The organism is Pseudomonas sp. B23(2017) (assembly GCF_002113725.1).
GTDB classification, from domain to species: domain Bacteria; phylum Pseudomonadota; class Gammaproteobacteria; order Pseudomonadales; family Pseudomonadaceae; genus Aquipseudomonas; species Aquipseudomonas putida_Z.
In genome coordinates, this window is record NZ_NEJM01000001.1 from 569,469 (window position 1) to 625,462 (window position 55,994).

At 63.7% G+C, this 55,994-nt stretch carries 54 protein-coding genes and 1 pseudogene (2 of these 55 cut by a window edge); 29 read left to right on the top strand and 26 right to left on the bottom strand.

All coding sequences use genetic code 11. The annotated features are described in order from the left end of the window. The 4 genes and pseudogenes from coaBC to argB all read left to right on the top strand — a co-directional run. Nucleotides 1-900 carry the 3' portion of a bifunctional phosphopantothenoylcysteine decarboxylase/phosphopantothenate--cysteine ligase CoaBC gene (gene coaBC / locus CAG46_RS02540; protein ID WP_003253409.1) on the top strand. It extends 312 nt beyond the left edge of the window, so 900 of the gene's 1,212 nt are visible here — the last part of the coding sequence; its start codon lies off the left edge, out of view; its stop codon occupies nt 898-900. Between the two features lie 5 nt (nt 901-905). Further along, on the top strand, nt 906-1,361 hold the full coding sequence (gene dut / locus CAG46_RS02545; protein WP_015272329.1) for a dUTP diphosphatase: 456 nt from the start codon (nt 906-908) through the stop codon (nt 1,359-1,361). Between the two features lie 144 nt (nt 1,362-1,505). Continuing rightward, nucleotides 1,506-2,873: pseudogene (locus CAG46_RS02550) on the top strand (phosphomannomutase/phosphoglucomutase); the annotation flags it as partial. A 30-nt stretch (nt 2,874-2,903) separates the two neighbouring features. After that, a complete protein-coding gene (gene argB, locus CAG46_RS02555; protein WP_003258198.1) occupies nt 2,904-3,809 on the top strand; it encodes an acetylglutamate kinase in 906 nt (301 codons plus the stop codon). 180 nt (nt 3,810-3,989) lie between these two features. Here the strand turns inward: argB and pyrE are convergent, their stop codons facing one another. After that, a complete protein-coding gene (gene pyrE, locus CAG46_RS02560) occupies nt 3,990-4,631 on the bottom strand; it encodes an orotate phosphoribosyltransferase (RefSeq protein ID WP_003253405.1) in 642 nt (213 codons plus the stop codon). A gap of 80 nt (nt 4,632-4,711) precedes the next feature. Between pyrE and CAG46_RS02565 the strand changes: the two genes are divergently transcribed. Next, nucleotides 4,712-5,491 carry an exodeoxyribonuclease III gene (locus CAG46_RS02565; RefSeq protein WP_003253401.1) on the top strand — a complete coding sequence of 260 codons (780 nt, stop codon included), beginning with the start codon at nt 4,712-4,714 and terminating at the stop codon, nt 5,489-5,491. 114 nt (nt 5,492-5,605) lie between these two features. Here CAG46_RS02565 and CAG46_RS02570 read toward each other — a convergent pair whose 3' ends face one another. Next, nucleotides 5,606-5,974 (bottom strand): DUF4870 domain-containing protein, encoded by a 369-nt coding sequence (locus tag CAG46_RS02570; RefSeq protein ID WP_003258195.1) that lies wholly within the window; start codon nt 5,972-5,974, stop codon nt 5,606-5,608. A gap of 23 nt (nt 5,975-5,997) precedes the next feature. Next, complete coding sequence (gene rph, locus CAG46_RS02575; protein ID WP_013974792.1) at nt 5,998-6,720, bottom strand: ribonuclease PH; 723 nt, start codon at nt 6,718-6,720, stop codon at nt 5,998-6,000. Nucleotides 6,721-6,948: 228 nt separating this feature from the next. Between rph and CAG46_RS02580 the strand changes: the two genes are divergently transcribed. Together CAG46_RS02580 and gmk are read left to right on the top strand one after the other, a co-directional pair. Next, nucleotides 6,949-7,812 (top strand): YicC/YloC family endoribonuclease, encoded by an 864-nt coding sequence (locus CAG46_RS02580; RefSeq protein WP_025341114.1) that lies wholly within the window; start codon nt 6,949-6,951, stop codon nt 7,810-7,812. Nucleotides 7,813-7,825: 13 nt separating this feature from the next. Then, entirely contained in the window at nt 7,826-8,446 is a 621-nt protein-coding gene (gene gmk / locus CAG46_RS02585) for a guanylate kinase (protein WP_075046762.1), read from the top strand. 123 nt (nt 8,447-8,569) lie between these two features. Here gmk and CAG46_RS02590 read toward each other — a convergent pair whose 3' ends face one another. The 3 genes from CAG46_RS02590 to CAG46_RS02600 form a co-directional block, all read right to left on the bottom strand. Beyond that, the gene (locus tag CAG46_RS02590; RefSeq protein ID WP_013974795.1) at nt 8,570-10,111 is read right to left on the bottom strand and encodes an APC family permease; all 1,542 of its coding nucleotides are present in this window, start codon (nt 10,109-10,111) and stop codon (nt 8,570-8,572) included. A gap of 113 nt (nt 10,112-10,224) precedes the next feature. Beyond that, entirely contained in the window at nt 10,225-10,998 is a 774-nt protein-coding gene (locus CAG46_RS02595; RefSeq protein WP_085615963.1) for a gamma-glutamyl-gamma-aminobutyrate hydrolase family protein, read from the bottom strand. Nucleotides 10,999-11,002: 4 nt separating this feature from the next. After that, nucleotides 11,003-12,385: a glutamine synthetase family protein gene (locus CAG46_RS02600; protein WP_015272334.1), complete on the bottom strand. Its 1,383-nt coding sequence runs from the start codon at nt 12,383-12,385 to the stop codon at nt 11,003-11,005. Between the two features lie 207 nt (nt 12,386-12,592). On the opposite strand from CAG46_RS02600, the gene CAG46_RS02605 reads away from it, so the two are divergent. The 5 genes from CAG46_RS02605 to CAG46_RS02625 all read left to right on the top strand — a co-directional run bounded on the left by CAG46_RS02605 (nt 12,593) and on the right by CAG46_RS02625 (nt 17,354). Continuing rightward, nucleotides 12,593-13,465 (top strand): LysR family transcriptional regulator, encoded by an 873-nt coding sequence (locus tag CAG46_RS02605; protein WP_013974798.1) that lies wholly within the window; start codon nt 12,593-12,595, stop codon nt 13,463-13,465. Between the two features lie 262 nt (nt 13,466-13,727). Next, nucleotides 13,728-13,991 carry a DNA-directed RNA polymerase subunit omega gene (gene rpoZ, locus CAG46_RS02610; protein ID WP_003253383.1) on the top strand — a complete coding sequence of 88 codons (264 nt, stop codon included), beginning with the start codon at nt 13,728-13,730 and terminating at the stop codon, nt 13,989-13,991. A gap of 59 nt (nt 13,992-14,050) precedes the next feature. After that, nucleotides 14,051-16,159 (top strand): bifunctional GTP diphosphokinase/guanosine-3',5'-bis pyrophosphate 3'-pyrophosphohydrolase, encoded by a 2,109-nt coding sequence (gene spoT, locus CAG46_RS02615; RefSeq protein ID WP_013974799.1) that lies wholly within the window; start codon nt 14,051-14,053, stop codon nt 16,157-16,159. 23 nt (nt 16,160-16,182) lie between these two features. Beyond that, a complete protein-coding gene (locus tag CAG46_RS02620) occupies nt 16,183-16,563 on the top strand; it encodes a RidA family protein (protein ID WP_003253379.1) in 381 nt (126 codons plus the stop codon). A gap of 59 nt (nt 16,564-16,622) precedes the next feature. Next, nucleotides 16,623-17,354, top strand: a complete 732-nt coding sequence (locus CAG46_RS02625) for a hypothetical protein (protein ID WP_085615965.1) — start codon at nt 16,623-16,625, stop codon at nt 17,352-17,354. Nucleotides 17,355-17,465: 111 nt separating this feature from the next. On the opposite strand, the gene CAG46_RS02630 is transcribed toward CAG46_RS02625, so the two are convergent. After that, on the bottom strand, nt 17,466-18,323 hold the full coding sequence (locus CAG46_RS02630; RefSeq protein WP_085588816.1) for an SDR family oxidoreductase: 858 nt from the start codon (nt 18,321-18,323) through the stop codon (nt 17,466-17,468). A gap of 190 nt (nt 18,324-18,513) precedes the next feature. Here CAG46_RS02630 and exbB point away from each other — a divergent pair, with 190 nt between their 5' ends. From exbB to CAG46_RS02660, 6 genes are all read left to right on the top strand, one after another. Further along, entirely contained in the window at nt 18,514-19,488 is a 975-nt protein-coding gene (gene exbB / locus CAG46_RS02635) for a tonB-system energizer ExbB (protein WP_075046764.1), read from the top strand. A 3-nt stretch (nt 19,489-19,491) separates the two neighbouring features. After that, a complete protein-coding gene (gene exbD / locus CAG46_RS02640; RefSeq protein ID WP_013974803.1) occupies nt 19,492-19,920 on the top strand; it encodes a TonB system transport protein ExbD in 429 nt (142 codons plus the stop codon). Further along, nucleotides 19,917-20,648: an energy transducer TonB gene (locus CAG46_RS02645; RefSeq protein WP_016489831.1), complete on the top strand. Its 732-nt coding sequence runs from the start codon at nt 19,917-19,919 to the stop codon at nt 20,646-20,648. Before exbD ends, CAG46_RS02645 begins: the two co-directional genes overlap by 4 nt. 94 nt (nt 20,649-20,742) lie before the next feature. Then, nucleotides 20,743-21,669: a hydrogen peroxide-inducible genes activator gene (locus CAG46_RS02650; RefSeq protein WP_013974805.1), complete on the top strand. Its 927-nt coding sequence runs from the start codon at nt 20,743-20,745 to the stop codon at nt 21,667-21,669. Between the two features lie 3 nt (nt 21,670-21,672). Then, complete coding sequence (gene recG / locus CAG46_RS02655; protein ID WP_025341120.1) at nt 21,673-23,751, top strand: ATP-dependent DNA helicase RecG; 2,079 nt, start codon at nt 21,673-21,675, stop codon at nt 23,749-23,751. Between the two features lie 78 nt (nt 23,752-23,829). Further along, nucleotides 23,830-25,233 carry an aminoacyl-tRNA deacylase and HDOD domain-containing protein gene (locus tag CAG46_RS02660; protein WP_075046765.1) on the top strand — a complete coding sequence of 468 codons (1,404 nt, stop codon included), beginning with the start codon at nt 23,830-23,832 and terminating at the stop codon, nt 25,231-25,233. Nucleotides 25,234-25,367: 134 nt separating this feature from the next. On the opposite strand, the gene CAG46_RS02665 is transcribed toward CAG46_RS02660, so the two are convergent. From CAG46_RS02665 to CAG46_RS02680, 4 genes are all read right to left on the bottom strand, one after another. Further along, nucleotides 25,368-25,742, bottom strand: coding sequence for an SCP2 sterol-binding domain-containing protein (locus tag CAG46_RS02665; protein WP_025341122.1), 375 nt, complete (start codon nt 25,740-25,742; stop codon nt 25,368-25,370). A gap of 148 nt (nt 25,743-25,890) precedes the next feature. Then, entirely contained in the window at nt 25,891-26,190 is a 300-nt protein-coding gene (locus CAG46_RS02670; protein ID WP_013974808.1) for an HU family DNA-binding protein, read from the bottom strand. A 186-nt stretch (nt 26,191-26,376) separates the two neighbouring features. Then, on the bottom strand, nt 26,377-27,525 hold the full coding sequence (locus CAG46_RS02675; RefSeq protein WP_085588827.1) for an NAD(P)/FAD-dependent oxidoreductase: 1,149 nt from the start codon (nt 27,523-27,525) through the stop codon (nt 26,377-26,379). A gap of 16 nt (nt 27,526-27,541) precedes the next feature. Further along, nucleotides 27,542-27,709 carry a rubredoxin gene (locus CAG46_RS02680; RefSeq protein ID WP_003253349.1) on the bottom strand — a complete coding sequence of 56 codons (168 nt, stop codon included), beginning with the start codon at nt 27,707-27,709 and terminating at the stop codon, nt 27,542-27,544. Between the two features lie 230 nt (nt 27,710-27,939). Between CAG46_RS02680 and CAG46_RS02685 the strand changes: the two genes are divergently transcribed. After that, on the top strand, nt 27,940-28,497 hold the full coding sequence (locus CAG46_RS02685; protein ID WP_085615968.1) for a chorismate lyase: 558 nt from the start codon (nt 27,940-27,942) through the stop codon (nt 28,495-28,497). Continuing rightward, complete coding sequence (ubiA, locus tag CAG46_RS02690) at nt 28,497-29,387, top strand: 4-hydroxybenzoate octaprenyltransferase (RefSeq protein ID WP_025341125.1); 891 nt, start codon at nt 28,497-28,499, stop codon at nt 29,385-29,387. The genes CAG46_RS02685 and ubiA overlap by 1 nt, the downstream gene beginning before the upstream one ends. Nucleotides 29,388-29,504: 117 nt before the next feature. Here ubiA and CAG46_RS02695 read toward each other — a convergent pair whose 3' ends face one another. Continuing rightward, nucleotides 29,505-29,876: a hypothetical protein gene (locus tag CAG46_RS02695; protein WP_085615970.1), complete on the bottom strand. Its 372-nt coding sequence runs from the start codon at nt 29,874-29,876 to the stop codon at nt 29,505-29,507. A gap of 172 nt (nt 29,877-30,048) precedes the next feature. Between CAG46_RS02695 and phoB the strand changes: the two genes are divergently transcribed. The 3 genes from phoB to CAG46_RS02710 all read left to right on the top strand — a co-directional run bounded on the left by phoB (nt 30,049) and on the right by CAG46_RS02710 (nt 33,664). After that, complete coding sequence (gene phoB / locus CAG46_RS02700) at nt 30,049-30,738, top strand: phosphate regulon transcriptional regulator PhoB (protein ID WP_003253341.1); 690 nt, start codon at nt 30,049-30,051, stop codon at nt 30,736-30,738. Between the two features lie 48 nt (nt 30,739-30,786). After that, the gene (phoR, locus tag CAG46_RS02705; protein ID WP_025341127.1) at nt 30,787-32,094 is read left to right on the top strand and encodes a phosphate regulon sensor histidine kinase PhoR; all 1,308 of its coding nucleotides are present in this window, start codon (nt 30,787-30,789) and stop codon (nt 32,092-32,094) included. A 229-nt stretch (nt 32,095-32,323) separates the two neighbouring features. Next, the gene (locus CAG46_RS02710; RefSeq protein WP_013974815.1) at nt 32,324-33,664 is read left to right on the top strand and encodes a hemolysin family protein; all 1,341 of its coding nucleotides are present in this window, start codon (nt 32,324-32,326) and stop codon (nt 33,662-33,664) included. A gap of 117 nt (nt 33,665-33,781) precedes the next feature. On the opposite strand, the gene CAG46_RS02715 is transcribed toward CAG46_RS02710, so the two are convergent. The 8 genes from CAG46_RS02715 to CAG46_RS02750 form a co-directional block, all read right to left on the bottom strand. Continuing rightward, nucleotides 33,782-34,678 carry a M23 family metallopeptidase gene (locus CAG46_RS02715; RefSeq protein ID WP_013974816.1) on the bottom strand — a complete coding sequence of 299 codons (897 nt, stop codon included), beginning with the start codon at nt 34,676-34,678 and terminating at the stop codon, nt 33,782-33,784. 197 nt (nt 34,679-34,875) lie between these two features. Then, nucleotides 34,876-35,778, bottom strand: coding sequence for a response regulator (locus CAG46_RS02720; protein ID WP_085615972.1), 903 nt, complete (start codon nt 35,776-35,778; stop codon nt 34,876-34,878). Between the two features lie 164 nt (nt 35,779-35,942). Then, the gene (phoU, locus tag CAG46_RS02725; protein ID WP_013974818.1) at nt 35,943-36,713 is read right to left on the bottom strand and encodes a phosphate signaling complex protein PhoU; all 771 of its coding nucleotides are present in this window, start codon (nt 36,711-36,713) and stop codon (nt 35,943-35,945) included. A 168-nt stretch (nt 36,714-36,881) separates the two neighbouring features. Beyond that, nucleotides 36,882-37,715, bottom strand: coding sequence for a phosphate ABC transporter ATP-binding protein PstB (pstB, locus tag CAG46_RS02730; protein ID WP_003258171.1), 834 nt, complete (start codon nt 37,713-37,715; stop codon nt 36,882-36,884). A 72-nt stretch (nt 37,716-37,787) separates the two neighbouring features. After that, nucleotides 37,788-39,404 carry a phosphate ABC transporter permease PstA gene (gene pstA / locus CAG46_RS02735; protein WP_178080672.1) on the bottom strand — a complete coding sequence of 539 codons (1,617 nt, stop codon included), beginning with the start codon at nt 39,402-39,404 and terminating at the stop codon, nt 37,788-37,790. Nucleotides 39,405-39,475: 71 nt separating this feature from the next. Beyond that, entirely contained in the window at nt 39,476-41,764 is a 2,289-nt protein-coding gene (locus tag CAG46_RS02740) for an ABC transporter permease subunit (protein ID WP_085588835.1), read from the bottom strand. 139 nt (nt 41,765-41,903) lie between these two features. After that, the gene (locus CAG46_RS02745) at nt 41,904-42,902 is read right to left on the bottom strand and encodes a phosphate ABC transporter substrate-binding protein PstS (protein WP_013974822.1); all 999 of its coding nucleotides are present in this window, start codon (nt 42,900-42,902) and stop codon (nt 41,904-41,906) included. Nucleotides 42,903-43,126: 224 nt separating this feature from the next. Next, nucleotides 43,127-44,416 carry an MFS transporter gene (locus CAG46_RS02750; RefSeq protein ID WP_085615976.1) on the bottom strand — a complete coding sequence of 430 codons (1,290 nt, stop codon included), beginning with the start codon at nt 44,414-44,416 and terminating at the stop codon, nt 43,127-43,129. Nucleotides 44,417-44,776: 360 nt separating this feature from the next. On the opposite strand from CAG46_RS02750, the gene CAG46_RS02755 reads away from it, so the two are divergent. Both CAG46_RS02755 and CAG46_RS02760 read left to right on the top strand, forming a co-directional pair. Continuing rightward, entirely contained in the window at nt 44,777-45,175 is a 399-nt protein-coding gene (locus CAG46_RS02755; protein ID WP_003253317.1) for an acyl-CoA thioesterase, read from the top strand. A gap of 71 nt (nt 45,176-45,246) precedes the next feature. Continuing rightward, complete coding sequence (locus CAG46_RS02760; RefSeq protein ID WP_085615978.1) at nt 45,247-46,143, top strand: D-hexose-6-phosphate mutarotase; 897 nt, start codon at nt 45,247-45,249, stop codon at nt 46,141-46,143. 124 nt (nt 46,144-46,267) lie between these two features. Here CAG46_RS02760 and CAG46_RS02765 read toward each other — a convergent pair whose 3' ends face one another. The 5 genes from CAG46_RS02765 to CAG46_RS02785 form a co-directional block, all read right to left on the bottom strand. Next, nucleotides 46,268-46,801, bottom strand: coding sequence for a DUF3299 domain-containing protein (locus CAG46_RS02765; RefSeq protein ID WP_178080669.1), 534 nt, complete (start codon nt 46,799-46,801; stop codon nt 46,268-46,270). Between the two features lie 48 nt (nt 46,802-46,849). Next, entirely contained in the window at nt 46,850-47,095 is a 246-nt protein-coding gene (locus CAG46_RS02770; RefSeq protein WP_012274863.1) for a GlsB/YeaQ/YmgE family stress response membrane protein, read from the bottom strand. Between the two features lie 96 nt (nt 47,096-47,191). After that, nucleotides 47,192-48,274 carry a 5-(carboxyamino)imidazole ribonucleotide synthase gene (locus CAG46_RS02775; protein ID WP_085615982.1) on the bottom strand — a complete coding sequence of 361 codons (1,083 nt, stop codon included), beginning with the start codon at nt 48,272-48,274 and terminating at the stop codon, nt 47,192-47,194. Nucleotides 48,275-48,284: 10 nt separating this feature from the next. Continuing rightward, complete coding sequence (gene purE, locus CAG46_RS02780) at nt 48,285-48,776, bottom strand: 5-(carboxyamino)imidazole ribonucleotide mutase (RefSeq protein ID WP_003253304.1); 492 nt, start codon at nt 48,774-48,776, stop codon at nt 48,285-48,287. 171 nt (nt 48,777-48,947) lie between these two features. Beyond that, entirely contained in the window at nt 48,948-49,880 is a 933-nt protein-coding gene (locus CAG46_RS02785) for a LysR substrate-binding domain-containing protein (RefSeq protein ID WP_161797629.1), read from the bottom strand. A 182-nt stretch (nt 49,881-50,062) separates the two neighbouring features. Between CAG46_RS02785 and aspA the strand changes: the two genes are divergently transcribed. The 4 genes from aspA to CAG46_RS02805 all read left to right on the top strand — a co-directional run bounded on the left by aspA (nt 50,063) and on the right by CAG46_RS02805 (nt 55,103). Next, on the top strand, nt 50,063-51,487 hold the full coding sequence (gene aspA / locus CAG46_RS02790) for an aspartate ammonia-lyase (protein ID WP_003260072.1): 1,425 nt from the start codon (nt 50,063-50,065) through the stop codon (nt 51,485-51,487). A 245-nt stretch (nt 51,488-51,732) separates the two neighbouring features. After that, complete coding sequence (locus CAG46_RS02795; RefSeq protein WP_085615984.1) at nt 51,733-52,725, top strand: AraC family transcriptional regulator; 993 nt, start codon at nt 51,733-51,735, stop codon at nt 52,723-52,725. Nucleotides 52,726-52,956: 231 nt separating this feature from the next. Next, on the top strand, nt 52,957-54,000 hold the full coding sequence (locus tag CAG46_RS02800) for a histone deacetylase family protein (RefSeq protein WP_085615986.1): 1,044 nt from the start codon (nt 52,957-52,959) through the stop codon (nt 53,998-54,000). After that, nucleotides 54,000-55,103, top strand: coding sequence for a polyamine ABC transporter substrate-binding protein (locus CAG46_RS02805; RefSeq protein ID WP_085615988.1), 1,104 nt, complete (start codon nt 54,000-54,002; stop codon nt 55,101-55,103). Before CAG46_RS02800 ends, CAG46_RS02805 begins: the two co-directional genes overlap by 1 nt. Nucleotides 55,104-55,280: 177 nt before the next feature. Here the strand turns inward: CAG46_RS02805 and CAG46_RS02810 are convergent, their stop codons facing one another. Next, nucleotides 55,281-55,994: the 3' portion of a PLP-dependent aminotransferase family protein gene (locus CAG46_RS02810; protein WP_085615990.1), read on the bottom strand. 831 nt of this gene lie beyond the right edge of the window; 714 of the gene's 1,545 nt are visible here — the last part of the coding sequence; its start codon lies off the right edge, out of view; its stop codon occupies nt 55,281-55,283.

The window sequence follows — 55,994 nt, forward strand, 5'->3', positions numbered from 1 at the left end:
GACGACCTGCTGACCACCCTGGTGCTGGCTACCGATGCCACCGTCGCCGTGGCCCCGGCCATGAACCAGGCCATGTGGCGCGACCCGGCTACCCAAGCCAACCTCGAACTGCTCAAGAGCCGTGGCATCCAGGTGTTCGGCCCGGCGTCCGGCAGCCAGGCCTGTGGCGATGTCGGCCTGGGCCGCATGCTCGAAGCCACCGACCTGGCCTGGTGTGCCGCGGAAAGCTTCAAGCGCCAGGCGCTGACCGGCAAGCACGTGCTGATCACCGCCGGCCCGACCCAGGAAAACATCGACCCGGTGCGCTACATCACCAATCATAGCTCCGGCAAGATGGGCTTCGCCCTGGCTGAAGCGGCCGCCGAAGCCGGGGCTCGGGTGACCCTCGTCACTGGCCCGGTGCACCTGCCGACCCCCGACCGGGTCAGCCGTATCGACGTGGTCAGCGCGCGGGACATGCTCGCGGCCTGTGAAGCGGCCATGCCGTGCGACCTGTTCATCGCCTCTGCGGCGGTTGCGGACTACCGCCCGGAAGTCGTTGCCACGCAAAAATTGAAGAAAGATCCTACGACGGGCGACGGCATGCTGCTGCAGATGGTGCGCAATCCCGATATCCTTGCCACCATCGCTGGCCGCGCCGACCGCCCGTTCAGCGTCGGTTTCGCCGCCGAGACCGAACACTTGCTCGATTACGCCACGCGCAAGCTCAAGGACAAGAACCTCGACCTGATCGTCGCCAATGATGTGGCCAACCCCAGCATCGGCTTCAACAGCGAGGAAAACGCCTTGACCGTGATCGACCGCCAGCAGCACCAGACCCTCTTCGCGCAGACCAGCAAGGGCAAGATTGCCCGGCAACTGGTCGCCTTCATCGCCGAACGGCTCAATCAGGTTCAATAAGTTACATGCACGCTCTTCAAGCCAAGATCCTCGACCCACGCCTGGGCACCGAATTCCCCCTGCCGCAGTACGCCACCCCCGGCTCCGCCGGCCTGGACCTGCGCGCCCTGCTCAAGGAAGACACCGTCCTCGAGCCAGGCCAGACCCTGCTGATCCCCACCGGCCTGTCGATCTACATCGGCGACCCGGGCCTGGCGGCGGTGATCCTGCCGCGCTCGGGCCTGGGCCATAAGCACGGCATCGTGCTGGGCAACCTGGTCGGGCTGATCGACTCGGACTACCAGGGCGAGTTGATGGTGTCGTGCTGGAACCGCGGCAACACCCCGTTCACCATCGCCGTTGGCGAGCGCATTGCCCAGCTGGTGCTGGTACCGGTGGTACAGGCCCATTTCGACATCGTCGAAGCTTTCGATGAAAGCCAGCGCGGTGCTGGCGGCTTCGGCCATTCCGGCAGCCACTGAGCCGAGAAATGACCGTTCAGGCCAAGGATGGCGAACTCTCTGGCGAAACCACCGTCCAAGCGTTCAGTTTGCGCCTGCCCAGAAAGCCTTTGACTAATGGAGCTTCCAGAGATGAACGACATGGCCCACCTGGTACCCGCCGCACTGCCAGACAGCATTTTCCGCGCGTATGACATTCGCGGCGTGGTCGGCAAGACCCTTCACGCCGAAACCGCCTACTGGATCGGCCGCGCCATCGGCGCGCAGAGCCTGGCCCAGGGCGAACCGCAGGTTTCGGTCGGCCGCGATGGCCGCCTGTCCGGCCCGATGCTGGTCGAACAGCTGATCAAGGGCCTGGCCGATGCCGGTTGCCAGGTCAGCGACGTCGGCCTGGTACCCACCCCGGCGCTGTACTACGCAGCCAACGTGCTGGCCGGCAAGTCCGGTGTGATGCTGACCGGCAGCCACAACCCGTCGGACTACAACGGCTTCAAGATCGTCATCGCTGGCGACACCCTGGCCAACGAACAGATCCAGGCCCTGCTGACGCGCCTGAAAACCAACGACCTGACCCGCGCCGAAGGCCGCGTGGAAAAGGTCGAGATCCTTGACCGCTACTTCCAGCAGATCGTCGAAGACGTGAAGCTGGCCAGGAAGCTCAAGGTGGTTGTGGACTGCGGCAACGGTGCCGCCGGCGTGGTCGCGCCGCAACTGATCGAAGCCCTGGGCTGCGAAGTGATCCCGCTGTTCTGCGAAGTCGACGGCAACTTCCCCAACCACCACCCGGACCCGGGCAAGCCGGAAAACCTCGAAGACCTGATCGCCAAGGTCAAGGAAACCGGCGCCGACATCGGCCTGGCCTTCGACGGTGACGGCGACCGCGTCGGCGTGGTGACCAACACCGGCAGCATCGTCTACCCAGACCGCCTGCTGATGCTGTTTGCCCAGGACGTGCTGTCGCGCAACCCGGGCGCCGAGATCATCTTCGACGTCAAATGCACCCGTCGCCTGACCCCGCTGATCGAGCAGCACGGCGGCCGCGCTCTGATGTGGAAGACCGGCCACTCGCTGATCAAGAAGAAGATGAAGCAGACCGGCTCGCTGCTGGCCGGCGAGATGAGCGGTCACATCTTCATCAAGGAACGCTGGTACGGTTTCGACGACGGCATCTACAGCGCCGCGCGCCTGCTGGAGATCCTCAGCAAGGCCGGGCAGAGCGCCGAAAACCTGTTCGCCGCGTTCCCGAACGATATTTCCACGCCGGAAATCAATATTGATGTGACCGACGAGGGTAAATTCAGCATCATTGATGCACTGCAACGCGACGCCGACTGGGGCGAAGCCAACCTGACCACCATCGACGGTGTGCGGGTGGATTACGCCCACGGCTGGGGCCTGGTTCGCGCCTCCAACACCACCCCGGTGCTGGTGCTGCGCTTCGAGGCCGACAGCGACGCCGAATTGCAACGTATCAAGGATGTTTTCCGTACCCAGTTGCTGCGGGTTGAGCCTGAGCTGCAACTGCCGTTCTGACCGACTATCTGTTCCTTACAGGAGCCCTGCATGACCCTCGATCGCGATGCCGCTTCCCATGTAGCCGAGGTTTTGTCCGAAGCACTGCCTTACATCCGCCGCTTTGTCGGCAAGACCCTGGTGATCAAGTACGGCGGCAACGCGATGGAGAGCGAGGAGCTCAAGACCGGCTTCGCCCGTGACATCGTGCTGATGAAGGCTGTGGGCATCAACCCGGTGGTGGTCCACGGTGGTGGCCCGCAGATCGGCGACCTGCTCAAGCGCCTGTCGATCGAAAGCCACTTCATCGACGGCATGCGCGTCACCGACTCGGCGACCATGGACGTGGTGGAGATGGTGCTGGGTGGCCAGGTCAACAAGGACATCGTCAACCTGATCAACCGCCACGGCGGCAGCGCAATCGGCCTGACCGGCAAGGACGCGGAGCTGATCCGCGCCCGCAAGCTGACCGTCAGCCGCCAGACGCCCGAGATGACCACCCCGGAAATCATCGACATCGGCCACGTTGGCGAAGTGGTAAGCGTGAACACCGACCTGCTGAACATGCTGGTGAAGGGCGACTTCATCCCGGTGATCGCGCCGATCGGCGTGGGTGCCAACGGTGAGTCGTACAACATCAACGCCGACCTGGTGGCAGGCAAGGTAGCCGAAGCGCTGAAGGCCGAGAAGCTGATGCTGCTGACCAACATCGCTGGCCTGATGGACAAGCAGGGTGAAGTACTGACCGGCCTGACCACCGAGCAGGTCAACGAACTGATCGCCGACGGCACCATCTACGGCGGCATGCTGCCGAAGATCAAGTGCGCGCTGGATGCGGTGCAGGGCGGTGTCAACAGCTCGCACATCATCGATGGCCGCGTGCCGAATGCGGTGCTGCTGGAGATCTTCACCGACAGCGGCGTGGGTACCCTGATTACCAACCGCAAGCAGCGCTGATTGGTTGGTTAGCCTGCACTGGCCCTATCGCCGGCAAGCCAGCTCCCACAGAATCTCCACAGCCCTCAAAGGCGGTGCTGTACCTGTGGGAGCGGGCATGCCCGCGAAGAGGCCAGAACAGGCGACACAAAAAAAGGCGACCTTCACAGGAAGGTCGCCTTTTTCATTTCCGGGCCCGGATCAGATACCGTACTGCGCCCGGTAAGCCTCGACAGCTGGCAGATGCTGCTTCAGCTGTGGGTCATCGGCCAGGAACTCCAGCACCTGGGTCAGCGAAACGATGCTGACCACAGGGATACCGAAGTCACGCTCCACTTCCTGGATCGCCGACAGCTCGCCATTGCCGCGCTCTTCGCGGTTCAGCGCGATCAGCACGCCAGCGGCCTTGGCCTGCTGGGCATTGATGATCTGCATGACTTCACGAATGGCGGTACCGGCGGTGATCACGTCGTCGATGATCAGCACATCACCGGCCAGCGGGGCACCGACCAGGCTGCCACCTTCACCGTGGTCCTTGGCTTCCTTGCGGTTGAAGCACCATGGCACGTCGAGCTGATGCTGATCGGCAAGGGCCACCGCAGTAGTCGCTGCCAGCGGGATACCTTTGTAGGCCGGGCCGAACAGCACATCGAACGGGATCTTGCTGTCGACGATGGCTGCGGCATAGCAACGGCCCAGTTCGGCCAGGGCGGAACCGGTGTTGAACAGGCCGGCATTGAAGAAATACGGGCTGGTACGCCCCGATTTCAGGGTGAATTCACCGAAACGCAGTACCCCGCGATCGATGGCAAAACGGATGAAGTCGCGCTGATACGGCTGCATGGATAGTCCCGGACACCACGGATTTAGCTAAATGGGTTGAGCTCGGGTATCATACACGCACGAGATTTTTGGGGCCATTTATGCGGATCATCAGTGTGAACGTAAATGGCATTCAGGCTGCGGCCGAGCGTGGTTTGCTCAGCTGGCTGCAAGCCCAGAATGCCGACGTCATCTGCCTTCAGGATACCCGCGCCTCGGCCTTTGAACTCGATGACCCAGCTTTCCAGCTCGATGGCTATTTCCTTTATGCCTGCGACGCGGAGGTGCCTGCCCAAGGTGGTGTGGCCCTGTATTCGCGCATGCAGCCCAAGGCAGTCATCACCGGCCTGGGCTTCGAGACAGCCGACCGCTACGGGCGTTACCTGCAAGCAGATTTCGACAAAGTCAGTATTGCCAGCCTGCTGCTGCCTTCGGGTATGAACGGCGACGAAGACTTGAACCAGAAGTTCAAGTTGATGGACGACTTCGCCAAGTACCTGGACAAACAGCGTCGCAAGCGTCGCGAATACATCTACTGCGGCTCGTTCTACGTGGCGCAGCAGAAGCTCGACATCAAGAACTGGCGTGACAGCCAGCAGTCGCCGGGCTTCCTGGCGCCGGAGCGTGCCTGGATGGACGCGATCACCGGCGAGATGGGTTACGTCGATGCCCTGCGCGAAGTCAGCCGTGAGGGCGACCAGTACAGCTGGTGGCCGGACAACGAGCAGGCCGAGATGCTCAACCTGGGCTACCGGTTCGACTACCAGATCCTCACCCCGGGCCTGCGCCGCTTCGTGCGCAATGCCCGCCTGCCGCGTCAGCCGCGCTTCTCCCAGCATGCGCCGCTGATTGTCGACTATGACTGGACGTTGACCATCTGAAGGCATGGGGCCGCTTTGCGGCCCTATCGCGACACAAGGCCGCTCCTACAGGGGAATGCATATCCCTTGTGGGAGCGGCCTTGTGTCGCGATAGGGCTGCAAAGCAGCCCAGCCTTATTTGATCGGCCGCCAGATCATCGGGTAGCGATACGGCTTGCCCTCATTCGCCCGCACAGCCGCAATGATGATCAGGATCATCACCGCGACCATCAGCATGGCGAACAGCACCAGCCCGATGAACACGAACATCAGCAGGAAGCAGATGAACCCGGCAATGGTCACGCTGATCTGAAAATTCAGCGCCTCTTTGCCCTGGGCGTCGATGAAAGGGTCTTGCTCGCGCTTGAGGTGCCACAGCACCAGTGGGCCCAGCAAGTGCCCGAGCGGCACCACCAGGCCCAGCAGCGCGGAGAGGTGGCAGAACATCGCCCACTGCCGGATTTCGGCATTGGGCGGGGTGATCGACAGGTTCGATTCGCTCATGCCCCGCACCTCCCTGGCTGGGTTCAGTCGGCCAGTGCCGCCTGTTGCAGTTCGAAGATCTCGCTCATGCCCTTCTGTGCCAGGGCGAGCATGGCGTTGAAGTCTTCAGGCTGGAACGGCGCACCTTCGGCAGTACCCTGCACTTCGATGAAACCACCGGCGCTGGTCATGACCACGTTCAGGTCGGTTTCGGCGGCGGAGTCTTCCAGGTAGTCCAGGTCGAGCACCGCTTCGCCCTGATACATGCCCACCGACACTGCGGCAATCATGTGCTTGAGCGGGTTGCCGGCCTTCAGGCCACCGCGCTTCTTGATCACCGCCAGGGCGTCGCACAGGGCGACCATGGCACCGGTGATGGACGCGGTACGGGTGCCACCATCGGCCTGGATCACGTCGCAGTCGACGTACAGGGTGATGTCACCGAGCTTGCTCATGTCCAGCGCGGCGCGCAGCGAACGGCCGATCAGGCGCTGGATTTCCAGGGTGCGGCCACCCTGCTTGCCACGGCTGGCTTCGCGCTGGTTACGCTCGCCGGTGGAACGCGGCAGCATGCCGTATTCGGCGGTCAGCCAGCCTTGGCCCTGGCCTTTGAGGAAGCGCGGCACACCGTTTTCCACGCTGACCGTGCAGATGACCTTGGTGTCACCGAACTCGACCAGTACCGACCCTTCGGCGTGCTTGGTGTAGTTGCGGGTGATGCGGATCGAGCGGAGCTGATCGGCGGCGCGACCACTTGGACGTTTCATCTGGGATACCTGTACTGGGACTTTGAATCTGCCGAGCATTATAGAGCCCACGGCCCGGGGAAGACATGCCTATTGTCGCGCCCGACACAGCCCGTCGCCTTTTCCTGCCGGCCAGGCCACCCGTCGGTAACATGGGTGGATTGGGCGCCAAGGCCCCACTGCGCTACAATCCTGCGCCTTGCAGCCGAGAGGCTCCCACCGTTCATTCATATACGCGAGGTACTCCCCATGGTGCACAGCATGACCGCTTTTGCTCGTGTCGAGCGCGCCGGCAGCCAAGGCACCCTGGTCTGGGAGCTGCGTTCGGTCAACCACCGTTACCTGGAGCCGCACCTGCGCCTGCCCGAGGCCCTGCGCGACCTCGAAGGCGCCGTGCGTGAAGGCCTGCGCCAGGGCCTGTCGCGGGGCAAGGTGGAATGCACCTTGCGCCTCAACGAAGACAGCAACGGCAAACCGCTGAAGGTGGACCGCGAGCGCGCCGCGCAGCTGGTTGCCGCCGCCGAGGAAGTAGCCGGCCTGATCAAGCAGCCGGCACCACTGAACCCGCTGGAGGTGCTGTCGTGGCCAGGCGTGCTGGTGGCCGACGCCAGCGACCCGCAGGCACTGAATACCGAAGCCATGGCGCTGTTCGATGAAGCGCTGGCCGAGCTCAAGGCCGGGCGCCAGCGTGAAGGCCAGGAACTGGCCCGGCTGATCAACGAACGCCTGGACAACATGGCCAGCGAAGTCACCACCCTGCGCGCCCTGGTGCCGCAGATGCTGGCAGCTCAGCGGCAGAAGATCCTCGACCGCTTCGGCGACATGCAGGCCGAACTCGACCCGCAGCGCCTGGAGCAGGAGATGGTGCTGCTGGCCCAGAAGAGCGACGTGGCCGAGGAACTCGACCGCCTCAGCACCCACGTCACCGAAGTACGCCGGGTGCTCAAGGGTGGCGGTGCCGCCGGCCGGCGCCTGGACTTCCTGATGCAGGAACTCAACCGCGAGGCCAACACCCTCGGCTCCAAGGCCTTCGACCCACGCAGCACGCAAGCGGCGGTCAACCTGAAGGTATTGATCGAACAGATGCGTGAACAAGTACAGAACATCGAGTAAGGCCACCCCGACCATGAACCACAGCAGCGGCACCCTCTACATCGTTTCGGCCCCTTCGGGCGCCGGCAAGACCAGCCTGGTCACCGCCCTGATCAAGGCCGACAAGCGCGTAAGCGTCTCGGTCTCGCACACCACCCGCGCCATGCGCCCGGGCGAGCAGCACGGCGTGAACTACCACTTCGTCAGCCATGACGACTTCAAGGGGCTGATCGCCAAGGGTGACTTCCTCGAGCACGCCGAAGTGTTCGGCAATTTCTACGGGACTTCGCGCAGTGCGCTGCAAGAGGTACTCGACCAGGGCAATGACCTGATCCTGGAAATCGACTGGCAAGGCGCCCAGCAGGTACGCAAGCTGATGCCCGAGGCTTTGTCGGTGTTCATCCTGCCGCCAAGCCAGCAGGCCCTGCGCGAGCGCCTGGATGGCCGCGGGCAAGACAGCGAAGAGATCATCGCCGGGCGCATGAAAGAAGCGGTCAGCGAGATGGTGCACTACGACGAGTACGACTACGTGATCATCAATGATGACTTCGACGTGGCGCTGGAAGACTTGAAGGCAGTGTTCCGCTCGAACCGCCTGGTGCTGAAGAAGCAGCAACAGCGTCATGCGGCATTGCTGAAGCAAATGATCGGCTGAAGATTGCCGGGGCCTCTTCGAGGCCCTTTCGCGACACAAGGCCGCTCCTACATCGGAAGGCGTACGCCGTGCTGTTGTAGGAGCGGCCTTGTGTCGCGAAAGGGGCGCGAAGCGCCCCCAGCCTTATTCCTGCAGTGGCAAGGTAGCCTGCTGACGCAGGGTAGCCCCCAGGAAGTACGCCGGCGCGCGCAGGCGCGACAGCATCATCAGCACGATCCCCAGCACCGAGATGATCGCGGCGATCACGAACACCAGCCCCAGCCCACCCACATGCGAGCCGCTGCCGAAATCCGGCGAGGCGCTGTCGATGGCGGTACGCACGAAGATCACCGACAAGATCACCCCACCCACCAGCGGGCACAGGCCGCGCATCAGGAAGTGGCGCAGGCTGTCGAACAGGCTGTGGCGGAAGTACCAGACACAGGCGAAGGCCGTCAGCGAATAGTAGAAGCAGATCATCATGCCCAGTGCAGTGATGGTATCTGCCAACACGTTCTCGCTCAGGGTGCGCATGGTCACGTAGAACAGGCCCGCAGCCACACCAGCGCAGATGGTGGCGTAACGCGGGGTCTGCGAACGAGGGCAGACGCTGGCGAACTTCTGCGGCACCGCACCGTAGTAACCCATGGCCAACAGGGTGCGCGCCGGCGACACGAAGGTCGACTGCAGCGACGCCGCGGTGCTGGCCAGCACGGCGATGGACATCAGGATCGCCAGCGGCCCCATGACCGGACCGGCCAGGTGGGCGAAGACGTTTTCCTGGATGCGCGGGTTGTTGAGGCCCAGGCCTTGTTCGCTGATACCGGCAAACTGCAGGGTGGCAATCGCGGTGAACAGGTACAGGCCGAGGATCAGCAGCACGGTCCAGGTGGCCGCCTTGCCCGGCACCTCGTCACTGCCGACCGATTCCTCGCTGACAGTCAGGCACACGTCCCAGCCCCAGAAGATGAAGATCGACAGCGACAGCCCGGCGGCAAAGGCCGAGAACGATTCGACGCCGAACGGGTTGAACCAGGCGAAATCGAATTCCAGCGGTGGCGGCGCGGTGGTTTCGCCGAAAGCGGCAAAGGCAAAGCCGATCAGCACCAGCAACTGCAGGGCCACCAAGCCATATTGCACCGTCATGGTGGTGGTCATTCCGCGGCAGCAGATCCACACCGCCAGGGCGATGAACACGCAACAGGTGGTTATGTTGATGAGCAGGTTGTCGGCCAAGGCCGCCAGTTCATGCTTGCCGGTGATCTGGCCAAGGAACAGGTAGAAGAAGTCGACCGCCACCCCTGCCAGGTTCGACAACACGATGGTGGTGGCGACCACCAGGCCCCAGCCACCGATCCAGCCGATCATCGGGCCGAAGGCACGCGCCGACCAGGTAAACGAAGTACCGCTGTCCGGCTCCGCCGAGTTCAGTTCGCGGTAGCCCAAGGCCACCAGCAGCATCGGCAGGAAGCCGACGATGAACACCGCCGGCAGGTGCGCGCCCACTTCACGCACGGTCGGGCCAAGGGCACCGGTAAGGGTGTAGACCGGGGCGATGGTGGAAATGCCCAGCACCACGCTGGCCAGCAAGCCCAGCCGGCCGGTGGCCAGGCCCTTGCTGCGCTGGGTGTTGCCCGCGTCGGCCGCCACGTCGGGTGGGCGGCCGGCTTCTGTGTAATTGCTCATGAGTATTTGCCGTAAATTTTGGAATTGTTTTCACAGGCCTTGCGTACAAGGCCCGCTTTCACTCATTGAAAGCTTGCTGCCGGGAACAAGTCATCCGAGACCTTCGGGTGACGTCAGAATGCCTCCTGCCGTGCGCCCTCCCGTGTAGCGTAAGCAATGCAGGCCTCACGAAACGCCTGGAACAGGCGCCGCGAGACCGGGTTTTCGGTAAATCGCCACTCCGGGTGCCACTGCACGCCGAGCACAAAACCCGGCGCCGCAGGCATGGACACTGCTTCGATCAGGCCATCCGGGGCCCGTGCCTCGACGCGCAGGCCCGGGGCCAGTCGGTCGATGCCCTGGCTGTGCAGCGAGTTGACCTCGAACTGCGCCGCCAGGCCCAGGCGCTCGAACAACCCGCCAGGCTCGATGCCGACAAGGTGACGAGGGCCGTATTGCACCTCCAGGGGTGCGTCCTCAGGTTCACGGTGGTCAAGGTAGCCGGGCAGTTCCTGCACGCGCTGGTGCAGGCTGCCGCCCAGGGCCACGTTCAATTCCTGGTAGCCACGGCAGATACAGAACACCGGCACACCGGCGGCAATGGCCGCCTGCAACAACGGCAGGGTCAGGCGATCGCGTGCCAGATCGTGTCGGGTACCCGTCGCGCTGGGGGCGCCATTGTAATGATGCGGTTCGATATTTGAAGGTGAGCCGGTAAAAACAATGCCGTGCAGACGGGCCAGCAGCGCCTGCGTGTCGCTGCCCCCGTCACGGGCCGGCAAGATCAATGGCAAGCCGGCAAAGCCGGCCGCCTCGACATACTTGTCGCCTACCGTATGCGACGAGTTCTTCCCCACCTGCTGGCGGCAGGCGCTGACACCGATCAAGGGGACCGCATTTGCGCTCATGGGCTTACACCGTGTGCAGGTACCAGTTGTACTCGAGGTCGGAAATCGACACTTCGAACTCGGCCAGTTCGCTTTCCTTGCAGGCCACGAAGATATCGATGTAGTCCGGGCTGATGTATTGGTTGAGGACTTCGCTGTCGTCCAGCGCGCGCAGGGCATCGCGCAGGTTGTTCGGCAGGCTCTGCTCCAGCTGTTCGTAGGAGTTGCCTTCGATCGGTGCCTGCGGCTCGACCTGGTTGGTCAGGCCGTGGTGAACGCCGGCGAGGATCGCCGCGAGCATCAGGTAGGGGTTGGCGTCGGCACCGGCAACGCGGTGCTCGAGGCGCACATTGTCGCTGCTGTCGGTGGGCACGCGCACCGCCACGGTACGGTTGTCCAGGCCCCAGCTTGGCGCATTGGGCACGTAGAACTGCGCGCCGAAGCGGCGGTAGGAGTTGATGTTCGGGCAAAGGAAGGCCATCGACGCCGGCATGGTCTCCAGCACACCACCGATGGCGTGGCGCAGCGCGTCGCTTTGCAGCGGGTCGTCGCTGGCGAAGATGTTCTTGCCGGTTTTCTTGTCCAGCAACGAAATGTGCACGTGCAGGCCATTGCCTGCCTGGCCCGGGTAGGGCTTGGCCATGAAGGTGGTGTCCATTTCATGGTCGTAGGCAACGTTCTTGATCAGGCGCTTGAGCAGGATCGCGTAGTCGCAGGCCTTCAGCGGGTCGGCAACATGATGCAGGTTGACCTCGAACTGTGCCGGGGCGCTTTCCTTGACGATGGCGTCGGCGGGCAGGCCTTGCTCCTTGGCCGCTTCGAGCATGTCCTGCAGGCAGTCGGCATATTCATCAAGGTCGTCGATCAGGTACACCTGGGTCGACTGCGGGCGCTTGCCGGAAATCGGCGAGCGCGGCGGCTGCGGGCGACCGTTGAGGTTGTCCTGGTCGATCAGGTAGAACTCCAGCTCGAACGCGGCGCAGATATCCAGGCCCAGGTCATCGAACTTGCTCACCACCTGGCGCAGTACTTCGCGCGGGTCGGCGAAGAACGGCTGGCCATCCAGTTCGTGCATGGTCATCAGCAGCTGGGCGGTGGGGCGCTTCTGCCACGGCTCGTCCGACAGCGTGCCGGGGATCGGGAAGCAGATGCGGTCGGCATCGCCGATGTCCAGGCCAAGGCCGGTACTCTCGACGGTGGACCCGTTGATGTCCAGGGCGAACAGCGATGCCGGCAGGTTGATGCCCTTCTCGTACACCTTGTGCAGGCTGGCCCGCTCGATGCGCTTGCCACGTACCACGCCGTTCATGTCGGAGATCAGCAGGTCGACGTACTGCGTGTCCGGATGGGCCTGGAGGAAGTCATTCATCTCGCTGGAAGAACTGGCGCACGGGGTTACCGACGTCATGGCTGTACATCCTTTGATTTGCTGCGGCGATGTGGGGGATACGGCTGGCGCCTCACGGGCGACGATGGTTGCAGCTGTTGTTCTTTTCACTTTCCCATCGTGGGGATTGGTTACCCGACCGGGCGCATTGATTCCCGGGGGCCGTTTCACTATAAAATGGCCAAAACGCAACAGACATTGGCAATTCGGCAAGCAGAGCGTGCACCAATGCAATATCAGATTACCCATGCCGACCTCTCCCTGGTCCTGGCCCTGGAACGTGGCCGCTCGCTGGCCAAGGCTGCCGAGTTGCTCAAGGTCGATGTGTCGACGGTGTTCCGCTCGATCCGCCGGCTGGAGTCGGCGCTGGGCACAGCCTTGTTCGTCAAGAGCCGCAAAGGCTACCTGCCGACCGACACCGCCCAGGCCCTGGCCGAGCAGGCCGAACGCGCCGAGCAGGCGCTGGAGGCGGCGCGCATCGCCATGACCAGTGGCGAGCAGGTGGTCAGCGGCACCGTGCGCCTGACCTGTACCGAGGCGGTGATGCACAGCCTGCTGCTGCCGGCGCTGGCCGAGTTCATGCCCAACTACCCGGCCTTGTCGCTGGAGATGGGTACTTCCAACACCTTCGCCAACCTCAGCCGGCGCGATGCCGACATTGCCCTGCGCCTGACCAACACGCCGCCGGAGCACCTGGTGGGCCGCAACCTGGGGTCTACCTCCTACGTGGTCTGCGGCCAGCCGCAGTGGCGCGAGCGCCTGGCCGAGTCACCTGCCAGCGTGCCGTGGATCGCCCCCGACGACTCGATGCAGGACCACCCCACGGTGGTCTGGCGCAACCAGCAGCACCCGGGTTTGAGCCCGCGCTACCAGTGCAGCGGCATGTCGACCATCGCCCAGCTGGTCACGGCCGGGCTCGGCGTGGCAGCGTTGCCGGACTACATGGTGCACGCGCTGCCCGGGGTGGATGCGCTGAGCGGGCCGCTGCCGGGTTGTGATACCCAGCTGTGGCTGCTGACCCGGCCGGACTGCCGGGCGTTGCGCTCGGTGCAGACCCTGTTCGAGGAGCTGACCCCGCGGTTGCGTGACGCGATGCTCTGAGGTTATCGTCAGGCTCATGTATCAAGGGTGTCTGTTCCGGCCCTTTCGCGGCTGAAGCCGCTCCCACAGGGTGCGGTGATGAACCTGAGGACAATGCGGTCCCTGTGGGAGCGGCTTCAGCCGCGAAGAAGGCAACACAGGGCTTGAAGGTAACCACCCGACAAAACAGCGCTTCCCTATTGGCTGGTGATTTTTTAAACTATCGAGTCCGCCTGCCCATTATTGGGCTGCACGCCCACCGCAATTGCTACTGAGGAAGACCATGGCCCGCGTAACTGTTGAAGACTGCCTGGAACACGTGGATAACCGCTTTGAGCTGGTCATGCTCTCGACCAAGCGCGCTCGCCAGCTGGCGACCGGCGGCAAAGAGCCACGCGTTGCGTGGGAAAACGACAAGCCGACCGTTGTTGCCCTGCGTGAAATCGCCGAAGGCATCGTCACCAACGAGTTCATCGCCGCTGAAGAGATCGTCACCGAGGATCCGGTGTTCGCCGCGTTCGAGGACGAGAACAACGAGGCTGTCTGATTGATGCCAGGTCGACGTCGCACGGCGCAAGGCCCCCTTCCTCGGCAGGAGGTGAACCCATGCCGGGTATAGAAGCCTTGGCCGAACGGCTGTCGACCTATCTTGGCCCCGAACAGGTCAACCTGGTCCGGCGCGCCTATTTCTACGCCGAACAGGCCCACGATGGGCAGCGCCGCCGCAGTGGCGAGCCCTACGTGACCCACCCGCTGGCCGTGGCCAGCATCCTCGCCGACATGCACATGGACCATCAGAGCCTGATGGCAGCCATGCTGCACGACGTGATCGAAGATACCGGCATCGCCAAGGAAGCCCTCAGCCAGCAGTTTGGCGAGACCGTGGCCGAACTGGTCGATGGGGTCAGCAAGCTGACCCAGATGAACTTCGAGACCAAGGCCGAGGCGCAGGCCGAAAACTTCCAGAAGATGGCCATGGCCATGGCCCGCGACATCCGCGTGATCCTGGTCAAGCTGGCCGACCGCCTGCACAACATGCGCACCCTGGAAGTGCTGTCCGGCGAAAAACGCCGGCGCATCGCCAAGGAAACCCTCGAGATCTACGCCCCCATCGCCAACCGCCTGGGCATGCACACCGTGCGCGTGGAGTTCGAGGACCTCGGCTTCAAGGCCATGCACCCGATGCGTTCGTCGCTGATCCACCGTGCGGTGAAAAGCGCTCGCGGCAACCGCAAGGAGATCGTCGCCAAGATCGAGCATTCGCTGGCCAACTGCCTGGCCGCCGACGGCATCGAGGGCGAGGTCAGCGGCCGGCAGAAACATCTCTATGGCATCTACAAGAAGATGCGCGGCAAGCGCCGCGCCTTCAACGAGATCATGGACGTATACGCCTTCCGCATCGTCGTCGACAAGGTCGACACCTGCTACCGCGTACTCGGTGCGGTGCACAACCTGTACAAGCCGCTGCCCGGTCGCTTCAAGGATTACATCGCGATCCCCAAGGCCAACGGCTACCAGTCGTTGCACACCACGCTGTTCGGCATGCACGGCGTGCCCATCGAAATCCAGATCCGCACCCGCGAGATGGAAGAGATGGCCAACAACGGCATCGCCGCGCACTGGCTGTACAAATCCAACGACGACGAGCAGCCCAAGGGCAGCCACGCCCGCGCCCGCCAATGGGTCAAGGGCATCCTCGAGCTGCAGCAACGTGCCGGCAACTCGCTGGAATTCATCGAAAGCGTGAAGATCGACCTGTTCCCGGACGAGGTCTACGTGTTCACGCCCAAAGGCCGCATCATGGAGCTGCCCAAAGGCTCCACGGCGGTCGACTTCGCCTACGCGGTGCACACCGACGTCGGCAACAGCTGCATCGCCTGCCGCATCAACCGCCGCCTGGCGCCGCTGTCCGAACCGCTGCAAAGCGGCTCGACGGTGGAAATCGTCAGCGCCCCGGGCGCACGGCCGAACCCGGCCTGGCTCAACTTCGTGGTTACCGGCAAGGCGCGCACGCACATCCGCCACGCGCTCAAGCAACAGCGCCGCTCCGAGTCCATCAGCCTGGGCGAACGCCTGCTGAACAAGGTGCTCACCGGCTTCGACAGCAGCCTGGAGATGATCCCCCAGGAGCGTATACAGGCGATTCTCGCCGAGTACCGCCTGGAGCTGATCGAAGACCTGCTCGAAGACATCGGCCTGGGCAACCGCATGGCCTACGTGGTCGCGCGCCGCCTGCTGTCGGCCGAAGGCGAGCAGTTGCCGGCACCGGAAGGCCCGCTGGCGATCCGCGGTACCGAAGGCCTGGTGCTGAGCTACGCCAAGTGCTGCACGCCGATCCCGGGCGACCCGATCGTCGGCCACCTGTCAGCTGGCAAGGGCATGGTCGTGCACCTGGAAAACTGCCGCAACATCAGTGAAATCCGCCACAACCCGGAGAAGTGCGTACAGCTTTCCTGGGCCAAGGACATCACCGGTGAATTCAATGTCGAGTTGCGTGTCGAACTGGAGCACCAGCGCGGCCTGATTGCCCTGCTGGCCAGCAGTGTCAACGCCGCCGACGGTAACATCGAGAAGATCAGCATGGACGAACGCGACGGCCGTATCAGCGTGGTCCAACTGGTGGTCAGCGTGCACGACCGCGTGCACCTGGCGCGTGTGATCAAGAAGCTGCGTACCCTGACCGGAGTGGTCCGCATCACCCGCATGCGTACGTAGTCCGCCAACCGCAAGGAGTCATCATGAGCAAGACCGTCATCAACAGCGACAAGGCCCCTGCCGCCATCGGCACCTACTCGCAGGCGATCAAGGCCGGCAACACCGTGTACATGTCGGGCCAGATCCCGCTGGACCCGAAGACCATGGAACTGGTCGAAGGCTTCGAAGCCCAGACCGTACAGGTGTTCGAGAACCTCAAGGCCGTGGCTGAAGCCGCTGGCGGTTCGTTCAAGGACATCGTCAAGCTGAACATCTTCCTCACCGACCTGAGCCACTTCGCCAAGGTCAACGAGGTGATGGGCCGCTACTTCGAGCAGCCTTACCCGGCCCGCGCCGCCATCGGCGTTGCCGCACTGCCGAAAGGCTCCCAGGTCGAAATGGACGCCATCCTGGTCATCGAATGATGCCCCCGGTGACGGGCGCCCTGCCCGTCACCTTCCCTTCTCTGCAAGGTTACCCCGTCATGCGTCAAGCACTGCCCCTCGCGCTGGCAGCCCTGCTTCTGGGCGGCTGCGCCAGCCACAAACCCGAAGATTTCAACGGCACCTGGATCAACCAGGACGCCATCAATGCGGCCGTCAAGGGCGGCAGCCTGCGTCAGGCGCTCAATGAGCACGGGCCGGTGTTCGAGTGGAAGCTCGACGTCGCCAACCAACAGGCCAGCTACAGCAATGGTTTCGAAGCGGCCGACGGCCAGCTGAGCGCCACCGACAAGCAATGGCAGGCCAGCTTCCAGGGTGGCCAGACCGAACAGCTGTCGCTCGATGGCGACGAACTGCAGGCGGTCGATCAAAGCGGCGGCAAGCAGACCTTCGTGCGCGCCAAAGCGCCGGCGACGGCCAATGCGCCACTGGGCAGCAGCTTCGAGAAAGCCCTGTACCAGGCTTATCTGGGCGGCAACTGGAAGATCATCGAAGGCCAGGGCAAAGGTGCCAGCGTGCGCTTCGGCGACACCGGCAACGTCACCGGCCTGCCGGGGCCAGACCGTTTCGCCCTGTGCCTGGCGGGTGACTGCGCGACCATGGGTGGCAGCAATGACAGCCTGTGGCTGGAGCGCAACCAGCGTGGCGCGCCGTTCATCCTCAAGCGCGATGGCGACAAGCTGGAGATCTTCCAGGCGGTGAACCGCGCACAGCCGGATGAAATGCCAGTGTTGGCGGCCGGCAAGCGCCAGTGGGTACTGGAACTGGACTGAAACCTGCTGAAATCGTGTTCGACCTTATCGGCCTCTTCGCGGGTAAACCCGCTCCCACAGGCCAGCGGTGCACCTGCGGGAGCGGGTTTACCCGCGAAGAGGCCGGTAGACTCAGCGCAAGCCTTTCAGGATTGCGGCATAGCCTTCCCTGTAGCTCGGATACACCGGCGCCCAGCCCAACGCCCGCGCCCGGGCATTGCTACAGCGCTTGCTGCCGGTACGCCGCACTCGCTGCTCATCCGACCACTCGGTTACCCCCATGTACGCCCGCAGCCAGGCCACCACATCGGCCAGCGGCGCCGGGTCGTCGTCGACGCCGATGTAGCAGTCGTCGAGCACCTTGCCGTCGGCATCGGCCTGCAACAGGAACGCCAACAGGCTGGCGGCATCCTCGGCATGGATGCGGTTGCCATACAGCGGTGGCTCCTCGGCCACGCGGTAGCCCTGGCGCACCTGACTGAGCAGCCACTCGCGGCCGGGACCATAGATGCCGGTCAGGCGCACCACGCTGGCCGGGATGCCGCTGGCCAGCGCCAGCCGCTCAGCCTCCAGCATCAACCGCCCGGAATAACCTTCAGGCTCGGTGGCCGCGCCTTCTTCGATCCACTCGCCGTCCTTCTGTGCATACACGCTGCTGCTGGACACGAACAGCAGGCGCCGTGGGCGTTGGCCGCGCTCGGCCAGCCAACCCAGCACATGGCGCAAACCGTCGACATAGGCTGCCTGGTAACCCGCCTCGTCGTGCTGGCTGGCCGCCACGCAATACACCAGGTAGTCCGGCGCGCGCTGCGGCCAGGCGTCGGGGATCGATGGCTCGGACAAGTCCGCCGCCACCGGCACGACCCCCGCAGGCAACTGCCCGACCGAGCGACGCAGGCCGCTCACCTGCCAGCCGCGCGCAAGCATCTGCCGGGCAAGACGCCCGCCTACATCACCACATCCCACCACCATCACGGAAAGGTCTGACATCTCTAAACTCCCTAGACCAATTGATCAGCCCGACCACGCTACACGATGGATGGCTAGACCATAGGCGAAAAAAGCAACAAGATTACTTTTGTTAACAAGAATTACTTGCAATAATGGCCGCCAAATTGTTCTCGGCCTACCTCGAGGCCTTGGAGAACGTTCACTTTATTCTTCATCAGGTCCGGCCAGCATGACACGTACTCAACCTTCCGCTTCGCCAACCCCGTCGCGCGCCTGGCGCGCCATCGCCGCGCTGACGCTCAGCCTGGTGCTGGCCCCGGTGGCCATGGCCGATGAGCCAACCGCCAATGCTGCCGCGCCTGCTGCCGCTACCGCACCAGCTGCGCCGGCCGCTGCCCCAGCCGCAGCACCGGCTGCCGACGCAGTGGCCGCCACCCCGGTTGATGCCCCGGTCGCTGCAGACCCGAGCGTCGAAGCCCTGGTTGAAGACACCTCGCTGGGCATGGCCCACGACCTGTCCCCATGGGGCATGTACAAGAACGCCGACGTGGTGGTCAAGGCGGTGATGATCGGCCTGGCCATCGCCTCCATCATCACCTGGACCATCTGGATCGCCAAAGGCTTCGAGCTGATGGGCGCCAAGCGTCGCCTGCGTGGTGAAATCGCCCTGCTGAAGAAATCCGCCAGCCTCAAGGAAGCCAGCGACGTTTCCAACAAGGAAGGCACCCTGGCCCACACCCTGGTCCACGACGCCCTCGAAGAGATGCGCCTGTCGGCCAACGCCCGCGAAAAAGAAGGCATCAAGGAGCGCGTCAGCTTCCGCCTGGAGCGCCTGGTACACGCCAGCGGCCGCACCATGAGCAGCGGCACCGGCGTACTCGCCACCATCGGCTCCACTGCGCCATTCGTCGGCCTGTTCGGTACCGTATGGGGCATCATGAACAGCTTCATTGGCATCGCCAAGACCCAGACCACCAACCTGGCCGTGGTTGCCCCGGGTATCGCCGAGGCCCTGCTGGCCACCGCCCTGGGCCTGGTCGCCGCAATCCCGGCCGTGGTCATCTACAACGTCTTCGCCCGCTCCATCGCCGGCTACAAGGCCCAGGTGTCCGACGCCTCCGCCCAGGTACTGCTGCTGGTCAGCCGTGACCTGGACCACCAGGGCAGCGAGCGTGTTGCCCCGCACATGGTGAAAGTGGGGTAAGCCATGGGCCTGCATCTCAACGAAGGTGGCGACGACCTCGCCGAAAACCACGAAATCAACGTTACGCCGTTCATCGACGTGATGCTGGTGCTGCTGATCATCTTCATGGTCGCAGCCCCCTTGGCCACGGTCGACATCAAGGTCGACCTGCCGGCCTCGACCGCCAAGCCGGCGCCGAGGCCCGAGAAACCGGTGTTCGTCAGCGTCAAGGCCGACCAGAAGCTGTACGTCGGCGACGATCAGGTCCCTGCCCCCGACCAGCTTGGCCCGATGCTCGATGCCAAAACCAAGGGCGACAAGGAAACCACCATCTTCTTCCAGGCTGACAAAGGCGTGGATTACGGTGACCTGATGGAAGTCATGAACAACATGCGCGCGGCCGGCTACCTGAAAGTCGGTCTGGTAGGTCTCGAGACGGCAGCCAAGAAATGACAAAAACGCGCTCTAACATGGCGCGCTACGGTGGCAGCCTGGCGATCGTGCTGGGCGTGCACGTGGTCGCCGTGCTGCTGACGCTCAACTGGTCGGTGCCCCAGGCCATCGAACTGCCACCGGCAGCCATGATGGTCGAGCTGGCGCCATTGCCGGAGCCTGCGCCACCACCGCCCCCGAAAGCGGCGCCGCAGCCACCGGCGCCGGTCGAGGAACCGCCGCTGCCGAAGCTGGCCGAGGCACCCAAGCCCAAGATCGCCATTCCCAAGCCGCCCAAGCCGAAGGCCAAGCCACAGCCGCCCAAGCCCGAGAAAAAGCCTGAGCCGCCGAAGGAAGCACCGCCGACCGAACAAACGGTAGACGCACCGCCCAGCAACACGCCGCCGCAGAAGTCCGCGGCACCGGCGCCGAGCATTGCGTCCAACAGCAACGCCCTGCCGACCTGGCAGAGCGACCTGCTGCGTCACCTGGCCAAGTACAAGCGTTACCCGGAAGACGCGCGCCGTCGCGGCCTGCAGGGCATCAACCGCCTGCGCTTCGTGGTCGACGCCGAAGGCAAGGTGGTGTCGTACTCCATGGCCGGTGGCTCGGGTAGTGCCGCCCTGGACCGGGCGACGCTGGAAATGATCCGTCGGGCCGGCACGGTACCCAAGCCGCCACCCGAGTTGCTGAACAATGGCACGATCGAAGTCGTGGCACCGTTCGTCTACTCGCTGGACCGCCGCTGAGACTTTTGTTTCTGTCACAAATCGGCAAGTCTGATAACGTGCGTCTATCGATTGCAGCCGCTATGCTGGGCTCGCAACTTCATGGACGCACGTTATGACCCTCACAGAATTACGCTACATCGTCACACTCGCCCAGGAACAGCACTTCGGCCATGCCGCCGAACGCTGTCACGTGAGCCAGCCGACCCTGTCGGTCGGTGTGAAGAAGCTCGAGGATGAGCTTGGCGTGCTGATCTTCGAGCGCAGCAAGAGCGCGGTCCGCCTGACCCCGGTCGGCGAAAGCATCGTCGCCCAGGCGCAAAAGGTACTGGAGCAGGCCCAGGGCATTCGCGAGCTGGCCCAGGCCGGGAAGAACCAGCTGACCGCCCCGCTCAAGGTCGGTGCTATCTACACCGTCGGCCCGTACCTGTTCCCGCACCTGATCCCTCAGCTGCACCGCGTGGCGCCGCAGATGCCGCTGTACATCGAAGAGAACTTCACCCATGTACTGCGCGAAAAGCTGCGCAATGGCGAACTGGATGCGGTGATCATCGCCCTGCCGTTCAACGAAGCCGACGTGCTGACCCTGCCGCTGTACGATGAACCGTTCTGCGCCCTGATGCCGGCCGACCACCCGTGGACGGCGAAAAAGACCATCGACACCGCCATGCTCAACGACAAGAGCCTGTTGCTGCTCGGTGAAGGCCACTGTTTCCGCGACCAGGTACTGGAAGCCTGCCCGACGCTGAACAAGGGCGGTGAAGGCTCCAAGCACACCACGGTCGAGTCCAGCTCGCTGGAAACCATCCGCCACATGGTGGCCTCGGGCCTTGGCGTGTCGATCCTGCCGCTGTCGGCGGTGCACAGCCACCACTACGCCCCCGGCGTCATCGAGGTTCGCCCACTGACCGCACCGGCACCATTCCGCACCGTGGCCATCGCCTGGCGCGCCAGCTTCCCACGGCCGAAGGCCATCGAGATCCTCGCCGACTCGATCCGCCTGTGCTCGGTCGCCAAAGCCCCTGCGGAACAACCGGCCTGAGTCATGAGTGAGCTGTCGAAGGTCCCGGTCACGGTACTCAAGGGGGTTGGCGAGGCCATGGCGGAGAAACTCGCCAAGGTCGGCCTGGAGAACCTGCAGGACGTGCTTTTCCACCTGCCCCTGCGCTACCAGGACCGCACCCGCGTGGTGCCGATCGGCCAGCTGCGCCCTGGCCAGGACGCGGTGATCGAGGGCGTGGTCAGCGGCGCCGACGTGACCATGGGCAAGCGCCGCAGTCTGGTGGTGCGCCTGGGTGACGGCAGCGGCGTGCTGAGCCTGCGCTTCTACCACTTCAGCAACGCGCAGAAGGAAGGCCTCAAGCGTGGTACCCACCTGCGCTGCTACGGCGAAGCCCGCCCCGGCGCCTCGGGCCTGGAAATCTACCACCCGGAATACCGCGCACTGAACGGCGACGAGCCGCCGCCACCGGTCGAGCAGACCCTGACGCCGATCTACCCGTCCACCGAAGGCCTCACCCAGCAACGCCTGCGCCTGCTGTGCCAGCAGAGCCTGGGCCTGCTCGGCCCGCGCAGCCTGCCGGACTGGCTGCCCGACGAACTCGCCCGGGACTACCAGTTGGCACCGCTGGACGATGCCATCCGCTACCTGCACAACCCGCCGGCCGACGCCGACCTCGACGAGCTTGCCGAAGGCCAGCACTGGGCCCAGCACCGCCTGGCCTTCGAAGAACTGCTGACCCACCAGCTGTCGCAGCAACGCCTGCGCGAAAGCCTGCGCAGCCTGCGCGCACCGGTGCTGCCCAAGGCCCAGCGCCTGCAGGCGCAGTACCTGGCCAACCTGGGCTTCCAGCCGACCGGCGCGCAGCAGCGGGTGGCCAACGAAATTGCCTACGACCTTAGCCAGCACGAGCCGATGATGCGCCTGGTGCAGGGCGATGTGGGTGCCGGCAAGACCGTGGTCGCCGCCCTGGCCGCGCTGCAGGCCCTGGAGGCTGGCTACCAGGTGGCCTTGATGGCGCCCACCGAGATCCTCGCCGAACAGCACTACATCACCTTCAAGCGCTGGCTCGAACCGCTGGGCATCGAAGTGGCCTGGCTGGCCGGCAAGCTCAAGGGCAAGGCCCGGGCAGGCGCCCTGGAACAGATCGCCAACGGTGCGCCAATGGTGGTCGGCACCCATGCGCTGTTCCAGGAAGAGGTGAAGTTCAAGCACCTGGCCCTGGCGATCATCGATGAACAACACCGTTTTGGCGTGCAGCAACGCCTGGCCCTGCGCAAGAAGGGCGTGGCCGGGGAATTGTGCCCGCACCAGTTGATCATGACCGCCACGCCCATTCCGCGCACCCTGGCCATGAGCGCCTACGCCGACCTGGACACCTCGGTGCTCGACGAACTGCCACCCGGGCGTACCCCGGTGAACACCGTGCTGGTGGCCGACAGCCGCCGCTTCGAAGTGGTCGAGCGGGTGCGCGCCGCCTGCGCCGAAGGGCGCCAGGCCTATTGGGTGTGCACCCTGATCGAAGAATCCGAAGAGCTGACCTGCCAAGCCGCCGAAAGCACCTACGAGGAGCTGGGCAGCGCCCTGGGCGAGCTGCGGGTGGGGCTGATCCACGGGCGCATGAAGCCGGCGGAAAAGGCCGAGATCATGGCCGAGTTCAAGGCCGGCAACCTGCAGCTGCTGGTTGCCACCACGGTCATCGAGGTGGGCGTGGACGTGCCCAACGCCAGCCTGATGATCATCGAGAACCCCGAGCGCCTGGGCCTGGCCCAGTTGCACCAGCTGCGCGGCCGGGTTGGTCGGGGCAGCGCCGTCAGCCATTGCGTGCTGCTGTACCACCCGCCACTGTCGCAGATCGGCCGCGAGCGCCTAGGGATCATGCGGGAAACCAACGACGGCTTCATCATCGCCGAGAAAGACCTGGAACTGCGGGGCCCAGGCGAGATGCTCGGCACCCGCCAGACCGGCCTGTTGCAGTTCAAGGTCGCCGACCTGATGCGCGACGCCGACCTGCTGCCGGCCGTGCGCGACGCCGCCCAGGCCCTGATCGCACGCTGGCCGGAGCACGTCAGCCCCCTGCTCGATCGCTGGCTGCGTCATGGCCAGCAATATGGCCAAGTGTGACGCTGGTCCCATAATGGATCCAGTTTTGCCCCCAGGCTGGTTATACTTCGCGTTTAAAAGAATCAGTGGATACGGACCATGACTGAAGTTGCCCTGGACACCGCAACCCCACACGCTCCCTCGGTCATCCGGCTGCTGCTCGACAAACTCGGCGTGGCCTACCGCGAGGTGGTCGAACATCCGCACCTGCCGGCAGCGTCGCGGGTACAGGCCGTGCTGCTCGACGACGAGGTCGGCGCCCTGATGGTGCTGTTCCCGCAGAGCCAGCTGCTGGACCTCAACCGCCTGGCCGAACTGACCGGGCGCAAGCTCACCGCGGTGTCGGTGCCGCGCCTGAAGCAGATGCTGGACAAGCACCAGCTCAAGGCCCTGCCGGGCATCCCGGCGCTGACCAGCTCGCCGTGCCAGTACGAAAAGAGCCTGCTCGACGCCGATAAAGTGTTTATCCAGTCTGGCGAAGCCGGCCTGCTGCTGGAAATCGAACGCGCGCACTTCAAGCGCATGCTGGTCAAGGCCAGCGCCAGCAGCTTCGGCCAGGAAGTCGAGGCCATCAGCCCCAACCTCGACCGCCCCGATGATGACACGCGGGAAATCACCAACGCCGTCCAGGCCTTCACTGCCCGGCGCATCCAGAAGCGCCTGGAAGAAACCATCGAAATCCCGCCGCTGGCCGACACCGCGCAAAAGATCATCAAGCTGCGGGTAGACCCCAACGCCAGCATCGACGATATCACCGGCGTGGTCGAAACCGACCCGGCGCTGGCAGCACAGGTGGTGAGCTGGGCGGCATCGCCCTACTACGCCTCACCTGGCAAGATCCGCTCGGTAGAAGATGCCATCGTGCGTGTGCTGGGCTTCGACCTGGTGATCAACCTGGCCCTGGGCCTGGCGCTGGGCAAGACCCTGAGCCTGCCGAAAGACCACCCGCAGCAAGCCACGCCGTACTGGCAGCAGTCGATCTACACCGCCGCGATCATCGAAGGCCTGACCCGCGCCATGCCACGGGCCGAGCGCCCCGAGGCCGGCCTGACCTACCTGGCCGGGCTGCTGCACAACTTTGGCTACCTGCTGTTGGCGCACGTTTTCCCGCCGCACTTCTCGCTGATCTGCCGCCACCTGGAGGTCAACCCGCATCTGTGCCACACCTACGTGGAACAACACCTGCTGGGCATCAGCCGCGAGCAGATCGGTGCCTGGTTGATGAAGCTGTGGGACATGCCGGAAGAGCTGTCCACCGCGCTGCGCTTCCAGCACGACCCGGCCTATGAAGGCGAGTTTTCGGCGTTCCCCAACCTGGTGTGCCTGGCCACCCGCCTGCTGCGCTCGCGGGGGATTGGCTCGGGGCCGCAGCAGGAGATTCCAGACGAATTGCTGGAGCGGCTGGGGATTACTCGGGACAAGGCCGAGGATGTGGTGAACAAGGTGCTCGAGGCAGAGAGCCTGCTGCGTGAGCTGGCTTCGCAGTTCCACACACCTCACTGATATCAAATGGGGCCGCTTTGCGGCCCAATCGCCGGCAAGCCAGCTCCCACAGGGATAGCACTGCCCTCAGGCCTGTGTCGAACCTGTGGGAGCTGGCTTGCCGGCGATTGGGCTGCAAAGCAGCCCCTACAATTTCAGCCCTTCTTCTTTGGTTTCAGGTACTTCATCAACCCCTGGAACCACATCACCAGCGCCGGGTTGCCCTTGATCTGGATGTGCTTGTCCTGAATCCCCTGCATGAACGCCAACTGCTTGTTACCTGCCTGCATGGTGGCGAAGCCATAGGCGGCGTCCTTGAAGGCAATGGCGAACGCCGGCTGCGGGTGCGCGCCGCCCTTGCTGCTGACGCGTTCGTTGTTGACGATGAAGTGCCGGGCGACCTTGCCGTCCAGGGTCTGCATCTGGAACACCAGGTCCTTGCCCTTGAGCTGCTGCTGGAATGCCGGGTTGTTGCGGCTGGCCCTGGCCATCAACAGCCCCATGGCCCAGAGAAGAAAGCGGAACTTCATCAACGCGCCTCGAATTAAAAGTGACTAAGGCGCGCAGTCTATCCTTTTCCGGAACTATTTATGCAAGTTCGAAACATTTTGCCTGCAGAAAGCACAACGGGCGCCCTGGGGCGCCCGCTTGGCTGACACTGGGGTTGTCAGGGAGCGATCACTTGCCTTTCTTGGCCGGCTTGACGGGGGCGTTGACGCTGTCGCGCAGGTTCTTGCCTGGCTTGAAAGCCACGGTATTGCTGGCCTTGATCTTGACCGGTTCACCGGTTTGCGGGTTCTTGCCGGTACGCGCACCGCGATGACGTTTTTCGAAGGTGCCGAAACCGACCAGGGTCACGGTGTCCTTGTCCAGGGCACCCGTGATGCTGTCGAGAATCGCGTTCAAAACCTGATTGGCCTTTTCCTTGGTCAGATCGGCCTTTTCGGCGATGACGGCGGCGAGTTCTGGTTTGCGCATAGTGAAGCCTCTTTGACGGAATTCTTGTTGTTATGCCGTGCTGCCCTGGGAGCAGCGCTCAAGGCACCGCAGGCTCTAATCTGCGGCAGACGGAAGTGAGGATGGCACGTGCACAGGGGCCGCGCCAGTATCTGGGCGGCCATTGTGCAAGCAACAACAGGATAAATCCGACAGAACGCCAGCTATTTACGCCATCACGGCCGGCAGCTGGCGATTCAGGGCCAGCTTCTCCATCACGGCCGCTCCGGTGAGGGCGTAGCCCAGCAGCTTGCCCTCTGCATCAAGGCAGAGCACCTTGAGGTCACTGCCCTGCCCCTCTACCTGCCAGGTGCCTTCGTGGCCCTGGGGCGGCGGCGAGACCACCAGCGGGCAGGCCGGGGTTTTCACGGTGATCGGCATCGGCCCGTAGGCGACCGTTGTCGGCTTGCCGGCCAGGGTTTGCGCCAGGGCTCGGGCACAGCTCATCAGCGGCATCACATAGAGCAGGTTGATGCCATCGACTTCGGCACAGTCGCCAAGGGCAAAGATGTTGGCGTGGGACGTGCGCAACTGGCGGTCCACGCAAACGCCGCGGTTGGTCTGCAGGCCAGCGGCGGCGGCCAGGTCGGTGCGCGGGCGCAGGCCGATGGCCGAAACCACCAGGTCGCAGGCGATCACGCTGCCGTCGGACAGGTGCGCCTCCAGCCCCTGGGCCACCTGCTGCAGGCGGGTCAGTACCGGGCCGAGGTGAAAACGCACGCCCAGGCCTTCCAGCCCGGCCTGCACGGCAGTGGCAGCGGCCGGGTGCAGCAGGGTCGGCATGACTTGCTCGCACGGCGCCACCACATCGACCTGGAAGCCGCCCAGGCTCATGTCGTTGGCGAATTCGCAGCCGATCAGGCCGGCACCGAGGATCAGCACGCGCTGTTTGCCGACGGCGGCGGCACGGAAGCGCGCGTAGTCTTCCAGGTCGTTGATCGGGAACACTCGATCGCCGCCATCACCTTCGATCGGCACCTGCACCGTCTGCGCGCCCCAGGCCAGCACCAGGTCGCGGTATTCCACCGCCTCTTCACCTATCCACAAACGCTTGTGGCCCGGGTCGATGCCGCTGATGCGGGTATGGGTGCGAATCTCGGCATTCAGTTGCTCGGCCATGGCGCCCGGCTCGGCCATGCACAGGCCGTCGGCGTCCTTCTGCTTGGCAAAGCCGGTGGACAGCATGGGCTTGGAGTAGGAACGACCGTCATCGGCGGTGATCAGCAGCAGCGGCGTCTGCGCATCGAGCTTGCGAAATTCACGGGCCAGGTTGTAGCCCGCAAGGCCGGTACCGATGATTACCACAGGGGACGTCATGTCGTGCTTTCCTCGATTAGCCGATGGAGATCATTTCAAAGTCGCTCTTGCCCACGCCGCAGTCGGGGCACAGCCAGTCTTCAGGCACATCTTCCCAGCGGGTGCCGGGGGCGATGCCGTCGTCTGGCCAGCCTTCGGCTTCGTCGTAGATCAGGCCACAGACAATACATTGCCACTTTTTCATGGGGGTGGGTTTCCTCGGTTCAGGCTGGAGCGTTGTGTTGCTGCTGATGGCCTCTTCGCGGGCATGCCCGCTCCCACACGAGTTGTGCATAACCTGTAGGAGCGGGCGCGCCCGCGAAGAGGCCAGCGCGCAATTCGTGGGGCTTTGTAGCGGCCCTGTCGGCAGTATGCAAGCAGTCGGGGCAATCATGCTAAGCTCGCCGCCTCTCTGGTTGTAACAAGCAGACCGACGTGTCGTACGAATCCCCGCAAGCAGCCGCTGTCGCGTGGCTGCCGTATTCACAGCTGGCCACCGATCTCGACCAGCCCACCCTTGACTGGCTGTTCGACGAGGGCTCGCTGACCCGCCGCCTGACCCGCCTGTCCAACGATCACTTCTCCGTCACCCCGCTGTTCGAGGGCTGGCAGCCGCTGCGCGATGACGAATGCCAGGCACTGGGCATCGCCGCTGGCGCCGAAGGCTGGGTGCGCGAGGTTTACCTGCGCGGCCATGGCCAACCCTGGGTGTTCGCCCGCAGCGTCGCCAGCCGCAGCGCCCTGGAGCGCGGCGGGCTGGACCTGGAAACCCTGGGCAGCCGTTCGCTGGGCGAGTTGCTGTTCTGTGACCAGGCGTTCATCCGCCACCCCATCGAGGTGTGCAGTTATCCACAGGCCTGGCTGCCGGGCGAAGCCGCCCACGCGGCGCTGTGGGGCCGCCGTTCGCGCTTCGAACGTGGCGGCCTGGACCTGCTGGTGGCAGAAGTGTTTCTGCCAGCATTGTGGCAAGCGGCCAAGGAGGAAAACCGCTGATGTACCTGCAACTGCTCAAGTCGCTCAACCGCCTGCACCCGCGGGCCTGGGACTTCGTCCAGCTCAGCCGCATGGACCGGCCGATTGGTATCTACCTGCTGCTGTGGCCGACCTTGTCGGCGGTGTGGATTGCCGGCAACGGTTCACCAACCCTGGCCAACGTGCTGATCTTCGGCCTCGGTGTGGTGCTGATGCGCGCTGCAGGTTGCTGCATCAACGACTTTGCCGACCGCAAGGTGGACGGCCACGTCAAACGTACCGCCGACCGCCCACTGGCCAGCGGCCGGGTCCGCCCGCGCGAAGCACTGGCGCTGTTCGCCATCCTGGTCGGAGTGAGCTTCCTGCTGGTGCTGTGTACCAACAGCCGCACGGTTTGGCTGTCGTTCGGTGCGGTGGCACTGGCGTTCTGCTACCCGTTCATGAAGCGCTACACCTATTACCCGCAGGTGGTGCTGGGGGCGGCGTATTCCTGGGGCATTCCCATGGCCTTCACCGCAGCGGGTGGCGAGCTGCCGGCCAGCGCCTGGCTGCTGTATATCGCCAACCTGCTGTGGACGGTGGGCTACGACACCTACTACGCCATGGTCGACCGTGATGACGACCTGAAGATAGGCGTGAAGTCGACCGCTATCCTGTTCGGCGACGCCGACCGCACCATCATCCTGACCTTGCAGCTGCTGTCGCTGGGCTGCCTGTTGCTGGCCGGCAGCCGCTTCGAGCTGGGTGGCTGGTTCCACCTGGGGCTGCTGGGCGCGGCGGCGTGCTTTGCCTGGGAGTACTGGGCGACGCGCAAACTGGACCGGGAGTCGTGCTTCAAGGCGTTTCTGCACAATCACTGGGCGGGGATGCTGGTGTTCATCGGGGTGGTGCTGGATTACGCGTTGCGCTGAGGATTCTGGGGCTGCCTTGCAGCCCATCGCGACACAAGGCCGCTCCTACAGGGGATCGCGCATTCCTGTAGGAGCGGCCTTGTGTCGCGAGAGGGCCGCAAAGCGGCCCCGGCAATCTCAAGGCTTGGCAACGTGCCAGACGTCCTTCATGCCGTCACCGGTCATATCGCCGGCCTTCTTGTCCTTGATGAAGGTGTACAGCGGCTTGCCGTCATAGGCCCACTGCTTGCTGCCATCATCGCGCATCACCACTGTCCACTTGTCCTTGGCCGGTTCGTCATTGGCCTTGACCATCAGCGGCGGCCAGTTGGTGGCGCATTCGCCATTGCACATCGACTTGCCGCCCGCATCCTTGTCGAAGGTGTACAGGGTCATGCCGGCATGATCGACCAACATCCCGCCCTTCTCCATCGCATGGTCGGCCAAGGCCACCCCCGGGAGCGCCAGCGCAGTGAAAAGGGCCATCCAGCTCAGCGTTTGTCGTGTCATTGGATTCACCATTGTTTCGGGGGGATTGAGTTCTGGTTGCCACAACTACGGCCCTTTCAAGCCTAGTTCAGTCATGGAATGTCGCCAGAACGGCCAACACCCTGTCACACAGCTGCAATAATTCCGTTATCTAATGCGGGCCAAGACACCGTATCCAGGAGAGGTTTTGAGCATGGTTGGCAGGAACATTCTGATCGTCGACGACGAAGCACCAATTCGCGAGATGATCGCCGTTGCCCTGGAAATGGCCGGCTATGACTGCCTGGAAGCGGAAAACTCCCAACAGGCCCACGCGATCATCGTCGACCGCAAACCGGACCTGATCCTGCTCGACTGGATGCTGCCGGGCACATCCGGCATCGAACTGGCCCGCCGCCTCAAGCGCGACGAACTGACCGGCGACATCCCGATCATCATGCTCACCGCCAAGGGTGAAGAGGACAACAAGATCCAGGGCCTGGAAGTTGGCGCCGACGACTACATCACCAAGCCGTTCTCGCCGCGTGAACTGGTCGCCCGCCTGAAAGCCGTGCTGCGCCGCACTGGCCCGAGCGATAGCGAGGCACCGATCGAAGTCGGCGGCCTGCTGCTCGACCCGATCAGCCACCGCGTGACCATCGACGGCAAGCCGGCCGAGATGGGCCCTACCGAATACCGCCTGCTGCAGTTCTTCATGACCCACCAGGAGCGCGCCTACACCCGTGGCCAGCTGCTGGACCAGGTGTGGGGCGGTAACGTCTATGTCGAAGAGCGCACCGTCGACGTACACATCCGCCGCCTGCGCAAGGCGCTGGGTGAAGCCTACGAAAATCTGGTACAAACCGTCCGGGGCACCGGCTACCGCTTCTCGACCAAGAGCTGATCGAGCTGAAAAGCGCCAAGCTGCACGTCGTTGTACAAGGACCGTCAATTGAACCAGAACTGGCACGCGACCCTGATTCGCCACCTGCTGCTGCTGATTACCGTCTGCCTGATCGGCGGGCTGGTCAGCGGCTACTATGGCTGGAGCCTGGCCATCGGCCTGGCGCTCTACCTGGGCTGGACCCTCAAGCAACTGCTGCGCCTGCATGACTGGCTGCGCAACCACCAACCCGACGAAGCACCGCCCGATGGCTACGGCCTGTGGGGCGAGGTGTTCGACAGCATCTACCACCTGCAACGCCGCGACCAGCGCGTGCGTGGCCGCCTGCAGGCGGTAATCGACCGGGTGCAGGAGTCTACCGCCGCGCTGCGTGACGCGGTGATCATGCTGGACAGTGACGGCAACCTGGAATGGTGGAACCGCGCTGCCGAGACCCTGCTGGGTTTCAAGACCCCACAGGATGGCGGCCAGCAGGTGACCAACCTGGTGCGCCACCCGCGCTTCAAGGAATACTTCGAGGCGGAGAACTACCTCGAGCCGCTGGAAATTCCCTCGCCGATCAACGACCGCATGCGCGTGCAGCTGCACATCACCCGCTACGGCAACAACGAGCACCTGATGCTGGTGCGCGATGTTACCCGCATCCACCAGCTGGAGCAGATGCGCAAGGACTTCGTCGCCAACGTGTCCCACGAGCTGCGCACGCCGCTGACGGTGATCACCGGCTACCTGGAAACCCTGCTGGACAACGTCGAAGACGTGAACCCGCGCTGGGGCCGAGCCCTGCAGCAGATGAGCCAGCAAGGCTCGCGCATGCAGACACTGCTCAACGACCTGCTGCTGCTGGCCAAGCTGGAGGCCACCGACTACCCGTCGGACAACCAGCCAGTGGCGGTCGATGCCTTGCTCGCAGCGATCAAGAACGACGCCCAGGCCCTGTCCGGGCCCCGCAACCAGCGCATCACCCTGGAAGCCGCGCCTGGCGTGCAGCTGAAGGGCAGCGAGTCGGAGCTGCGCAGTGCCTTTTCCAACCTGGTGTTCAATGCGGTCAAGTACACCCAGGACGAAGGCAGCATCCGTATTCGCTGGTGGGCCGATGCCCAGGGCGCGCACCTGTCGGTGCAGGATTCGGGGGTGGGCATCGATGCCAAGCACCTGCCACGCCTGACCGAGCGCTTCTACCGCGTCGATTCCAGCCGTGCGTCGAATACCGGCGGCACCGGGCTGGGGCTGGCGATCGTCAAGCATGTGCTGATGCGCCACCGCGGCAAGCTGGAGATCAGCAGCGTGCCGGGGCATGGCAGTACCTTTACCTGTCACTTCGCGCCGGCACAATTGGCCAACGGCAAGGCTTGAGGGCCTCGGGGGCTGCTTTGCAGCCCATCGCGACACAAGGCCGCTCCTACACGGGATCGCGGTCTCCTGTAGGAGCGGCCTTGTGTCGCGATGGGGCGCAAAGCGCCCCCAAAGAATCCATCGCCCTTTGCTTTTACGGCCCCAGCCGCTACATTGGACCCCCTGTGCCAGCAAGAGCTGGCACTTTTTTTCTCTCTATCTCGAAGACGGACCCCGTAAAAACTCCATCATGGACCCTTCCCCTGGTATCAGCCTCACCTCGTTATTCGCCGATTTCGGCATGATCATCTTTGCCTTGCTCCTGGTGCTGCTCAACGGCTTCTTCGTTGCCGCCGAGTTCGCCATGGTCAAGCTGCGCGCCACCCGCGTCGAGTCCATCGCCGAGCTGCATGGCTGGCGTGGCAGCATCCTGCGCAAGGTACACAACCAGCTCGACGCCTACCTGTCGGCCTGCCAACTGGGCATCACCCTCGCCTCGCTGGGCCTGGGCTGGGTCGGTGAACCGGCGTTCGCCCACCTGCTCGAGCCGCTGCTGGCCTACCTGGGCGTGGACACGCCCGAGCTGATCAAGGCCATCTCGTTCTTCGTCGCCTTCTTCGTCATCTCGTACCTGCACATCGTGGTCGGCGAGCTGGCGCCCAAGTCCTGGGCCATCCGCAAGCCCGAGCTGCTGTCGCTGTGGACCGCCGTGCCGCTGTACCTGTTCTACTGGGTGATGTACCCGGCCATCTACCTGCTCAATGCCAGCGCCAACACCATCCTGCGCATTGCCGGCCAGGGTGAGCCCGGCCCACACCACGAGCACCACTACAGCCGTGAAGAGCTCAAGCTGATCCTGCACTCCAGCCGTGGCCAGGACCCGAGCGACCAAGGCATGCGCGTGCTGGCCTCGGCCGTGGAAATGGGCGAGCTGGAGGTGGTCGACTGGGCCAACTCGCGCGAGGACATGGTCAGCATCGACGCCCATGCGCCGTTGAAGCAGATCCTGGCCCTGGTGCGCCGCCACAAGTTCAGCCGCTACCCGGTATACGACGCCGAGCGTGAAGAATTCACCGGCCTGCTGCACATCAAGGACCTGCTGCTGGAGCTGGCCGAACTCGAGCACCTGCCCGAAACCATCGACCTCGACGACCTGGCACGGCCACTGGAGCGCGTGTCGCGGCACATGCCGCTGGCGCAGTTGCTGGAGCAGTTCCGCAAGGGCGGCGCGCACTTCGTGCTGGTGGAGGAAGCCGATGGCAAGGTGATTGGCTACCTGACCATGGAAGACGTGCTGGAAGTGCTGGTGGGCGACATCCAGGACGAGCACCGCAAGACCGAGCGCGGCATCCTCGCCTACCAGCCGGGCAAGCTGCTGGTGCGTGGCGACACGCCGCTGTTCAAGGTCGAGCGCCTGCTGGGCGTCGACCTTGACCATATCGAGGCAGAAACCCTCGCCGGGCTGGTCTACGAGACGCTCAAGCGCGTGCCTGAAGAAGAGGAAGTGCTCGAGGTCGAAGGGCTGCGTATCATCATCAAGAAGATGAAAGGACCGAAGATCGTGCTGGCCAAGGTGCTCAAGCTGGATTGAGGGCCAGGGGGCTGCTTTGCAGCCCTTCGCGACGCAAGGCCGCTCCTACAGGGGTTCGCGTATCCCTGTAGGAGCGGCCTTGTATCGCGATAGGGCCGCAAAGCGGCCCCAAAAATCTCAAGGGTTACCCGCAGTGAAGTCAGGCAACCCTCCGATCGGCCTGTCGAACCGATAAGGTATCGACTCCAGCGCCAACCCCACATTGCGCTGCACCACGAAATGCAGGTGCGGCCCGGTGCTGTTGCCGGTATTGCCCGACTTGGCCAGCATCTGCCCCTGCCGCACCCGTTGCCCTTCTGCCACCACCACCGAACCGCGCATCAGGTGCAGGTACACGCCCATGGTGCCGTCCGGGTGCAGGATCCTGACGAAATTGCCCGACGGGTTGGGGCCGCGCCCGCTCTGGCTGTTCTCCGTCTTCACCACCACCCCTTCCCGCGCCGCGATGATGGTGGTGCCTTCGGGCATGGCGATATCCATGGCATAACGCCCCTTGGGCCCAAAATGGCTGACCCGGCCATTGGGGCCCTGGGTCACGCGGAACGGCCCGCCAATCCAGGGGAATGCATAGCGGAAGCCCTGGGGCCGCTTGCCCGGGTCGCCCATGGCCTGCAGCAGGGTCGAGCGGTAGTTCAGCAACATCCCGGGACGCCCCCTGAGCACGCTGAGCATTTGCGTGGTGCGCGGCGGCAGTACCCGGCGCACGGTACGCGGGGCATTGCCACCTTGTGCGTTCACCAGGTTGTCCAGGCGCAGCTCTACCTCCACCGGCACATGCAGCTGGTTGCGGGCCGAAAAGCTCACGCCACCGTTGAAGGTTATCGCGTTCAGCAGCACCTGGCCTTCGGGCACTTCGACCATGGGTACGCGCCGCACAAAGGTTTTGGCACCGGGGCCGGGCCGGTCGGAATAGGAGGTCACACGGCCATCATCGGTGATCTCGTAGATAGTCATGCCCAGGCTCGACGCCGAGGCCATGAGCAATGCACAGAACAGCAGCAGGCGGGCGGGCATGATAGTGGCTTTTTGACAGTTATGATTTGTCGAAGCCTAGCAGGGGGTTTTGCGGCGGGTATGACAGTTGGTCGGATGGCGTCAACAGGACTGGCCCCATCGCCGGCAAGCCAGCTCCCACAGGAAATGCACAAGGCCAGAAGTTGACGCTGTACCTGTGGGAGCTGGCTTGCCGGCGATGGGCCAGTAGTGATTACTCAGGCGCCCGGGGTGAAATGCTTCTGCGCCGTCCCGCGGGCAATCAGCCGCGACAGGTAGTCGAGCTTCTGGGCATCCTGGTCGACGAACTTGAAGGTCAGTTGCAACCAGTCACTGTCGGGCTTGGGTTCCAGTGCCGCGACGGCATGCAGGTAGCCGTTCAGGCGCGCGACTTCGGCGTTCTCGCCCTGCTCCAGGTCCAGCACCGCGCCTTCCAGCACTTGGGGCAGCGCTTCGCCACGGCGCACCACCAGCAGGGCCTCTTTCAGGCTCAGCGCCTTGATCACGCATGGCTGCATGCCGCCGGCCAGGCGCAACTGGCCCTGGCCACGGCCGGTCGGCGCGGGAGCGGCGGGCCGGGGGGCATTGGCCACTGGCCTGGCGAGTGCAGGTGCCGGCGCTGGCGCTGGCGCCGTGACCTTCACCGCTTCAGGCTTGCCGGCTGTCAGCGCATTCAGCGAGTCATTGGCGAACGCCGAGTTGACCCGTGCCGGGCCGCTGGCCATCAGGCTGTCGAGCTTGCCGATCTTGGTCAGGGCCTTTTTCACCTTGGTCAGCAATTGCTCGTTGGTGAACGGCTTGCCGACAAAATCGGAAACGCCCGCCTGAATCGCCTGGATGACGTTTTCCTTGTCGCCACGGCTGGTCACCATGATGAACTGCAGGTTCTTCAACTCAGGCTGCTGGCGGCACCAGGTGAGCAGTTCCAGACCGGACATTTCCGGCATCTCCCAGTCGCACAGAACCAGGTCGAACGCTTCCTTGCCCAGCATGGCCATGGCCTTGCGACCGTTGACGGCGTCGTCGATGGTCATGCCCGGGAAGGCATTACGCAGGCATTTGCGGACCAGGTCACGGATAAACGGGGCGTCATCCACGACCAGCACATTCACTTTACTCATCGATACTCCTTCTGAATCCCGACTAGCCTACCGCCGAATAATGGCCACTTGCTACAACCTGGTCACGCCGGGACTTCTTCACATCGTTCGCGGGTGCCTGCCGGCTCCTCGACCGCAAACGAAAACGCCCGGCCAAGGCCGGGCGTCGATGCTCGGGAGCAACCTTACTTATCGTCAGGTTCGGCCGGAACATTAGCGTTTTCGCCGTCGGAAACAGCAGTGCCCTGCACTTCTGCCGTCATGCGCTTGAGGCCCATGTGACGCACGTCGGTGCCGCGCACCAGGTAGATCACCAGCTCGGAGATGTTGCGCGCATGGTCGCCGATACGCTCCAGCGAACGCAGGACCCAGATAACGCTCAGTACCCGCGAGATCGAGCGCGGGTCTTCCATCATGTAGGTCACCAGCTCACGCAGGGCGGTCTTGTATTCACGGTCGATGGTCTTGTCGTACTGGGCCACCGACAGCGCCAGGTCGGCGTCGAAGCGGGCAAAGGCGTCCAGCGCGTCGCGGACCATGTTGCGCACCTGATCGCCGATGTGACGCACCTCGACATAGCCGCGCGGCGACTCGCCTTCCTCGCACAGCTGGATGGCGCGGCGGGCGATCTTGGTCGACTCGTCACCAATGCGCTCCAGGTCGATCACCGACTTGGAGATGCTGATGATCAGGCGCAGGTCGGAGGCCGCCGGCTGACGACGGGCGAGGATGCGCAGGCACTCCTCGTCGATGTTGCGCTCCATCTGGTTGATCTGCTCGTCGACTTCGCGCACTTGCTGGGCCAGGCCCGAGTCGGCTTCGATCAGCGCAGTGACTGCGTCGTTGACCTGCTTTTCGACCAGGCCGCCCATGGCCAGCAGGTGGCTACGCACCTCTTCGAGCTCGGCGTTGAACTGCTGGGAAATGTGATGCGTAAGGCTTTCTTTGTTGATCATCGTTCGCTCCGCGAAGAAGCTGCAAGCTTCAATTTGTTCGTCTCGTTCCCTGGTCTGTGGGAGCGGGTTTACCCGCGAACACCGGCGAAGCCGGTGCCAGACACCGCGGCGCCTGCTTCGCGGGTAAACCCGCTCCCACAGGGGCCAGGTACCTATCCGGAGCGGCGATCAGCCGTAGCGACCGGTGATGTAGTCTTCGGTCTGCTTCTTCGCCGGGTTGGTGAACAGGGTGTCGGTATCCCCGAATTCGACCAGTTTGCCCATGTACATGAACGCGGTGTAGTCCGAAACACGGGCCGCCTGCTGCATGTTGTGGGTCACGATGACGATGGTGTACTTGGATTTCAATTCGTAGATCAGTTCCTCGACTTTCAGGGTCGAGATCGGGTCCAGTGCCGAGCACGGTTCGTCGAGCAGCAGCACTTCCGGCTCCACGGCGATGGTACGGGCGATGACCAGACGCTGCTGCTGGCCACCGGACAGGCCCAGTGCCGAATCGTGCAGGCGGTCCTTGACCTCGTCCCACAGGGCCGCGCCCTTCAGCGCCCACTCGACCGCTTCGTCGAGCACGCGCTTCTTGTTGATGCCCTGGATGCGCAGGCCGTAGACCACGTTTTCGTAGATGGTCTTGGGGAACGGGTTGGGCTTCTGGAACACCATGCCCACACGGCGGCGCAGCTCGGCCACGTCTTCGCCCTTGCGGTAGATGTTGTTGCCGTACAGGTTGATGGCGCCTTCCACGCGGCAGCCGTCAACCAGGTCGTTCATGCGGTTGAACGTGCGCAGCAGGGTCGACTTGCCGCAGCCGGACGGGCCGATGAAGGCGGTCACGCGCTGCTTGGGGATGTTCATCTGCACGTCGAACAGCGCTTGTTTGTCGCCGTAGAACAGGCTCAGGCCCGGCACTTCGATGGCTACGGTTTCTTCGGCCAGGCGCAGGCTCTGTTTGTCGCGGCCCAGGGCAGACATGTCGATGCCGTGGGTATGGGATTCTTGCTGCATGGTCAACTCCATACGCTAACAATTCGTTTCAAAGGGCCGCCCGGCTCACGGGCGGCACGCTTGCAATCAGGATCAGCTGTCGAGGGCCTTGTACTTCTCGCGCAGGTGGTTACGGATCCACACGGCCGAGAGGTTGAGGGCCGCAATCACCAGCACCAGCAGCAACGCCGTGGCATATACCAGCGGCCGCGCGGCCTCGACGTTGGGGCTCTGGAAGCCGACGTCATAGATGTGGAAGCCCAGGTGCATGATCTTCTGGTCCAGGTGCAGGTACGGGTAGTTCCCGTCCACCGGCAGCGACGGGGCCAGCTTCACCACACCTACCAGCATCAGCGGTGCCACTTCACCGGCGGCGCGGGCCACGGCGAGGATCATGCCGGTCATCATCGCCGGGCTGGCCATTGGCAGGACGATCTTCCACAGGGTTTCGGCCTTGGTCGCGCCCAGGGCCAGCGAGCCTTCGCGCACGGTACGCGGAATACGCGCCAGGCCTTCCTCGGTGGCCACGATCACCACCGGCACGGCCAGCAGCGCCAGGGTCAGCGATGCCCACAGCAGGCCCGGGGTACCCAGGGTTGGCGCCGGCAGTGCTTCGGGGAAGAACAGGCGGTCGATCGAGCCACCCAGCACATAGACGAAGAAGCCCAGGCCGAACACGCCGTAGACGATCGCCGGTACACCGGCCAGGTTGTTCACCGCAATGCGGATCAGGCGGGTCACCGGGCCCTGTCTGGCGTATTCGCGCAGGTACACGGCAGCCAGCACACCGAACGGGGTGACGATCACGGCCATGATCAGGGTCATCATCACGGTACCGAAGATGGCCGGGAAGATACCGCCCTCGGTGTTGGCTTCACGCGGGTCGTCGCTGAGGAACTCCCAGACCTTGGTGAAGTAGGCGCCCAGCTTGGTGAACCCCGACATGGCGTTCGGCTGGATGGCGTGCACCACCTTGCTGAGGTTGATTTCCACTTCACGGCCGTTGCCATCGCGGGCCACCAGGCTGTCGCGGGCGAAGGCCTGGTGCAAGCCGGTCAGGCGGTCTTCGATGGCCTTGTAGCGGCTGTTCAGCTCGGCGCGCTCGGCGTCCATGTCGGCCTGGGCGGCGGCGTCCAGCTTGCCGTCCAGCTCCAGCTTGCGCGCCTGCAGACGCAGGCGCTCGAGGCCATGGTTGATGGCGCCGATGTCTTTCTTCTCTAGGCTTTGCAGTTCGCTGTTGAGCTGGTTGGCGCGCTTGAGGCGGGCCTGCAGCTCGGCCCAGGCGGCAGCACCTTCGGCGACCACGCGGCCTTCTTTCTTGACGCTGACCAGGTAGCCGTAGAAGTTGCCCCACTCGCGACGCTCCAGGGCGATCAGGTCGGTCGGGCGCTTTTCGTCGACCAGCCAGTCGCCGACCACCCAGGTGAAGTCGCTGCCGTTGAGATCGCGGTTGCCCACCTTGATCAGCTCACGGGTCATGAACTCCGGGCCTTGGTCAGGCACTGGCAGGCCGGCGCCCTTCAGGCGGGCACGGGGTACTTCTTCCTTTTGCACCACTTCGCCAATGACGACGTGGTCGGCCTGGCCGGGCACCTTGTAGGTGGCCTGGACAAGATCGGCCGGCCAGAAGTGGCCCAGGCCGCGCACGGCAATCACCGCCAGCAGGCCAACGGTCATGATCACTGCCATGGCCACCGCGCCGCCGCTCATCCAGACGCCTGGGGCGCCGCTCTTGAACCAGCCTTTGAGGGAATCCTTTTTCACGGATCGCTACCTTTCTATCAAAGCGACGAGTATTTCTTGCGCAGACGCTGGCGAATCAGCTCGGCCAAGGTGTTCATGATGAAGGTGAACATCAGCAGCACCAGCGCGGCCAGGAACAGCACGCGATAGTGGCTGCCGCCGACTTCCGATTCCGGCATTTCCACGGCCACGTTGGCGGCCAGGGTGCGCATGCCCTCGAACAGGTTCAGCTCCATCACCGGGGTGTTGCCGGTGGCCATCAGCACGATCATGGTCTCGCCCACCGCACGGCCCATGCCGATCATCAGCGCCGAGAAGATACCCGGGCTGGCGGTGAGGATGACCACGCGAGTCAGGGTCTGCCATGGCGTCGCTCCCAGGGCCAGGGAGCCCAGGGTCAGGCTGCGCGGCACGCTGAACACGGCGTCTTCGGCGATGGAGTAGATGTTCGGGATGACCGCGAAGCCCATGGCGATACCCACGACCAGGGCGTTGCGCTGGTCGTAGGTTATCCCCAGGTCGTTGGTGATCCACAGGCGCATGTCGCCGCCAAAGAACCAGTTCTCGAGGTGCGGGCTCATGGTCAGGGCGAACCAGCCGGTGAACAGGATGACCGGGATCAGGATCGCCGCTTCCCAGCCATCCGGGATACGCAGGCGGATCGACTCGGGCAGGCGGGTCCAGGCGAAGCCGGCCAGCAGGATACCGAGCGGCATCAGCAGGAACAGGCTGAACACGCCCGGCAGGTGGCCTTCCAGGTACGGGGCGAGAAACAGGCCGGCGAAGAAGCCGAGGATCACGGTCGGCATCGCTTCCATCAGTTCGATCACCGGCTTGACCTTGCGGCGCATGCCAGGGGCCATGAAGTAGGCGGTGTAGATGGCCGCGGCAATCGCCAGCGGGGCCGCCAGGATCATGGCGTAGAACGCGGCCTTCAGGGTACCGAAGGTCAGCGGCGACAGGCTCAGCTTGGGCTCGAAGTCGGTGTTCGATGCGGTCGATTGCCAGACGTATTTCGGCTCGTCGTAGTTCTCGTACCACACCTTGCCCCACAGCGCGCTGAAGGAAATTTCCGGGTGCGGGTTGCGCAGGCTCAGTGGCAGCAGCTTGCCGCCTTCTTCGATGATGATGCGGTTGGCACGTGGCGAAAGGGCCAGGATGCCAGGGCCTTCGGCGGCCGGCTCGACCAGCAGGGTACGGTGCGCGGTGCTGTGGAACACGCCCAGCTCGCCTGCGGCGTCGAGGGCGACGAAGCCCTTGCGGCGCTCTTCGGCGTCGATCTGCACGACCGCGGCCTTGCCCATCTGGAAGGTGCGGATCAGCTTGAAGCGCGATTCGCCATCCGGGTCACGGGCCATGAACCACTGGGCCAGGCCACCCTTGGAGTCGCCGATGATCAGCGAGATGCCGCCGACCAGCTGGGCGGTGGCGGTAATTTCGGTGTCGGCGCTTTCAGACAATTTGTAGCGGCCGTTGAGGCTCTTGTCGCGCAGGTTGAACACGTCTGCGGTGGCGCGGCCGTTGATCACGTACAGCCACTGCTGACGCGGGTCGATGAAGATGTTCTTCACCGTTTCGGTCATCTGCGGCAATTCGATGCGGTTCTGCTCGGTGGTGACCTCTTCGGTCATCATGTTTTCGGTGCGGGTCAGCTCGACCACCTGCAGGTGCGCGCCGGTGGAACCGGCCATCAGCAGGGTGTCGCCATTGACGTTGACGCTGACATGCTCCAGCGCACGGCCCTGCTCGTCGAGCACGAACGGTTGCTCGCCGTACGGGTAGTCGATGCCGGGGGCGATGGTTTTCTTGTTGTCCGGGTAGGTGATCTTGTAGGTGTGGTGGAACACCAGCGCCTGGCCATTGGACAAGCCCAGCACCACCAGCGGACTGCCCGGCTGGTCGGCACTGATCGAAGTGACCTGGGTGCCTGCCGGCACTGGCAGGTCGAAACGCTTGAGCTCGTTACCGGTCTTGGTATCGAAGAACAGTGCCTGGCCCTTGTCCGAAACGCGCATGCCCACCAGGTTCTGCTCTTCAAGCGCGATCATCAGCGGCTTGCCGGCATCCTGTTGCAGCCAGGTCGGCTCCAGGGCTTTCTTGCTGGTCAGCTCGGCGCCCTGGAACAGCGGCAGCACCACATAGGCCAGATAGAAGAAGATCAGGGTGATCGCCGCCAATACGGCAAGCCCGCCCACCAGTACATACCAGCGGGTCAGGCGGTCCTTGAGCGCGCGCATGCGGCGCTTGCGTTGCAACTCCGGCGTATTGAAATCAATCCGCACGGGCTGGGAGTTTTGGGTCATGTTGGAGTTGGCCAGATCATTCATGCGCACACCCTAGCGGTCCCGTGTGACAAAAACATTACAAAGTGGTGACGCACGAAAGCCCGCCGCACAGGAAACCTGGCTTCGGACTGGAATTTCGTGGAAGAGGCCGGGCATCAGCGCCGGCCTCCCCTTCAGTTACTTACTTTTTTGCGACGTTACCTGCGTGGGACAGGCCCAGGTCAGCCAAGGTCTTGTCGACGACTTTGGCCGGCAGCGGGATGTAGCCATCCTTCACCACGACCTGCTGGCCAGCTTGCGACAGCACCAGCTTGACGAACTCGGCTTCCAGCGGGGCCAGAGGCTTGTTTGGGGCCTTGTTGACGTAGACGTACAGGAAGCGCGACAGCGGGTAGGTGCCGTTCAGGGCGTTGGCTTCGTTGTCTTCAACGAACTCGCCGCCTTCCTTCTTGGCCAGGGCCACGGTCTTGACGCTGGCAGTCTTGTAGCCGATGCCCGAGTAGCCGATACCGTTCAGCGAGGAGCTGATCGACTGCACGACCGAGGCCGAGCCAGGCTGTTCGTTGACGTTAGGCTTGAAGTCGCCTTTGCACAGGGCTTCTTCCTTGAAGTAGCCGTAGGTGCCCGATACCGAGTTACGGCCGAACAGCTGTACTGGCTTGTTGGCCAGGTCGCCGGTCACGCCCAGGTCACCCCAAGTCTTGACGTCGGCTTTGCCACCGCACAGGCGGGTGGAAGAGAAGATGGCGTCGACCTGGGCCATGGTCAGGCCTTTGATCGGGTTGTCCTTGTGCACGAACACGGCCAGGGCGTCTACGGCGACCGGGATGGCGGTCGGTTTGTAGCCGTACTTCTGCTCGAAGGCCTGCAGCTCGACGTCCTTCATCTTGCGGCTCATCGGGCCGAGGTTGGCGGTGCCTTCGGTCAGCGCGGGTGGCGCGGTGGAGGAGCCGGCAGCCTGGATCTGGATGTTTACGTTCGGATATTCCTTCTTGTAGGCCTCGGCCCACAGAGTCATCAGGTTGGCGAGGGTGTCCGAACCGACGCTGGAGAGGTTGCCCGAAACACCGGTGGTCTTGGTGTAGGTCGGGATCGCAGGATCGACAGCGGCTACCGCGTTGGCGGTTGCAACGCCAGCGGCGGCAAAGGTGAGGGCCGCCATCAAACGCTTCAGTTTCATGCCTTGCTCCTAGCAGGAATATTGGGGTGTTGGATGGAACGGGCCCAAGTATCTGCAGGCCGCATGAATACGATATGACTTGAATATGACAATTGGATGAAAGGCCATCATCAAAAGCAGGTCTGGCCTCTTCGCGGCTAAAGCCGCTCCCACAGGTGCTGCCTTGCCTTGAAGCCGGTGCGATTCCTGTGGGAGCGGCTTTAGCCGCGAAGAGGCCAGCAGCCTTAACGCTTGTTGGCCAAGAGGTACACGCCCACAACCAGACCAACGGCACACAGCCCCGCCACATAGTAGGCCGGCGCCATCGGGCTCACTTTCAGCAGCGCAGTCACCACCATCGGCGTCAGCCCACCAAAGATTGCGTAGGCCACGTTGTACGAGAACGACAGCCCGCTGAAGCGCACCACCGCCGGGAACGCCTTGACCATCACATAAGGCACCGCGCCAATCACGCCCACGCACAGGCCGGTCACTGCATACAGCGGGAACAGCAGCTCGGGGCGCGTAGGCAGGCTGTGGTAGAAGGTCCAGGAGGTCGCCAGCAGCAACAGGCTGCCGATCACGAACACCCGGCCCGCGCCAAAACGATCGGCCAGGCTGCCAGCGCCGATGCAGCCGAAGCTGAGCAGCACGATGGCCAGGCTGTTGGCCTTGAGCGAGTCGGTGGGGCTGATGTGGTAGATGCTCTGCAGCAGCGCCGGAGTCATCAGGATGAGCACCACGATGGCGGCCGACAGCATCCAGGTCAGCAGCATCGACAGGATGATCGCACCGCGATGGTCACGCAGCACCGCGCGCAACGGCAGTTCCTCGGCCAGCGCCTTGCGCTGCTGCATCTCGGCGAACACCGGGGTTTCGTGCAGCCAACGGCGCAGGTACACCGAGAACAGGCCGAATACACCGCCGAGCAGGAACGGGATACGCCAGGCGTAATCGGCCACTTCCTGCGCGCTGTAGACGCTGTTGATCAGGGTCGCCACCAGCGAGCCAAGCAGGATACCCGCAGTCAGGCCTGCGGTGAGGGTGCCGCAGGCGTAGCCGGTGTTGCGCTCTGGCACGTGCTCGGACACGAATACCCAGGCGCCGGGTACCTCGCCGCCGATGGCCGCGCCCTGGATCACGCGCATCAGCAGCAACAGGATCGGCGCCCACATGCCGATCTGTGCATAGGTGGGCAGCAGGCCCATGATCAGCGTTGGCAGGGCCATCATGAAGATGCTCAGGGTGAACATCTTCTTGCGCCCGAGCAGGTCGCCGAAGTGAGCCATGATGATGCCGCCCAGCGGCCGCGCCAGGTAGCCGGCGGCAAAAATGCCGAAGGTTTGCATCAGGCGCAGCCATTCGGGCATGTCGGCGGGGAAGAACAGCTTGCCGACCACCGTGGCGAAGAACACGAAGATGATGAAGTCGTAGAACTCCAGCGCGCCGCCCAGGGCGGACAGTGAGAGAGTCTTGTAGTCACTGCGGGTCAGCGGCCGCGAGGGCTGCTCGATACTGCTCGGCACGGAAGTCATCGCTGATTGTTCTCTTTGTAGGCATGCAGGCCGCTTGGCACGCGGCTTCTGGAGTGGGAGACAGGCGAAGATAGCAAATTGCTGAGCTGCGCCGGAAGCGATACAAAATCCCTACACATATTCATGAATGCACGGTCGTCGCTGGCCGTTATGCTCTATATACTGGCAGTTCGTAGGAAAAGGTTGCTGCTAGCGTGGGATGTTGTGCGAAAACGCCGGTCTTTATGTCAGGCGGTTTCGCAGAGTTTCCCTACGGCCGCTCAGTGAAACGAAATCGGCGTAGTATGTTTCAAGCTGAATCGTTTACCCGGCCTTTGCGCCACACCAACGAAAAGCGTCACGGGTCAGAGGCCCCATCGCATGATTGAGCTCGAACAAGAAGATCCTATCCCGCAAGGTGACCTGGCCTTGCAGATCACCGCACTGCCGCGCGAAACCAACGGGTTTGGCGACATCTTCGGCGGCTGGCTGGTCGCCCAGATGGACTTGGCCGGTACCGCCATGGCCAGCCGTGTCGCCGGCGGCCGCGTGGCCACCGTGGCCATCGACCGCATGGCCTTTCTGGTCCCGGTCGCCGTCGGCGCGCAGCTGTCGTTCTATACCCAGACCCTGGAAATCGGTCGCAGCTCGATCCAGATGATGGTCGAAGTGTGGAGCGACGACCCGCTGTCCAGCGAATGGCGCAAGGTCACCGAAGCAGTCTTCGTCTTCGTCGCCATCGACGGCAGTGGCCGCACCCGCTCCGTACCTCGTCGCTGAGCCACGCCGGCGGTAAACTCATTGCATGTGCCCGGGTCCAAGGCCCACTGGCAATCAATGAGATGAATGCAATGGCTACCTTCCAGGTCGTAACCGAGCAACATGGCGAACTCAACTGCTGGCGTATCAGCAGCGACCAAGCCGAACTACTGATCGCCCAGCAGGGCGCGCAGATCCTCAGCTACCAGCGCGTTGGCGAGCCACCGCTGCTGTGGCTGAGCGACCAGGCCATCTTCCGTCAGGGCAAGTCGGTACGCGCCGGTGTGCCGGTGTGCTGGCCGTGGTTCGGCAACCTGCAGCGCAACCCCCAGGCCGTGCAGGCCATGTACCACGGCGAACAGGCACCCGCGCACGGCCTGGCGCGCGCGCGCGAGTGGCAATTGCTGGCTATCGAGGAAGCGGGCGAAGGCCTGCGTATCGAATTCGAACTGCCGGAAGCGCAGGGTGACCTGCCTGGCTGGCCTCATGACGTCGAGCTGAAGCTGGTAGTGGAGCTGGGCAAGGACCTGCAGCTGAACCTGACCAGCCGCAACATGGGCAATACCCCCGTCACCATCAGCCAGGCCCTGCACAGCTACTTCGCGGTCAGTGACGTGCGCCAGGCGCGGGTCGAAGGGGTGGAGGGGCTGAGCTATATCGAGACCCTGGCTGACTGGGAGCAGCGCCAGCAGCAGGGGCCGCTGGCGTTTGCCGGGGAGACCGACCGGATCTACCTGGCGACCCCGCAAACCCTTAGCATCGTCGACCCGCATTGGGAGCGGCGCATTACCTTGACCAGCAGTGGGTCGCGCTCGGCGGTGATCTGGAACCCTTGGACTGAACGGGCCAGGGATCTGCCGGACATGGCTGATGATGGGTGGCAGCGGATGCTGTGCATCGAGACGGCGAATGTGTGGGATGACCTGGTGGAATTGAAGCCTGGGGGCAGCAGCTCGCTGGGGGTCAGGATTGGCTGTGAAATGATCTGAGTCTTGCAGTGCCTGTTCGGGCCCCTTCGCGGGTAAACCCGCTCCAACAAGGTCTCCACAATATTCAAGGTTTGTGGAGACCCTGTGGGAGCGGGTTTACCCGCGAAAGGGCCAGTGCAGGCAATCAGAGGTCTGCATCCTCCACCACCCTGACCTTCCCGGCATCCAGCGCATAGGCCGCATCGGCCAGGTCATTGCTGACCTTCTCCACCTTCAGCTTGCCGCTGACCCACAGCGGTGTGTAGATATCATCGATCTTCAGGCCTTTCGGGTAGCGCACCAGCACCAGCTGGTTCGGTGGTGGTGGCGGCACATGAATGCACGCGCCCGGGTACGGCACCAGGAAGAACAACGTGTTGTTGCCCTTGGCGTCGCTCTCCAGCGGCACCGGGTAGCCGCCCAGGCGAATATCCTTGCCGTTCATGGCCGCCACGGTCTTGGTGGAGTACATCACCGCCGGCAAGCCCTTGCTCTGCTTCAGGCCGCCCTTGTCGGTAAAGGTGCCCATGGCTTCCGGCGAGTTGTGGTCGATATCGGGCATTTGCTCGAGTGCCTGCTGGTCCGACTTGGGCATCAGCTCCAGCCAGTCGGTTTCAGGCAGTTCGGCATGGGCCAGGGTGCTGGCCAACAGCAGTGGGGCGAGGAAAAAGGCACGCATGAAAATGCTCGGCAACTCGAATGAATTGCCGGGCATTCTAACCAGTATTCAGCGTTTCTTGATGAATCCGTAGATCACCAGAAGGATCACAGCACCGATCAGCGCGCCAAGGAAACCGGCAGCCTGCCCGGCCTGGTAGATACCCAGCGCCTGACCGCCGTAGGTGGCCAGCAGCGAGCCGGCAATCCCCAGCAGGATGGTCATGATCCAGCCCATGCTGTCGTCGCCCGGCTTGATGAAGCGGGCCAGCAGGCCGACGATAAGGCCGATGAAGATGGTTCCAATGATACCCATGGCAATCCCTCTGCAGTGAAGATGGAACAAGCCAAAGCCTAGACAGCGCTTTGGCTTGTTGCCATTTCAGAGGGCAAGCCGCTGGTAGAAGTTCGATCAGTTGCCGATCAGGGTTTCTACTTCGGCAATCTTGCGCTCGAGGGTGGCCATGTCGTGGCAGCGCAGGGTGGCGTGGCCAACCTTGCGACCAACCTTGAAGGCCTTGCCGTAGTGGTGCAGGTGGCAGTCACCGATGGCAACCACCTTGTCCACCGCCGGCACTTCACCGATGAAGTTGAGCATCGCGCTCTCGCCGACCTTGGCAGTCGAGCCCAGCGGCAAGCCGGCGACGGCGCGAAGGTGGTTCTCGAACTGGCTGCACTCGGCGCCTTCGATGGTCCAGTGCCCGGAGTTGTGCACGCGCGGGGCGATTTCGTTGGCCTTCAGGCCGCCGTCGACTTCGAAGAACTCGAAGGCCATCACGCCCACATAGTCCAGTTGCTTGAGCACACGGCCCACGTAGTCTTCGGCCAGAGCCTGCAGCGGGTGCGCCTGGCTGGCGACCGACAGGCGCAGGATGCCGCTTTCGTGGGTGTTGTGCACCAGCGGGTAGAAGCGGGTTTCGCCATCACGGGCACGCACGGCCACCAGCGACACTTCGCCGGTGAATGGCACGAAGCCTTCCAGCAGGCAAGGTACGCTGCCCAGCTCGGCAAAGGTACCGACCACGTCCTCAGGCGTGCGCAGCACCTTCTGGCCCTTGCCGTCGTAACCCAGGGTGCGGGTTTTCAGCACGGCCGGCAGGCCGATGCTGGCCACCGCTGCGTCCAGGTCGGCCTGCGAGAGGATGTCGGCGAAGGCCGGGGTAGGGATACCCAGGTCGCGGAACATGCTCTTCTCGAACAGGCGGTCACGGGCGATGCGCAGCGCTTCGGCGCTGGGGTACACCGGCACGAACTGCGAGAGGAAGGCCACGGTCTCGGCCGGGACACTTTCGAACTCGAAGGTGACCAGGTCGACTTCGTCGGCCAGCTGGCGCAGGTGGTCCTGGTCGCCGTAGTCGGCACGCAGGTGCTCGCCCAGCGGCGCAGCGCAGGCGTCCGGCGCCGGGTCGAGGAAGGCGAAGTTCATGCCCAGCGGGGTACCCGCCAGGGCCAGCATGCGGCCCAGCTGGCCGCCACCGATTACACCGATCTTCATGGGTTGAGCCTCAAGCCTGGCGCGGGTCTGGGTTGTCCAGCACGGTGTCGGTCTGTTCCGTGCGGAACTGCTTGAGCGCCGCGTGGTACTGCGGGTACTTGGCGCCGAGGATGCTGGCCGACAGCAGCGCGGCGTTGACCGCACCGGCACGACCGATGGCCAGGGTGGCAACCGGCACGCCGGCTGGCATCTGCACGATCGACAGCAGCGAATCGACACCCGACAGCATCGACGATTGCACAGGCACGCCCAGCACCGGCAGGTGGGTCTTGGCGGCACACATGCCTGGCAGGTGGGCTGCGCCACCGGCACCGGCGATGATCACCTCGATGCCACGGCCCTCAGCCTCCTCGGCATACTGGAACAGCAGATCCGGGGTACGGTGGGCGGAAACCACCTTCACCTCGTAGGGAATGCCGAGTTTTTCCAGCATATCGGCGGTGTGGCTAAGGGTGGACCAATCGGACTTGGAGCCCATGATCACGCCAACCAGTGCACTCATCGTCGAGCCTCTTCGCTTGTGCGCCCTTGGGCGCGTCAAAAAACAACAAGCCACGCGGGACGACCGGCGTGGCTTGTTTGCTGATCAGGACCGGACGCATCCGGTCGAAAGGCCGCGCAGTATACCGTAAGGTGGTGCGTTTAAGGCACCCCGGCGACCAACTGTCGCCCCTTATTTTTCGGGGCTTTGACTGACTTTTGGGTCAACCATCGCCGCCCCCTCGAGCTTGCGCCACAACAGCCTTACATTGGCCTTGCGCACCAGGGCGCAGCGGTACAGGCGGATTTCCAGCGGCACGTGCCACTGGCTGCCGCCGCAGATCGCCAGTTCGCCCCGTTCCAGTTCGCCACGCATCGACAGGCGCGGTACCCAGGCGATGCCCATGCCTTCCAGCGCCATGCTCTTCAGACTGTCGGCCATGGCGGTTTCATAGACGGTGGTATAGCGCAGGTTGCGCTGACGCAGCAGCAAATTGACCGAGCGACCGAGGAAGGCGCCGGCGGTATAGGCCAGCAGCGGCACGCTGCCCTCGCCTTCCAGGTCGAACAACGGCTTGCCGTCGGCATCCACGGCGCATACCGGCAACATTTCAGTGGTGCCCATGTGCAGCGACGGGAAGATCTCGGCATCCATCTGCAGGGCGGCATCCGGGTCATAGAAGGCCAGCATCAGGTCGCAGCCACCTTCGCGTAATGCATGCACTGCATCTCCGACGTTGGTCGCAACCAGGCGGGTGGCGATGTTCAACCCGTCGTTGCGCAACTGGGCCACCCAACGCGGGAAAAAGCCCGATGCCAGGGAGTGTGCTGCGGCCACCTGCACCACCTCACCCTGCCCGCCTTCCAGATGATGCAAGTGGCGGAGAATTTCGCTCAACTGGTCGACAACAGTACGCGCCGTGACAAGAAACAGCTGGCCGGCCTCTGTCAGCTCGATCGGCGTGCGGGAACGATTCACCAATTGCAGGCCCAAGGCTGCTTCCAGGCTGCGAATGCGCCGGCTGAAGGCCGGTTGGGTGACGAAACGCCGCTCTGCCGCCTGGGAAAAACTGCGGGTGGCGGCCAGCGCGCTGAAGTCTTCCAGCCATTTGCTTTCAAGGTTCACGAAGCACATCTCCTGGCGTGCACCAAAATGGAACACGCTCGAATGTCAATTGGCGTCACATGAAACACTATGCCGTTTGTGCATAGGTTAGCGTGCAACAGCATTGGCCGCAAAATCACCTTCAGGCCTAGGATTGGCGCCATTCCGGCATGTGCCGGGTCAAAATCGAGATGATATACATCATGTCCTCCGCTGCATCGTTCCGCGTCGAAAAAGATTTGTTGGGTACCCTTGAAGTTCCTGCAGATGCCTACTACGGCATCCAGACCCTGCGCGCTGCCAACAACTTCCACCTCTCCGGTGTTCCGCTGTCGCACTACCCGAAGCTGGTCGTGGCCCTGGCCATGGTCAAGCAGGCTGCTGCCGACGCCAACCGTGAGCTGGGTCACCTGAGCGATGCCAAGCACGCTGCCATCACCGCAGCCTGCGCCCGCCTGATCAAAGGCGATTACCACGACCAGTTCGTGGTGGACATGATCCAGGGCGGTGCTGGTACTTCTACCAACATGAACGCCAACGAAGTCATCGCCAACGTCGCGCTGGAGGCCATGGGCCACCAGAAGGGTGAGTACCAGTACCTGCACCCGAACAACGACGTGAACATGGCGCAGTCGACCAACGACGCCTACCCGACCGCCATCCGTCTGGGCCTGCTGCTGGGCCACGACGCCCTGCTGGCCAGCCTCGACAGCCTGATCCAGGCCTTCGCTGCCAAGGGTAAGGAGTTCGACCACGTACTGAAGATGGGCCGTACCCAGCTGCAGGACGCCGTACCGATGACCCTGGGCCAGGAATTCCGTGCCTTCGCCACTACCATGACCGAAGACCTGCAGCGCCTGCGCTCGCTGGCCCCGGAACTGCTGACCGAAATCAACCTGGGCGGTACCGCCATCGGCACCGGCATCAACGCCGACCCTGGCTACCAGGCCCTGGCCGTACAGCGCCTGGCTGCCATTAGCGGCCAGCCGCTGGTACCGGCTGCCGACCTGATCGAAGCCACCTCGGACATGGGCGCCTTCGTGCTGTTCTCCGGCATGCTCAAGCGTACCGCCGTCAAGCTGTCGAAGATCTGCAACGACCTGCGCCTGCTGTCCAGCGGCCCGCGCACCGGCATCAACGAGATCAACCTGCCAGCGCGTCAGCCAGGCAGCTCGATCATGCCAGGCAAGGTCAACCCGGTTATCCCGGAAGCCGTCAACCAGGTGGCCTTCGCCATCATGGGCAACGACCTGGCCCTGACCGTCGCCGCCGAAGGTGGCCAGCTGCAGCTGAACGTTATGGAGCCGCTGATCGCCTACAAGATCTTCGACTCGATCCGCCTGCTGCAACGCGCCATGGACATGCTGCGCGAGCACTGCATCGTCGGCATCACCGCCAACGAACAGCGCTGCCGTGAACTGGTCGAGCACTCGATCGGCCTGGTCACCGCCCTGAACCCGTACATCGGCTACGAAAACGCCACCCGTATCGCCCGCGTTGCCCTGGAAACCGGCCGCGGCGTACTGGAACTGGTGCGCGAAGAGAAGCTGCTGGACGACGCGATGCTCGACGACATCCTGCGTCCGGAAAACATGATCGCTCCCCGTCTGGTTCCGCTGAAGGCGTAACCAGGCCGCTGTAAACAGTCTCACCAGGTCGAGGGACTAGACACCTCTCAACCTTTCCAAGGCCCGAGCCTATGCTTCGGGCCTTTTTTTTGCCTGAAGGATTTGTGGGGTTGCTTTGCAGCCCATCGCGACGCAAGGCCGCTCCTGCAATAGCCCTGCGTACACCGGCCAATGTGGGAGCGGCCCCCGAACATCGGCACACAACTTGCTCCATAATGCGTCCCAGCCCAACGGGATTACCCAGCATGCTGCACAGCCACCTGACCACCCTCAACGCGGTTTCGCTGATCCTCAACGTCTTCCAGGCAGACGGTTGCGAGGCGTCGGCGCTGCTGGCCGGCAGCGGCATCGGCCCGGCAGACCTGGGCCATGCCGATGCGCGCATCACCACCCAGCAGGAACTGCAGGTGTGCGCCAACGCCGTTGCCCGACGCGAGGATATCGGCCTGGAACTGGGCCGGCGCATGCATGTGTCGTGCTACGGCATGCTCGGTTACGCCCTGCTCTCCAGTGCCACTTTGGGTGACGCCTTGCGCCTGGCGCTGCAGTATCCGGCACTGCTGGGAACAGTCTTCAAGCTGCGTTTGCTCGACGACGGTCAGCGCGTCTGGTTCAGCGCCAGCGACTACCACGACAGCCCGACGCTGACCGCCTTCAACGCCGAGTTCTGCCTGGTGTCGCTGAAGGTCATCTGCGACGACCTGCTCGGCCGCCCGCTGCCCCTGCTGGCAGCCCGTTTCGAACACCCACGGCCCGGTTACCACGCACTCTATGCCGGGGCATTCCAGTGCCCGGTCGGTTTCGAGGCCGAGGACAATGCCTTTGCCTTCGAACGGCGTTGGCTGGACACACCACTGCCGCTGGCCGACCCGATTACCCACAAGGCCATGAGCGAACGCTGCCGGCGCCTGAACCTGGAATTCACCGGCCGCCAGGCCTGGCTGGGGCGGATTCGCCAACTGCTGGCGCAGCAACTGGATGCAGCGCCCGGGCTGGAAGGGCTGGCGCGGCAGATGAACTGCTCATCGCGCACCCTGCGCCGGCATTTGCAGGCGTTGGGCAGCAGTTATCAACAGCTGCTGGATGAACTGAGGTTCGAGCGGGCCAAACAATTGCTGGCTGATGAGCAGATGCCGATCTATCGGATTGCCGAGTGCCTGGGGTTCAGCGAGACCGCCAGTTTTCGGCATGCCTTCCAGCGTTGGAGTGGCGTCGCGCCCAGTCACTTCCGCGGTTGACCTGTACCGGCCCTTTCGCGGGTGAACCCGCTCCCACAGGGATTGCACACACTCAGGTGCAACACTGTACCTGTGGGAGCGGGTTCACCCGCGAAAGGGCCAGTACAGGCCACCAACAAATCCAGCCAAAGAGCTTGGCCATATCGATCCCCTTTTGGCCACTTGCGTCGTTCTCCCCCACTGGCCCGCCCATGAGAATGGGCCCACGCCAGTACCCACCGGAGAACAACAATGCTGACGATCTATTCCGATGACCACCGCCTGCACCACGGCCGCTGCGAGCTGATCGACGGCAAGCTGATGCCCTGTTTCGAAATGCCGTCACGCGCCGACCATGTGCTCGACCAGGTAAAAAAGCGCAACCTCGGCGACATCCAGGGCCCCACCGACTTCGGGCGCGCACCGTTGCTGCGCATCCACAGCGCCGGCTACCTGGACTTCTTCGAAGGCGCCTGGGCGCGCTGGGCCGCACTGGGCCAGGAAGGCGACCTGCTGCCGTTCACCTGGCCCGCACGCACCCTGCGCCAGGTAAAACCCACCGGCCTGCACGGTGAGCTGGGCTACTACAGCTTCGATGCCGGCGCACCGATCACCGCCGGTACCTGGCAGGCCGCCTACAGCGCCGCTCAGGTCGCCCTCACCGCGCAGGCGGCTATCCAGCAAGGCGCCCATTCCGCCTTCGCCCTGTGCCGCCCGCCAGGGCACCATGCCGCCGGCGAAGTCATGGGTGGCTATTGCTACCTGAACAACGCCGCGATCGCCGCCCAGGCCTTCCTCGACCAGGGCCGACGCAAGGTCGCCATCCTCGACGTCGACTACCACCACGGCAACGGCACCCAGGACATCTTCTACAGCCGCAACGATGTGTTCTTCGCCTCGATCCATGGCGACCCACGCGACGAGTTCCCGTTCTTCCTCGGCTATGCCGATGAAACCGGCGAGGGTGCCGGTGAAGGCTGCAACATCAACTACCCACTGCCGGCCGGCAGCGACTGGGCCGCCTGGAGCGCTGCCCTGGAGGACGCCTGCCAGCGCATCGCCGCCTATGACGCCGATGTGCTGGTGATCTCGCTGGGCGTGGATACCTTCAAGGACGACCCGATCTCGCAGTTCAAGCTGGACAGCCCGGACTACCTGGAAATGGGCAAGCGCATCGCTCAACTCGGCAAGCCGACCCTGTTCGTGATGGAAGGCGGCTACGCTGTGGAAGAAATCGGTATCAACGCGGTCAATGTGCTGGAAGGCTTCCAGCACGCCCAGCCAGGAGCCCGGTAATGGTCCGACTCAAGCGTCTGCTCGCCCCGTTCATCGCCGCCACCCTGTTCACCGGTGCCCTGCAAGCCCAGGCCGAACAGCGCACCCTGCGGGTGTACAACTGGTTCGACTACATCACCCCGCAAACCCTCACCGAGTTCCAGAAAGACAGCGGGGTGAAGCTGGTCTACGACATCTTCGACACCAACGAGGCGCTGGAAGCCAAGCTGCTGACCGGCAACTCCGGTTATGACGTGGTAGTGCCGTCCAACGTGTTCCTCGCCAAGCAGATCGAAGCGGGGGTGTTCCAGCCGCTGGACCGCAGCAAGCTGCCAAACTGGCAGCACCTGGACCCGGCGCTGATGAAGCTGATCGAGGCCAACGACCCCGGCAACAAATTTGCCGTGCCTTACATGTACGGCACCGTGCTGATCGGCTTCAACCCGGCCAAGGTCAAGGCTGCGCTCGGCGACAACGCGCCGGTGGACAGCTGGGACCTGATCTTCAAGGAAGAGAACATCGCCAAGCTCAAGCAGTGCGGTGTGGCCCTGCTCGACTCGCCGTCGGAGATCATGCCACTGGCGTTGCAGTACCTGGGCTTGCCACCGAACAGCGACAAACCGGCTGATTACAAGAAAGCCGAAGCGCTGATGCTGAAGATTCGCCCGCACATCACCTACTTCCATTCCTCGAAGTACATGGCCGACATCGCCAACGGCGATATCTGCGTGGCAGTGGGCTACAGCGGCAGCTTCTCGCAGGCCGCCAACCGCGCCGTCGAGGCGAAGAATGGCGTAGTGGTGGACATGCGCCTACCCAAGGAAGGTGCACCGATCTGGTTCGACATGCTGGCGATTCCGAAGAACGCGGCCAACCCGGAAGATGCCCACGCGTTCATCAACTACCTGCTGCGGCCCGAAGTGATTGCGCCGATCAGTGACTTTGTCGGGTACCCGAACCCGAACAAGGACGCGACCGACAAGGTGAGCCCGGCGATTCGCAACAACCCCAACCTGTATCCGACGGCGGAGGCGATGGCCAAGCTGTATACCCTCAAGCCCCTGGCGCGGGATGCCGAACGGGCTCGGACCAGGGCCTGGACGCGGATCAAGTCCGGTACCTGATTTAGAGCCGGGGGCTGCTTTGCAGCCCAATCGCCGGCAAGCCAGCTCCCACAGGGATCGCGCAAGCTTGAGGATTTAGAGCAAGGCAGTTGCTCCCCAGGGCTGCACAGCTCTCAAGACCGGTGCAGGTCCCTGTGGGAGCGGGCGTGCCCGCGAAGGGCCGCACAGCGGCCCCATTCACTTTCTCCAGGCCTTGCGCAAGCGCATCAACGCCTCGGCAATCTCCCCCTCCGGCACCGCTGCAAACCCCAGCACCAGCCCTGCCCTTTTATCCACAGGTACCTCGCTGTCCGCCAGCCAGAAATTGCTCAGCGGCGTCACCTCCACCCCCACCGCTTCAGCCTTGGCCACCAGTTCCTGCTCCCGGGCAAAGTTATCCACATCGACCTTCACATGCAGCCCGGCCGCCACCTCCGGCATGCCGCCCAAACCCGGAATATCCACAGGCCAGCCAGCCTTCAGCACATTGCGCCGGCTCAACGCTGCCTTGCGCATGCGCCGGATATGCCGCTGGAAGTGCCCCCGGGCCATGAACTCGGCCATCACGCACTGGCTACTGACCTCCGAATGCCGCACCGCCAGCGCCCTGCCCTGGCTGAACGCCTGCGCCAGTTGCGGCGGCAGTACCAGGTAGCCCAGGCGCAACGCCGGAAAGGCGATCTTGCCAAAGGTACCGACGTACAGTACCCGCCCGTGCCGGTCGAGCGCCGCTAGCGGGGCCAAGGGCGCACCGCTGTAGCGATACTCGCCGTCGTAGTCGTCTTCGATGATCCAGCCTTCGCTGCGCTCGGCCCAGGCCAGCAGTTCCAGGCGTCGCGCCAGGCTCATGGTCACCCCGGTCGGGTACTGGTGGGCTGGCGTGACATAGGCCAGCCGGCAATCCGTCAGCTG

Excerpts from the sequence above, each read along its gene's own strand:
- dut (WP_015272329.1), top strand. The coding sequence starts at position 906 with ATGCACGCTCTTCAAGCCAAGATCCTCGACCCACGCCTGGGCACCGAA.
- exbB (WP_075046764.1), top strand. The coding sequence starts at position 18,514 with ATGACACGTACTCAACCTTCCGCTTCGCCAACCCCGTCGCGCGCCTGG.
- CAG46_RS02680 (WP_003253349.1), bottom strand. The coding sequence starts at position 27,709 with ATGAAAAAGTGGCAATGTATTGTCTGTGGCCTGATCTACGACGAAGCC.
- CAG46_RS02720 (WP_085615972.1), bottom strand. The coding sequence starts at position 35,778 with ATGAGTAAAGTGAATGTGCTGGTCGTGGATGACGCCCCGTTTATCCGT.
- CAG46_RS02645 (WP_016489831.1), top strand. The coding sequence starts at position 19,917 with ATGACAAAAACGCGCTCTAACATGGCGCGCTACGGTGGCAGCCTGGCG.
- gmk (WP_075046762.1), top strand. The coding sequence starts at position 7,826 with ATGAACCACAGCAGCGGCACCCTCTACATCGTTTCGGCCCCTTCGGGC.
- CAG46_RS02590 (WP_013974795.1), bottom strand. The coding sequence starts at position 10,111 with ATGAGCAATTACACAGAAGCCGGCCGCCCACCCGACGTGGCGGCCGAC.
- CAG46_RS02770 (WP_012274863.1), bottom strand. The coding sequence starts at position 47,095 with ATGGGTATCATTGGAACCATCTTCATCGGCCTTATCGTCGGCCTGCTG.
- CAG46_RS02670 (WP_013974808.1), bottom strand. The coding sequence starts at position 26,190 with ATGCGCAAACCAGAACTCGCCGCCGTCATCGCCGAAAAGGCCGATCTG.
- phoB (WP_003253341.1), top strand. The coding sequence starts at position 30,049 with ATGGTTGGCAGGAACATTCTGATCGTCGACGACGAAGCACCAATTCGC.
- recG (WP_025341120.1), top strand. The coding sequence starts at position 21,673 with ATGAGTGAGCTGTCGAAGGTCCCGGTCACGGTACTCAAGGGGGTTGGC.
- CAG46_RS02565 (WP_003253401.1), top strand. The coding sequence starts at position 4,712 with ATGCGGATCATCAGTGTGAACGTAAATGGCATTCAGGCTGCGGCCGAG.
- CAG46_RS02665 (WP_025341122.1), bottom strand. The coding sequence starts at position 25,742 with ATGAAGTTCCGCTTTCTTCTCTGGGCCATGGGGCTGTTGATGGCCAGG.
- phoU (WP_013974818.1), bottom strand. The coding sequence starts at position 36,713 with ATGATCAACAAAGAAAGCCTTACGCATCACATTTCCCAGCAGTTCAAC.
- CAG46_RS02570 (WP_003258195.1), bottom strand. The coding sequence starts at position 5,974 with ATGAGCGAATCGAACCTGTCGATCACCCCGCCCAATGCCGAAATCCGG.
- CAG46_RS02715 (WP_013974816.1), bottom strand. The coding sequence starts at position 34,678 with ATGCCCGCCCGCCTGCTGCTGTTCTGTGCATTGCTCATGGCCTCGGCG.
- pstB (WP_003258171.1), bottom strand. The coding sequence starts at position 37,715 with ATGCAGCAAGAATCCCATACCCACGGCATCGACATGTCTGCCCTGGGC.
- CAG46_RS02745 (WP_013974822.1), bottom strand. The coding sequence starts at position 42,902 with ATGAAACTGAAGCGTTTGATGGCGGCCCTCACCTTTGCCGCCGCTGGC.
- rpoZ (WP_003253383.1), top strand. The coding sequence starts at position 13,728 with ATGGCCCGCGTAACTGTTGAAGACTGCCTGGAACACGTGGATAACCGC.
- CAG46_RS02710 (WP_013974815.1), top strand. The coding sequence starts at position 32,324 with ATGGACCCTTCCCCTGGTATCAGCCTCACCTCGTTATTCGCCGATTTC.
- CAG46_RS02765 (WP_178080669.1), bottom strand. The coding sequence starts at position 46,801 with ATGCGTGCCTTTTTCCTCGCCCCACTGCTGTTGGCCAGCACCCTGGCC.
- CAG46_RS02630 (WP_085588816.1), bottom strand. The coding sequence starts at position 18,323 with ATGTCAGACCTTTCCGTGATGGTGGTGGGATGTGGTGATGTAGGCGGG.
- CAG46_RS02595 (WP_085615963.1), bottom strand. The coding sequence starts at position 10,998 with ATGAGCGCAAATGCGGTCCCCTTGATCGGTGTCAGCGCCTGCCGCCAG.
- CAG46_RS02800 (WP_085615986.1), top strand. The coding sequence starts at position 52,957 with ATGCTGACGATCTATTCCGATGACCACCGCCTGCACCACGGCCGCTGC.
- CAG46_RS02775 (WP_085615982.1), bottom strand. The coding sequence starts at position 48,274 with ATGAAGATCGGTGTAATCGGTGGCGGCCAGCTGGGCCGCATGCTGGCC.
- CAG46_RS02605 (WP_013974798.1), top strand. The coding sequence starts at position 12,593 with ATGCAATATCAGATTACCCATGCCGACCTCTCCCTGGTCCTGGCCCTG.
- CAG46_RS02580 (WP_025341114.1), top strand. The coding sequence starts at position 6,949 with ATGGTGCACAGCATGACCGCTTTTGCTCGTGTCGAGCGCGCCGGCAGC.
- CAG46_RS02620 (WP_003253379.1), top strand. The coding sequence starts at position 16,183 with ATGAGCAAGACCGTCATCAACAGCGACAAGGCCCCTGCCGCCATCGGC.
- CAG46_RS02795 (WP_085615984.1), top strand. The coding sequence starts at position 51,733 with ATGCTGCACAGCCACCTGACCACCCTCAACGCGGTTTCGCTGATCCTC.
- ubiA (WP_025341125.1), top strand. The coding sequence starts at position 28,497 with ATGTACCTGCAACTGCTCAAGTCGCTCAACCGCCTGCACCCGCGGGCC.
- CAG46_RS02750 (WP_085615976.1), bottom strand. The coding sequence starts at position 44,416 with ATGACTTCCGTGCCGAGCAGTATCGAGCAGCCCTCGCGGCCGCTGACC.
- rph (WP_013974792.1), bottom strand. The coding sequence starts at position 6,720 with ATGAAACGTCCAAGTGGTCGCGCCGCCGATCAGCTCCGCTCGATCCGC.
- pyrE (WP_003253405.1), bottom strand. The coding sequence starts at position 4,631 with ATGCAGCCGTATCAGCGCGACTTCATCCGTTTTGCCATCGATCGCGGG.
- purE (WP_003253304.1), bottom strand. The coding sequence starts at position 48,776 with ATGAGTGCACTGGTTGGCGTGATCATGGGCTCCAAGTCCGATTGGTCC.
- CAG46_RS02675 (WP_085588827.1), bottom strand. The coding sequence starts at position 27,525 with ATGACGTCCCCTGTGGTAATCATCGGTACCGGCCTTGCGGGCTACAAC.
- exbD (WP_013974803.1), top strand. The coding sequence starts at position 19,492 with ATGGGCCTGCATCTCAACGAAGGTGGCGACGACCTCGCCGAAAACCAC.
- pstA (WP_178080672.1), bottom strand. The coding sequence starts at position 39,404 with ATGAGCGGCGGCGCGGTGGCCATGGCAGTGATCATGACCGTTGGCCTG.
- spoT (WP_013974799.1), top strand. The coding sequence starts at position 14,051 with ATGCCGGGTATAGAAGCCTTGGCCGAACGGCTGTCGACCTATCTTGGC.
- CAG46_RS02650 (WP_013974805.1), top strand. The coding sequence starts at position 20,743 with ATGACCCTCACAGAATTACGCTACATCGTCACACTCGCCCAGGAACAG.
- CAG46_RS02600 (WP_015272334.1), bottom strand. The coding sequence starts at position 12,385 with ATGACGTCGGTAACCCCGTGCGCCAGTTCTTCCAGCGAGATGAATGAC.
- CAG46_RS02805 (WP_085615988.1), top strand. The coding sequence starts at position 54,000 with ATGGTCCGACTCAAGCGTCTGCTCGCCCCGTTCATCGCCGCCACCCTG.
- argB (WP_003258198.1), top strand. The coding sequence starts at position 2,904 with ATGACCCTCGATCGCGATGCCGCTTCCCATGTAGCCGAGGTTTTGTCC.
- CAG46_RS02660 (WP_075046765.1), top strand. The coding sequence starts at position 23,830 with ATGACTGAAGTTGCCCTGGACACCGCAACCCCACACGCTCCCTCGGTC.
- CAG46_RS02740 (WP_085588835.1), bottom strand. The coding sequence starts at position 41,764 with ATGAATGATCTGGCCAACTCCAACATGACCCAAAACTCCCAGCCCGTG.
- aspA (WP_003260072.1), top strand. The coding sequence starts at position 50,063 with ATGTCCTCCGCTGCATCGTTCCGCGTCGAAAAAGATTTGTTGGGTACC.
- CAG46_RS02695 (WP_085615970.1), bottom strand. The coding sequence starts at position 29,876 with ATGACACGACAAACGCTGAGCTGGATGGCCCTTTTCACTGCGCTGGCG.
- CAG46_RS02760 (WP_085615978.1), top strand. The coding sequence starts at position 45,247 with ATGGCTACCTTCCAGGTCGTAACCGAGCAACATGGCGAACTCAACTGC.
- CAG46_RS02625 (WP_085615965.1), top strand. The coding sequence starts at position 16,623 with ATGCGTCAAGCACTGCCCCTCGCGCTGGCAGCCCTGCTTCTGGGCGGC.
- CAG46_RS02755 (WP_003253317.1), top strand. The coding sequence starts at position 44,777 with ATGATTGAGCTCGAACAAGAAGATCCTATCCCGCAAGGTGACCTGGCC.